The 57,671-nt window shown below is 46.9% G+C and carries 51 protein-coding genes, 1 pseudogene and 1 CRISPR repeat array; of the genes and pseudogenes, 39 read left to right on the top strand and 13 right to left on the bottom strand.

The genetic code is table 11. The annotated features are described in order from the left end of the window. Positions 1–88 precede the first annotated feature (88 nt). Positions 89–1,822 (bottom strand): thiol-activated cytolysin family protein, encoded by a 1,734-nt coding sequence (locus tag IX315_RS02085; protein WP_211638614.1) that lies wholly within the window; start codon positions 1,820–1,822, stop codon positions 89–91. Between the two features lie 288 nt (positions 1,823–2,110). Here IX315_RS02085 and IX315_RS02080 point away from each other — a divergent pair, with 288 nt between their 5' ends. The 29 genes and pseudogenes from IX315_RS02080 to IX315_RS01945 all read left to right on the top strand — a co-directional run bounded on the left by IX315_RS02080 (position 2,111) and on the right by IX315_RS01945 (position 33,375). Continuing rightward, complete coding sequence (locus tag IX315_RS02080; protein WP_018359030.1) at positions 2,111–2,521, top strand: SoxR reducing system RseC family protein; 411 nt, start codon at positions 2,111–2,113, stop codon at positions 2,519–2,521. Positions 2,522–2,557: 36 nt separating this feature from the next. Further along, the gene (locus IX315_RS02075; protein WP_018359029.1) at positions 2,558–3,409 is read left to right on the top strand and encodes a Fe-S cluster domain-containing protein; all 852 of its coding nucleotides are present in this window, start codon (positions 2,558–2,560) and stop codon (positions 3,407–3,409) included. Between the two features lie 37 nt (positions 3,410–3,446). Beyond that, entirely contained in the window at positions 3,447–4,781 is a 1,335-nt protein-coding gene (gene rsxC, locus IX315_RS02070) for an electron transport complex subunit RsxC (protein ID WP_018359028.1), read from the top strand. A gap of 32 nt (positions 4,782–4,813) precedes the next feature. Then, positions 4,814–5,842, top strand: coding sequence for an RnfABCDGE type electron transport complex subunit D (locus IX315_RS02065; protein ID WP_206077061.1), 1,029 nt, complete (start codon positions 4,814–4,816; stop codon positions 5,840–5,842). Continuing rightward, positions 5,839–6,414 carry an RnfABCDGE type electron transport complex subunit G gene (locus tag IX315_RS02060; protein WP_018359026.1) on the top strand — a complete coding sequence of 192 codons (576 nt, stop codon included), beginning with the start codon at positions 5,839–5,841 and terminating at the stop codon, positions 6,412–6,414. Before IX315_RS02065 ends, IX315_RS02060 begins: the two co-directional genes overlap by 4 nt. A gap of 12 nt (positions 6,415–6,426) precedes the next feature. Continuing rightward, positions 6,427–7,026, top strand: coding sequence for an electron transport complex subunit RsxE (gene rsxE, locus IX315_RS02055; RefSeq protein ID WP_018359025.1), 600 nt, complete (start codon positions 6,427–6,429; stop codon positions 7,024–7,026). Positions 7,027–7,031: 5 nt separating this feature from the next. Then, on the top strand, positions 7,032–7,604 hold the full coding sequence (rsxA, locus tag IX315_RS02050; protein ID WP_018359024.1) for an electron transport complex subunit RsxA: 573 nt from the start codon (positions 7,032–7,034) through the stop codon (positions 7,602–7,604). A gap of 137 nt (positions 7,605–7,741) precedes the next feature. After that, positions 7,742–8,881, top strand: a complete 1,140-nt coding sequence (locus IX315_RS02045) for a hypothetical protein (protein ID WP_211837123.1) — start codon at positions 7,742–7,744, stop codon at positions 8,879–8,881. Between the two features lie 516 nt (positions 8,882–9,397). Then, positions 9,398–11,050 (top strand): MFS transporter, encoded by a 1,653-nt coding sequence (locus tag IX315_RS02040; RefSeq protein ID WP_134849027.1) that lies wholly within the window; start codon positions 9,398–9,400, stop codon positions 11,048–11,050. 151 nt (positions 11,051–11,201) lie between these two features. Then, positions 11,202–14,459, top strand: a complete 3,258-nt coding sequence (locus tag IX315_RS02035) for a protein O-mannosyl-transferase family (protein ID WP_211637343.1) — start codon at positions 11,202–11,204, stop codon at positions 14,457–14,459. Then, the gene (locus tag IX315_RS02030) at positions 14,459–15,127 is read left to right on the top strand and encodes a polysaccharide deacetylase family protein (protein WP_211638621.1); all 669 of its coding nucleotides are present in this window, start codon (positions 14,459–14,461) and stop codon (positions 15,125–15,127) included. The genes IX315_RS02035 and IX315_RS02030 overlap by 1 nt, the downstream gene beginning before the upstream one ends. After that, a complete protein-coding gene (locus IX315_RS02025) occupies positions 15,124–15,705 on the top strand; it encodes a 1-acyl-sn-glycerol-3-phosphate acyltransferase (RefSeq protein WP_211637341.1) in 582 nt (193 codons plus the stop codon). Before IX315_RS02030 ends, IX315_RS02025 begins: the two co-directional genes overlap by 4 nt. Beyond that, on the top strand, positions 15,702–16,499 hold the full coding sequence (locus IX315_RS02020; RefSeq protein ID WP_211837122.1) for a nitrilase-related carbon-nitrogen hydrolase: 798 nt from the start codon (positions 15,702–15,704) through the stop codon (positions 16,497–16,499). Before IX315_RS02025 ends, IX315_RS02020 begins: the two co-directional genes overlap by 4 nt. Positions 16,500–16,825: 326 nt before the next feature. Further along, positions 16,826–18,286 carry a TlpA family protein disulfide reductase gene (locus IX315_RS02015; protein WP_211639588.1) on the top strand — a complete coding sequence of 487 codons (1,461 nt, stop codon included), beginning with the start codon at positions 16,826–16,828 and terminating at the stop codon, positions 18,284–18,286. A gap of 128 nt (positions 18,287–18,414) precedes the next feature. After that, positions 18,415–19,545 (top strand): tRNA guanosine(34) transglycosylase Tgt, encoded by a 1,131-nt coding sequence (gene tgt, locus IX315_RS02010; RefSeq protein ID WP_211837121.1) that lies wholly within the window; start codon positions 18,415–18,417, stop codon positions 19,543–19,545. A gap of 6 nt (positions 19,546–19,551) precedes the next feature. Continuing rightward, positions 19,552–20,658 (top strand): LptF/LptG family permease, encoded by a 1,107-nt coding sequence (locus tag IX315_RS02005; RefSeq protein WP_211642465.1) that lies wholly within the window; start codon positions 19,552–19,554, stop codon positions 20,656–20,658. Positions 20,659–20,660: 2 nt separating this feature from the next. After that, the gene (locus tag IX315_RS02000; RefSeq protein ID WP_211837120.1) at positions 20,661–22,865 is read left to right on the top strand and encodes a primosomal protein N' family DNA-binding protein; all 2,205 of its coding nucleotides are present in this window, start codon (positions 20,661–20,663) and stop codon (positions 22,863–22,865) included. Positions 22,866–22,875: 10 nt separating this feature from the next. Further along, the gene (locus IX315_RS01995) at positions 22,876–23,352 is read left to right on the top strand and encodes a low molecular weight protein-tyrosine-phosphatase (protein ID WP_018357978.1); all 477 of its coding nucleotides are present in this window, start codon (positions 22,876–22,878) and stop codon (positions 23,350–23,352) included. A 69-nt stretch (positions 23,353–23,421) separates the two neighbouring features. Beyond that, a complete protein-coding gene (gene tpx / locus IX315_RS01990; RefSeq protein WP_211642469.1) occupies positions 23,422–23,922 on the top strand; it encodes a thiol peroxidase in 501 nt (166 codons plus the stop codon). Positions 23,923–24,110: 188 nt separating this feature from the next. Then, positions 24,111–25,127 (top strand): phosphate acetyltransferase, encoded by a 1,017-nt coding sequence (gene pta / locus IX315_RS01985; protein WP_211639589.1) that lies wholly within the window; start codon positions 24,111–24,113, stop codon positions 25,125–25,127. 34 nt (positions 25,128–25,161) lie between these two features. After that, positions 25,162–26,358, top strand: a complete 1,197-nt coding sequence (locus IX315_RS01980; RefSeq protein ID WP_018357981.1) for an acetate kinase — start codon at positions 25,162–25,164, stop codon at positions 26,356–26,358. 425 nt (positions 26,359–26,783) lie between these two features. Continuing rightward, positions 26,784–26,947, top strand: a pseudogene (locus IX315_RS09710) (DNA damage-inducible protein D); the annotation flags it as partial. Positions 26,948–27,020: 73 nt separating this feature from the next. Then, positions 27,021–28,439, top strand: a complete 1,419-nt coding sequence (locus tag IX315_RS01975) for a PDZ domain-containing protein (RefSeq protein ID WP_211835311.1) — start codon at positions 27,021–27,023, stop codon at positions 28,437–28,439. A gap of 19 nt (positions 28,440–28,458) precedes the next feature. Continuing rightward, the gene (locus tag IX315_RS01970; RefSeq protein ID WP_211837119.1) at positions 28,459–29,862 is read left to right on the top strand and encodes a glycoside hydrolase family 125 protein; all 1,404 of its coding nucleotides are present in this window, start codon (positions 28,459–28,461) and stop codon (positions 29,860–29,862) included. Further along, on the top strand, positions 29,862–30,524 hold the full coding sequence (locus tag IX315_RS01965; RefSeq protein ID WP_211837118.1) for a DUF3256 family protein: 663 nt from the start codon (positions 29,862–29,864) through the stop codon (positions 30,522–30,524). Before IX315_RS01970 ends, IX315_RS01965 begins: the two co-directional genes overlap by 1 nt. A 16-nt stretch (positions 30,525–30,540) precedes the next feature. Continuing rightward, complete coding sequence (locus IX315_RS01960) at positions 30,541–31,440, top strand: hypothetical protein (RefSeq protein ID WP_018357985.1); 900 nt, start codon at positions 30,541–30,543, stop codon at positions 31,438–31,440. A 9-nt stretch (positions 31,441–31,449) separates the two neighbouring features. Beyond that, positions 31,450–31,941 (top strand): alanyl-tRNA editing protein, encoded by a 492-nt coding sequence (locus IX315_RS01955; protein ID WP_018357986.1) that lies wholly within the window; start codon positions 31,450–31,452, stop codon positions 31,939–31,941. A 13-nt stretch (positions 31,942–31,954) separates the two neighbouring features. Beyond that, positions 31,955–32,335 (top strand): VOC family protein, encoded by a 381-nt coding sequence (locus tag IX315_RS01950; RefSeq protein WP_018357987.1) that lies wholly within the window; start codon positions 31,955–31,957, stop codon positions 32,333–32,335. An 11-nt stretch (positions 32,336–32,346) separates the two neighbouring features. Beyond that, entirely contained in the window at positions 32,347–33,375 is a 1,029-nt protein-coding gene (locus IX315_RS01945) for a helix-turn-helix transcriptional regulator (protein WP_018357988.1), read from the top strand. Positions 33,376–33,507: 132 nt separating this feature from the next. Here the strand turns inward: IX315_RS01945 and recR are convergent, their stop codons facing one another. The 10 genes from recR to cas6 form a co-directional block, all read right to left on the bottom strand. Continuing rightward, positions 33,508–34,134 carry a recombination mediator RecR gene (gene recR, locus IX315_RS01940; RefSeq protein WP_018357989.1) on the bottom strand — a complete coding sequence of 209 codons (627 nt, stop codon included), beginning with the start codon at positions 34,132–34,134 and terminating at the stop codon, positions 33,508–33,510. Next, positions 34,121–34,891, bottom strand: a complete 771-nt coding sequence (gene lptB, locus IX315_RS01935; RefSeq protein ID WP_211642471.1) for an LPS export ABC transporter ATP-binding protein — start codon at positions 34,889–34,891, stop codon at positions 34,121–34,123. Before lptB ends, recR begins: the two co-directional genes overlap by 14 nt. Before the next feature lie 287 nt (positions 34,892–35,178). Next, positions 35,179–38,691: direct repeats of the CRISPR family, unit length 30 nt; unit sequence GTTTCAATTCCAGTATGGTACGATTAACAG. A 416-nt stretch (positions 38,692–39,107) separates the two neighbouring features. Beyond that, complete coding sequence (gene cas2 / locus IX315_RS01930; RefSeq protein ID WP_134849916.1) at positions 39,108–39,368, bottom strand: CRISPR-associated endonuclease Cas2; 261 nt, start codon at positions 39,366–39,368, stop codon at positions 39,108–39,110. After that, on the bottom strand, positions 39,368–40,378 hold the full coding sequence (gene cas1b / locus IX315_RS01925; protein ID WP_018358699.1) for a type I-B CRISPR-associated endonuclease Cas1b: 1,011 nt from the start codon (positions 40,376–40,378) through the stop codon (positions 39,368–39,370). Before cas1b ends, cas2 begins: the two co-directional genes overlap by 1 nt. Continuing rightward, complete coding sequence (cas4, locus tag IX315_RS01920; protein WP_026215708.1) at positions 40,375–40,884, bottom strand: CRISPR-associated protein Cas4; 510 nt, start codon at positions 40,882–40,884, stop codon at positions 40,375–40,377. The genes cas1b and cas4 overlap by 4 nt, the downstream gene beginning before the upstream one ends. A 121-nt stretch (positions 40,885–41,005) precedes the next feature. Further along, on the bottom strand, positions 41,006–42,067 hold the full coding sequence (locus IX315_RS01915) for a hypothetical protein (RefSeq protein WP_018358701.1): 1,062 nt from the start codon (positions 42,065–42,067) through the stop codon (positions 41,006–41,008). 9 nt (positions 42,068–42,076) lie between these two features. Continuing rightward, the gene (locus IX315_RS01910) at positions 42,077–43,378 is read right to left on the bottom strand and encodes a hypothetical protein (protein WP_211638652.1); all 1,302 of its coding nucleotides are present in this window, start codon (positions 43,376–43,378) and stop codon (positions 42,077–42,079) included. A gap of 15 nt (positions 43,379–43,393) precedes the next feature. Then, positions 43,394–45,514: a CRISPR-associated helicase Cas3' gene (cas3, locus tag IX315_RS01905; RefSeq protein ID WP_211642472.1), complete on the bottom strand. Its 2,121-nt coding sequence runs from the start codon at positions 45,512–45,514 to the stop codon at positions 43,394–43,396. Between the two features lie 2 nt (positions 45,515–45,516). Next, on the bottom strand, positions 45,517–46,119 hold the full coding sequence (locus tag IX315_RS01900) for a hypothetical protein (RefSeq protein ID WP_018358704.1): 603 nt from the start codon (positions 46,117–46,119) through the stop codon (positions 45,517–45,519). Between the two features lie 11 nt (positions 46,120–46,130). Then, complete coding sequence (gene cas6 / locus IX315_RS01895; RefSeq protein WP_134849915.1) at positions 46,131–46,802, bottom strand: CRISPR-associated endoribonuclease Cas6; 672 nt, start codon at positions 46,800–46,802, stop codon at positions 46,131–46,133. A 546-nt stretch (positions 46,803–47,348) separates the two neighbouring features. On the opposite strand from cas6, the gene IX315_RS01890 reads away from it, so the two are divergent. Genes IX315_RS01890 through IX315_RS01865 form a run of 6 tightly spaced genes read left to right on the top strand, consistent with a single transcriptional unit; the run spans position 47,349 to position 51,866 of the window. After that, positions 47,349–48,281, top strand: coding sequence for an HU domain-containing protein (locus tag IX315_RS01890; RefSeq protein ID WP_018358706.1), 933 nt, complete (start codon positions 47,349–47,351; stop codon positions 48,279–48,281). An 8-nt stretch (positions 48,282–48,289) separates the two neighbouring features. Next, complete coding sequence (locus IX315_RS01885; RefSeq protein ID WP_211837117.1) at positions 48,290–48,847, top strand: porin family protein; 558 nt, start codon at positions 48,290–48,292, stop codon at positions 48,845–48,847. Positions 48,848–48,850: 3 nt separating this feature from the next. Further along, positions 48,851–49,873 carry a thiamine-phosphate kinase gene (gene thiL / locus IX315_RS01880; RefSeq protein WP_211836532.1) on the top strand — a complete coding sequence of 341 codons (1,023 nt, stop codon included), beginning with the start codon at positions 48,851–48,853 and terminating at the stop codon, positions 49,871–49,873. 5 nt (positions 49,874–49,878) lie between these two features. Then, positions 49,879–50,673, top strand: a complete 795-nt coding sequence (locus tag IX315_RS01875) for a thymidylate synthase (RefSeq protein ID WP_211836531.1) — start codon at positions 49,879–49,881, stop codon at positions 50,671–50,673. Continuing rightward, complete coding sequence (locus IX315_RS01870) at positions 50,670–51,173, top strand: dihydrofolate reductase (RefSeq protein WP_211638639.1); 504 nt, start codon at positions 50,670–50,672, stop codon at positions 51,171–51,173. Before IX315_RS01875 ends, IX315_RS01870 begins: the two co-directional genes overlap by 4 nt. A gap of 3 nt (positions 51,174–51,176) precedes the next feature. Continuing rightward, the gene (locus tag IX315_RS01865; RefSeq protein ID WP_018358711.1) at positions 51,177–51,866 is read left to right on the top strand and encodes an RluA family pseudouridine synthase; all 690 of its coding nucleotides are present in this window, start codon (positions 51,177–51,179) and stop codon (positions 51,864–51,866) included. 103 nt (positions 51,867–51,969) lie between these two features. Here the strand turns inward: IX315_RS01865 and IX315_RS01860 are convergent, their stop codons facing one another. Both IX315_RS01860 and IX315_RS01855 read right to left on the bottom strand, forming a co-directional pair. Beyond that, positions 51,970–52,929, bottom strand: coding sequence for an OmpA family protein (locus IX315_RS01860; RefSeq protein WP_134849940.1), 960 nt, complete (start codon positions 52,927–52,929; stop codon positions 51,970–51,972). 12 nt (positions 52,930–52,941) lie between these two features. Next, the gene (locus IX315_RS01855; protein WP_240704040.1) at positions 52,942–55,083 is read right to left on the bottom strand and encodes an outer membrane beta-barrel protein; all 2,142 of its coding nucleotides are present in this window, start codon (positions 55,081–55,083) and stop codon (positions 52,942–52,944) included. A gap of 237 nt (positions 55,084–55,320) precedes the next feature. On the opposite strand from IX315_RS01855, the gene IX315_RS01850 reads away from it, so the two are divergent. The 4 genes from IX315_RS01850 (at position 55,321) to IX315_RS01835 (ending at position 57,480) form a co-directional block, all read left to right on the top strand. Then, a complete protein-coding gene (locus tag IX315_RS01850) occupies positions 55,321–55,815 on the top strand; it encodes a hypothetical protein (protein WP_134849941.1) in 495 nt (164 codons plus the stop codon). Positions 55,816–55,897: 82 nt separating this feature from the next. Continuing rightward, positions 55,898–56,485 carry a chromate transporter gene (locus IX315_RS01845; protein ID WP_134849942.1) on the top strand — a complete coding sequence of 196 codons (588 nt, stop codon included), beginning with the start codon at positions 55,898–55,900 and terminating at the stop codon, positions 56,483–56,485. Next, positions 56,482–57,009, top strand: coding sequence for a chromate transporter (locus tag IX315_RS01840; protein ID WP_018358716.1), 528 nt, complete (start codon positions 56,482–56,484; stop codon positions 57,007–57,009). The genes IX315_RS01845 and IX315_RS01840 overlap by 4 nt, the downstream gene beginning before the upstream one ends. 54 nt (positions 57,010–57,063) lie before the next feature. Continuing rightward, positions 57,064–57,480 carry a SufE family protein gene (locus IX315_RS01835; RefSeq protein WP_018358717.1) on the top strand — a complete coding sequence of 139 codons (417 nt, stop codon included), beginning with the start codon at positions 57,064–57,066 and terminating at the stop codon, positions 57,478–57,480. Positions 57,481–57,671 lie beyond the last annotated feature (191 nt).

Here is a 57,671-nt window from a genome sequence, read left to right as displayed (position 1 = left end):
GATGTAGGGGTACAATAAGAATTGAGGAACTATGGGTTTCACAACCCCTAGTTCCTCATCCCTCTCCCCGAAGCCACCTTATAGTCAACTATTTATCAGCCTTAACAGGTAATAGATCTACGCAATGTACCTTAAAGTTAACAAATAACTTATAACCATTATTGCTTGAGCTCACACAGAAAATCATTGGTTTAGGTTTTACACGATCCACAGATGTCATCTTAATAATATCAGCGATGGTAAATTCAATCGTACCCTTAGCCAGATGCACATCCTTTGAGGGTGAGCTAAATCGCATACTTAAGTTCGTAGTAAAATTGACACGCTGACGGAGAAACTCCTCCATGTCCATATTTTCTGGTTTGGAAATAGTAATATGCGCCCTTTGTGGGGAATCAACGGGATAAGGGAAATAAATATCATTAAGAATACTTTGATAATTATCTCTACTTCTATCAAAGATATATTTCTGCTCAACCTTTAGGGCACTATTATGAGCCTCGAGCCCACAGTGACCATAGACCCAAATGGTTCCACCATAGTAAGAAAAACCCTGTAGAGAAACTACCTCAGAAAGGATATCAACGCCCCGACAATCGGGGATAAACTCCCTCTTGGTAATGGTATACTCCGTGGCTTTCACCACTCTAGCCACAGAATTATCAGAGACGAGACGTAATTGGAAAGCGATTGGAGGAAGCTTGCCTAGCGGAATCTTAGATATCATAAAGTTCTTACATCCTTCCCATCCCTTCTCTACGATTATAGAGTGGTCATCTACGCCACCACCGATAGCTACGAAGTTGATAGTACTACTATCGAGTACCTTTCTGTACTTAGCCTCTAGTTCGCCATTGATATGTAGTTTCTCCACTGCAGCCTTCAGAGCGGCTTCAACCTCTTGGAGTGAATGGCTCGTCTCTACAGACATGAATACCATCCTACCGTAGTCGATATTGCTGATATATACTGGTTGGTAGTCCTTAATCACCTTAGGATCTACAGTCTTAAATATCATCTTAGGGATATCCATAGTCACAGAGTATTGCTTCTGGATAAACTTGACGAGGAAGTGGTTCTTATTGTTCTCAAAATTGAACTTCAAGTTGGTAGACACCTTGATAGCACCATTATCGAACCCAGCACCCATCTTAAAGTTGACTTCATCCATGGATCGCACTTCGTCAATACTACTGGTAGTTAAAGCAGAGCCCTCCTTAAAATTAATCTGTCCCCACTCATTAAGTGCCTTACGGTAGTCACTCATCTGAATATTCTCAAACTCTCTAGAGATCTTATCATTATCGCCTTCCTGAGTGCGTCGATCTATAGAAATCTTAATTTTAGCGCGGTCAATATCTGAAATTACTGCATAGGTACCATCACCAATAGTATTGCCGCGAAATACTACGCCTGGGAATAGGACATCATTAGTAGGATTGAGCAACACCGACTCATCGAATACCTCGGAGAGCTTGTAGCGGCGAGAAGTCTTGACCCACCAGCCAGGTTGTCCTTTTTCGTTTACACCTGGTTCACGATCAGCAGCACTCCTTGCCGCTCTTAATACTCCATCAGGTAAAAATCCAATCTCTACAGGGCGTCCATTCTCAGGGAAATCAGTAGCACGCAATGAAGTTACGCCATTGTGGACGGGTAGACCTGTGAGATAAGCCGTGATTGACTTGTTGTTCGTTAGGACTTCATTGCCATTCGGAGCATCTTTAGTCTGAGGGCTACAAGAAGCAAATACGAGTGCCGCTACAATTGAATAACCAGCGAGCGTTAGGCTCTTGAGAAAAGTTGTCTTAGAAGTCATCATAATTCACACAATTAGTTATTACACTTCCGTTAAAATACTCTTTTGTTTTGCCAACCAATGTCAAGTAGCTACTTATACCATAATAACAACACCTAAATGAAAATACTGCATGACTCTGGTAAAATTTTTATCGGTCCCTCTACACATTAATATATATACATTAAATGAGCAGTATTCCTTATCATTCTAGGCTAATCAGGCGAGTTTATGAAGTAATCTCCGAGAATAGCATGGATATTTCACACAATTTGGGTAGTTTTGTAGCGATTTAAATAAAGCAGGAAATCTATGGAGTGTAAAATCGGCACTGTGAAAGAAATAAAGGGGGACAAGATGCTGGTACACATTGAGCGCCACTCTGCTTGCAGTCAGTGCCACGCCAAGGGAGCTTGCTCTTCAGCTGACAAGGATAGTCAGTTGCTAGAGGTACAAGAGTTTCCATTAGGGCTCACGGAGGGTACGAGGGTACGCATCGTAGCCGTTGAGGGTGGCACGCCGTTGAAAGCAGTACTCTTTGCCTTTGTAATCCCTATTGTACTGATAGGCATTGGCGCAATTGTGATGAACCACCTCGAGACCAAGGAGACCACCATGCTCCTTATAATGTTGTGTGGAATCTTGTCGTACTGTGGAGTCCTATGGCTCCTAAGAGGTTATTTTGAGAAGACTTTCAGGCTGAAGGCTGAACTCGTTGATTGAAAATAATAAGATACAACTAATTGATATAACTATTTTATGGTTGGAGTAACTATTGCATTCCTCGCCATCGTGGGCGCTTTAGCCGCTGGACTACTCTTCGCGGTATCCAAGAAGTTCCATGTGGAGGAGGATGCTCGAATTGAGCAGGTAAATGAGATTCTCCCTGGCGCCAACTGCGGTGGCTGCGGTTACCCAGGTTGCTCTGGATTTGCTCGTGCCTGTGTAGAGGCAGAGTCTATGGATGGGCTTTTCTGCTCTGTAGGTGGCAACGATGTGATGCTCAAGGTAGCCGAGACGCTTGGCCGTGCAGCTGTACAGGCTGATCCTAAGGTGGCTGTAGTACGCTGTAATGGCAATTGTGAGGCGCGCCCAAGAATCAATCAGTACGATGGCGCTAGCACCTGTACTATTGCTGCGGCTACTTACGGTGGCGAGACAGGCTGTACTTTTGGCTGCTTCGGATTAGGCGATTGTACGTTGGCTTGCGGGTTTGACGCTATTCACATCAATCCTACTACAGGATTGCCCGAGGTAGACGAAGAGAAGTGTACTGCCTGTGGTGCCTGTGTCAAGGCTTGCCCTAAGATGATCATAGAGCTAAGGAATAAGGGGCCAAAGGGTCGCCGTGTATTTGTCTCTTGTGTCAATAAGGAGAAGGGCGGCGTAGCTCGCAAGGCGTGCAACAATGCCTGCATAGGTTGCTCTAAGTGCGAGAAGGAATGTAAGTTCGACGCTATCACAGTGGAGAACAACCTCGCCTACATCGACCACAACAAGTGCCGACTATGCCGCAAGTGCGTAGAGGCATGCCCTACCGGCGCTATCCATGAGGTTAACTTCCCTCCACGTAAGGAGAAAGTGGAGGCGGCAGCTACGGCAGAAGCTTAAAGTAGAATATATAAGATACCTTATAATATATAGGCGTATGTTGAAGACATTTAGAATAGGTGGTGTACACCCGCCAGAGAACAAACTATCGGCTGGCAAGGCTATCGAGGTGCTACCACTACCTGAGGAGGTACAGATACCTCTAGCTCAGCACATAGGGGCACCAGCTGTAGCGCTGGTGAAGAAGGGAGACGAGGTGAAGGTAGGAACCCTCATCGCCAAGGCAGGGGGCTTTGTCTCTGCCAATATTCACTCTAGTATCTCTGGCGTAGTACAGAAACTAGAGGAGGTGGTCGATGCTTCGGGCTATCCCAAGATGATGATTACCATCAAGAGCGATGGCACGGATACCTGGGAAGAGGACATAGACCGCTCTACCACATTGGTGCGCGAGGTGACAATGGCACAAGCCGATATCGTGGCAAGAATTGCAGACCGCGGCATCGTAGGTATGGGTGGCGCTACTTTCCCCACCAATGTGAAGCTACTCCCCCCTAAGGATCAGAAGGCAGAGGTCGTTATCCTCAATGGTGTGGAGTGCGAGCCTTACCTCACTGCCGACCATCGTCTTATGCTGGAGCACGGCGAGGAGATTTTGGTTGGTCTCACTATCCTAATGAAGGCTGCAGGTGTTTCTCGTGGCGTAGTAGGTATCGAGAATAATAAGAAAGACGCTATCGCACACCTAGAGAGCCTAGCAAAGAACTATCCAGGTGTGGAGATACAGCCCCTCAAGGTACGTTACCCTCAGGGCGGTGAGAAACAACTGATTGATGCCGTACTCGGTCGCCAGATTAAGAGCGGGCAGCTCCCTATCACAGCGGGTGCTATCGTACAGAACGTAGGTACCGCCTATGCAGTCTATGAGGCGGTACAGAAGAATAAGCCACTCATCGAGCGCATTGTGACCGTAACCGGCAAACAGCTCTCCAACCCTTCCAACTTCCTAACACGCATCGGCACTAGCAGTGCCGCTCTGATTAAGGCCGCAGGAGGTGTACCAGAAGGAACTGGCAAGATAATCAGCGGAGGTCCTATGATGGGTAAGGCGGTAGTAAACGACCATATCCCTGTAGCTAAGGGAACGAGTGGCATTCTACTCCTACCTACTCAGGATACAAAGCGCAAGCCCATGCGCAACTGCATCCGCTGTGCTAAGTGTGTAGGCGCTTGCCCTATGGGGCTCAACCCCGCTTACCTGATGAGAGATACTGTATTTAAGGATTGGGAAGAGCTCGAACGTGGCAACGTAGTAGACTGTATTGAATGTGGCTCTTGTAGCTTCACTTGCCCTGCCAATCGCCCACTTCTCGACCATATCCGTCAGGGCAAGAAGACAGTGATGGGTATCATCCGTAGCCGTAAATCCTAACGAATAGATCGAAGCAAAGAGATATGTCAAATATGCACAAACTACTCGTATCACCCTCTCCACATATACATAGCGGCGACACCATTGAGCGCAATATGTATGATGTGATCATCGCTCTCATACCAGCCTTTGGAGTATCTATCTACTTCTTCGGGCTCGACGCTCTGTGGGTGACCCTTACCTCCATCCTTGCTTGTACCCTCTTTGAGTGGGTAATAAGCCGCTTCCTATTAGGTCGCAAGGAGATTACCGTTCTCGATGGTTCAGCTGTACTCACCGGCTTGCTTCTAGCGCTCAACCTCCCCTCTACCCTCCCGCTATGGATTGTAGTGGTTGGTGCTCTTGTAGCGATTGGTATCGGCAAGATGAGTTTCGGTGGACTAGGTAATAACATCTTCAACCCTGCTATCGTAGGTCGTGTGATGCTCCTCATCTCCTTCCCAGTGCAGATGACCTCTTATCCAAGTCCTCTTGGAGAGAAATTAGTATCTGCTGGTACTGAGGCTGCGTCTGGCGCTAGTCCTCTACTAGATGCGACCTCTGGAGCTACCCCGCTAGCCATAGCTAAGGGAATTACCAAGGGTGCCGAAGGCTTCACAATGGATAAGCTCCCTGAGCTCACCGACAACCTCCTAGGTATGGTAGGTGGCTCAATGGGTGAGGTAAGTGCCATAGCACTCCTCATAGGCTTTGCTTATCTACTCATCCGCAAAGTCATCACTTGGCACATCCCAGTAGCTATCATTGCTACCGTTGCCATCTTCGCAGGCATTATGAATGGCGTGAGCCCTGATGTATATGCAGGACCTCTATTCCATATCCTCAGCGGAGGACTCCTACTCGGAGCTATCTATATGGCTACCGACTACGTCACCAGCCCTATGAGCAAGAGCGGAATGCTACTTTATGGTATCATGATAGGTATCATCACTATGCTCATCCGTCTCTTTGGTTCCTATCCCGAGGGTATGTCCTTTGCAATCCTCTTTATGAATGGTATCGTGCCTATCATCAATAGGTATATGCAACCTAAACTCTTTGGAAAAAGTAAGAAAGCATGAAGAAGTTAGCATCAACACTACCCAATATGCTGCTCTCTCTGACACTCATCGCAGCAGTAGCAGCAGCCCTACTCGCTTTTGTGTACCAAACCACAGAGCCAGTCATTAGTGCCTCCAAGATAGCGACCCTCAAGTCTGGTATCGATAGAGTCGTACCAGAGCACGACAACGTGCCATTCGAGGAAGAGCTCATGGTAGACGACTACAAGATCTATCCCGCTCGCAAGGGTGGCGAACTCGTAGGCTATGCCGTAGAGAGCTACACCAATAATGGCTTTGCGGGGCTAGTGAAAGTACTCGTAGGTATCGACAAAGAGGGCAATATCATCGACTACACCGTACTCCAGCAAGCCGAGACCCCAGGTCTGGGTAGCAAGATGGAGGCATGGTTTAGAGGAGAGAAAGGCAGCGTACTTGGCATGAACCTTACCACGCCACTACAAGTAACAAAAGACGGAGGACAGGTGAATGCCATCAGCGCAGCTACTATCTCCAGTCGCGCCTTCCTCGAGACACTCAACGGAGCTTATGCTGTGGTGCAGAAAGCCATAGCAGATGGACAACTAAAGTAACAGACATAGACTATGAATAAGTTAAAGATAATACTCAATGGTATCATCAAGGAGAACCCGGCTCTCGTGTTGCTCCTCGGTATGTGTCCTACCTTAGGAACCACTTCGAGCGCTATGAACGGTATGGGCATGGGACTCGCAACGACCTTCGTGCTCATCTGCTCCAACATAGTGGTATCATCCCTCAAGAGCCTAATTCCAGACTCAGTACGCATCCCAAGCTATATCGTTATCATAGCTACCTTCACTACACTGGTGCAGATGCTTTGTGAAGCCTACGTGCCTGCTCTCTATGCATCACTTGGTATCTTCCTACCACTGATTGTTGTGAACTGTATCGTGCTAGGTCGTGCGGAGTCTTTTGCAGCTAAGCACAATATATTTGACTCTGCTCTCGACGGTATCGGCATGGGACTTGGCTTTACCCTCGCTCTCACCATTATTGGTTTTGTGAGAGAAGTACTCGGCTCAGGCAAGGCATTTGACCTCTCACTCTTCCCAGAGGAGTATGGTGCACTAGTATTTGTGCTCGCTCCTGGAGCTTTCATCGTGCTCGGATTTATTATCGGCATCAAGAATGCCATCGATCGCAAAAGCAATAAGACAGCATAAGAGATATGGAATACATTATACTATTTATCAGTGCGTTACTTGTCAATAACGTAGTATTCACACAGTTCTTAGGTATCTGTCCATTCTTAGGCGTATCCAAGAAGGTAGATACAGCTATAGGTATGGGCGCTGCCGTTACCTTCGTGGTGACAATAGCTACCCTCATCACCTATGCGATACAGAAGCTGGTGCTCGATCCTCTTTCAATAGGGTTTATGCAAAATATTGCCTTTATCCTAGTGATCGCTTCAGTAGTGCAGATGATGGAAATGGTTATCAAGAAGATTTCCCCATCCCTCTTCCAAGCACTAGGAGTATTCCTCCCGCTGATCACCACCAACTGTATGGTACTTGGTGTTGCTATCTCAGTAATTCAGAAAGACTTCAACCTAGGTCAGTCTATCATCTACGCCGTAGGTACAGCAGCTGGTTACACCCTTGCGATTGTCATCTTCGCTATGATTCGCGAGCAGCTCGCCAAGACCAAGGTTCCTGCTGCACTTTCCGGTATCCCTATCGCCCTAATCACAGCCGGCATCCTTGCCATGGCATTTATGGGCTTCTCAGGAGTCGTGTAAATAATAGAATCGGTTCGTAAAGACCGATAGTGGCTGCATAGAAACTTACCTGTGCAGCCACTATTTTATTTGTTCAGAATAGCAATAATCCTTACATTTGCTGTTAATCATGTTAAACACCATTAATCTACACCATCATGAACAAAAGATTACTACTCATCCTTATCTGCCTACTGCCCTTTGCCTCCGATGTAATGGGGCAGAGCGAGCACTTCACCACCTACTACGGTCGGACCATTCAGGTCGGCGATACCCTGTGGATAGGCGCACCAAAGCACTGCAATAGCATTTTCCTCCCCGAGCTCAAAGCAGACAAGTACACCAAAAACAAATATCTTGTCACAGCTGATATGAAGTCCTACTACTACCAACCTCTAGTAGTAGACAGCTTACTTAAGGATAGGATATTGATGGACAATAATTATTCCAATCAAACCATCAACGCCCTTTGCTCCGCATCTAACGGCGCTCAATTCTATGTCAATATTGATAACGCAGTACACAACTATGAGCTTCAGATGGGACAAGGATACAACGAAGCCTACCGCCAGCAATACTCAGAGCTTACCGACCTCACTAAACTCCTCTACTATATCCATACCGAGCAGATCTCAATCGACGACAAAGCCATCCTCAGGTACATCTTACTAGTTAACCCTGAACTCGGAAAGACTTGCGAGCACGACAAGTTTACCTTCCGCAGAGAAAAAGACCACTACCTCTCTCTCCTCAAAGCCGACCTCGCCACCTTCCCCGAAAAGCTAGAGAAGACGACCTTCTACTACCCCAAGAAATTGAATAATGGGCTGGGGAATGACAAGACCTACGACCCCGAAATCAATGGTTATCTGATTACCGAGCTCTACGACTGCAAAGGCTATTATGATTCTGGCTACAACACCCACGATATCTGCCTCCTCCACCAGCCTTGCAAGACCATACTAGAGATGTCCGAGGATAAAGCCGAAGCCTACGAGCGAAAGCTAAAGGGCAATAGTCCGTACCTAAATAGATACGAATACGCCATGGTCTATGTCCGACTCATGCCCTTCGAAAAGGGAGCCTATGTCACTAATGAATATGTCTGTGCCCTACTTCTCGGAGCAGAGATATTTGACCACCCCTCTTGTAAATGCAACTACCTAGGCAACGTCACTTTCGACCCACATCACTACGACAATGTCCTACGAGAGCAAAAGAAAGAGCTCACGAAAAAGAAAATAGAGACCGTAGCAGAAGTCGCTGGCGGAATCCTTGGCATCCTATCGCTATTCTAGTCGCCCCTACTTAGGCGACAACCCTCAACGCCTCAGGCTATACAGTTTCTGTAGTCAGTATATCCGATGACCATTTAGTATATATTAATTGACCATTTAGTATATATTAATTGACCAATTTAGTATATACTAATTGACCCATTTAATATATACTAATTCACCAGATTAGTATATATTAAATGGTCATGCACTATCCATAGGCGGTTAATATGCTCTATATAAAAGGGTTATACACTCATAGTAAGAGCGCCTTACCCTGAATTAGGTTGACCTTTTTCGTGGGTTATCTACCGACCCAGTTGACCTTAGACACCAAAGGTTTCCTTAGTGTATTGACTTCTAGTTCCTACTTTACTTGACCTTGCTCACTAAGTGGTTGACCTCTTCAAGGTGACACACTGCACAGAGGATATTCCGCTGAGTATTGCGGAATAATTGGGCACCCGCCCCTATAATTGGCTAATTATAGTTACATTTGCTACAAATAACCAATAATATAATTAATACAACAGTTTTATGACTACAGCAAATGGCGGGACCCTCCGCGACAAGCCGGCGGTAAGATGGACTGCACTACTATTGCTAGCACTAGCAATGTTTTGCTCCTACATCTTTATGGACATCCTCTCCCCGATTAAAGACCTACTCGAATCTACCCGTGGGTGGGACTCTGATGCTTTTGGTACTTATGCTGGAAGTGAGACCTTCCTCAATGTATTTATCTTCTTCCTCATCTTCGCTGGTATCATACTAGATAGGATGGGCGTTCGCTTCACAGCGATTCTATCTGGTGCAGTGATGATAATCGGTGCCACTATCAATTGGTACGCTGTCACCGAAGGCTTCTCAGGCTCTTCGCTTGAAAGATGGTTTACTGAGAACCTTAATTATATCCCAGTCTTTGACGAGCTTGGGGTTTCACCATTCAATAGCCACATGCCAGCCTCTGCCAAGCTCTCCTCTGTAGGCTTTATGATATTCGGTTGTGGTGTAGAGATGGCAGGTATTACCGTTTCTCGCGGTATCGTGAAGTGGTTCAAGGGCAAAGAGCTAGCACTCGCAATGGGCAGTGAGATGGCACTCGCTAGGCTTGGTGTAGCTACTGTGATGATCTTCTCTCCGCTATTTGCTCGCCTTGGTGGCACTATCGACGTCTCTAGGTCGGTAGCCTTTGGTGTTGTGCTCCTTATGGTAGCATTGATTATGTTTGTGGTCTACTTCTTTATGGATAGGAAGCTCGACCTTGAGACAGGCGAGGCAGAAGAGAAAGACGAGCCTTTCCGCATCAAAGACCTTGGCACCATCCTCTCCAGTGGTGTATTCTGGGTCGTTGCCCTACTTTGCGTGCTCTACTACTCAGCCATCTTCCCATTCCAGAAGTACGCTGTAAACATGCTCCAGAGCAATCTTTCCTTTAGCGTACTCCCCGAAGGCTCATTTTGGGCATCCAATTCGGTAGCTGTTATCCAGTATATCGTGATGATTGTTGTGGCAGCTACGGCATTTGTAAGCAACTTCTCTAAGGGCAAGACCAAGACTCTTCTCCTCATCATCTCCGTGATTACCCTTATTGCATACTGCTATATGGCGTACCGCAGAGAGTCAGCAGAGTCTATCTTCGCTGTATTCCCACTCCTTGCAGTAGGTATCACGCCTATCCTTGGTAATTATCTCGACAACCATGGCAAGGGAGCCTCTATGCTTATGCTGGGTGCTATCCTACTCATTGCATGCCACTTGACCTTTGCCTTTATCCTACCTCAATTCCAAGGCAATAAGATTGGCGGCGTCATCATAGCCTTTACCACCATCCTCGTATTGGGAGCTTCTTTCTCACTCGTTCCAGCTGCTCTCTGGCCAAGCGTGCCTAAGCTGGTGGATAGTAGGGTTATCGGTTCGGCTTATGCTCTTATATTCTGGATCCAGAATATTGGTCTATGGCTATTCCCACTCCTTATCGGTAAAGTGCTCAATGCTTCTAATACCGACATTACAGAAGCAGTTGCCAACGGCACCATGAGCCCAGAAGTAGCAGCTGTGTCTTACAACTACACCAATCCTCTGATTATGCTTGCAGGTCTTGGTGTACTTGCTTTCCTCATGGGCTTTATCCTCAAGAGGATCGACAAAAAGAAGGGCTACGGACTAGAGCTACCTAATATCAAGTAATACAAGACAGCATATACCAAAGATAAGTGGCTATGTAGGCATAACCTATGTAGCCACTTATCTTTGGTAATTAATAGAGTATACGGTGCCCCACACTCAGCACTATTTTGTATCTTTGCTGTGTATTGTACACACTATTAATTAAATATAGATGGAGACAAGGAGATACAAGATATTGGAGCGGGCTACAGGATGGCTCACCTTCCTCATTGCCACAGCAGTCTACCTGGTAACAATGGAGAAGAGTGCTAGTGTATGGGATTGCCCAGAGTTTATCACGACCTTTGCCAAGCTGGAGGTAGGTCACCCACCTGGAGCGCCTTTCTACATGCTGGCATATAATACGCTATCCAACCTATTCCCCTCGGGAGGCTCGTGGATAGCTATTGCTGCTAATGCCATCAGCGCAGTATTCAGTGGGCTGACCATTATGCTCCTTTTCCTCACTACAGCGCACCTCATCAGGCGCGCCGATTGGCTCAAGGGGAGCTGGGTCACTCCTACCTCCATTAGCAAGACCCAAGCCATCCTCTACCTAGGTGGTGGCATGGTAGCTGCGCTTCTCTACGCCTTTAGTGATACCTTCTGGTACAGCGCAGTAGAGGCAGAGGTCTACTCCATGAGTAGCTTCTTCACTGCACTGGTATTCTACCTTATGCTCAAGTGGGAAGAGAATGCCGATAGACCTACTTCCGATCGGTGGATTATCGTGATTGCTTACCTCATGGGACTAAGTGTGGGTGTGCACCTGCTCAACCTCCTTACCATCCCTGCCATGGCACTCATCTACTATTTCCGCAAGAGTGAACACCCTAATTGGAAAGGCGGTATCATAGCGGTACTCATCTCCTTCGTGATTATTGCGGCACTGATGTTTGGTATCATGCAGGGCGTGCCACAGGTGGCAGGTTACTTCGACCTCTTCTTTGTGAACACCCTAGGGATGAGCTTCAATAGCGGATTGGTATTCTATCTCCTTCTTATGATAGCGCTCTTGGGCTACACCTATTACCTCACACTGCGTCGTCCAGTACAGGATAAGAAGCTGCGTGGCGCATTCCTCGCTTCTATTATTCTCATCGGCATCCCCTTCATGGGAGATGGGTGGCTTATCCCGGTGCTTGTGATAGGAGGGTTGGCAACGTACCTCTTCAGGGCTAAGCAACTCCCCGTGCATATCATGAGCATTAGCACCATGAGCATGATGCTTTTCCTCTTTGGCATGAGCACCTATGGCGTTACCCTCATCCGCGCCAATAGCGATGTGCCGATGAATCAGAATAACCCTTCGGATGTATTTGCGCTTCGCTATTATCTCTCCAGAGAGCAATACGGCAATACCCCTCTGATATACGGGCAGACTTATGCGTCGCTCCCCGACTACGACAGCAATGGCAAGGCAAAGACGACCAAGACCACAACCTACCGCCGTGAAGGGAATAAGTATGTTGCTAGCGAGAGTGAGGAGATCGTGTACCGCAGCGATATGAAGACCTTCTTCCCCCGCATGTATAGCAATATGTTGCCCCACTACAAGCAGGGCTACGAGCTATGGGGTAATGTGGAAGGCAAGACCATCACTATCAACGAGCGTGGGCAGACACGTACGGTAGTCATCCCTACCTTCATGGAGAACCTCCGCTACTTCTTTAGCTACCAAGTCAATTATATGTACTGGCGCTACTTCCTATGGAACTTCAGTGGACGCCAGAATGACCTCTTAGGACAAGGAGAGATACACAAGGGCAATTGGATTACCGGCATTCCTTTTGTGGATGCTATCTTCCTCGGCCCTCAGGATAATATGCCCGACTTTGTGACCAACAATAAGGGGCACAATCGCTACTTTATGCTCCCTCTCATTCTAGGACTCTTCGGACTTGTTGCCCAACTACTTGGTGGCAGACGTGAGCGAGAGAACTTCTGGATTATCCTCGGGCTATTCTTCATGACGGGTCTTGCCATTGTGCTCTATGTGAACCAACCGCCTTACCAAGTACGAGAGCGCGACTACTCCTATGCTGGGTCGTTCTACGCCTTTGCTATATGGATTGGTATGGCTGTACCTGCCCTCTATGCGATGGTCGTTAAGGGCAAGAAAGAACAACCAGCTATTGCTGGTGCCTTCACCCTCGTGGGGCTTGCGGTAGTCGGTCTCGTGCTTCAGCAAAACTACGATGACCATGACCGCCATGGTCGTAGTCTCGCCTCCGACTTCGGTAATAACTACCTCGAGAGCTGCGAAAAGGATGCCATTATCTTCTGCAACGGAGATAATGATACCTTCCCGCTCTGGTACGCTCAGGAAGTAGAGGGGGTACGCACCGATATCAAGGTAACCAATACTAGCTACCTACAGGCAGACTGGTATATTGACCAGATGAAGCGCCAGCAGTACGATTCTGCACCGCTCCCTATCTCATGGACACCCGAGCAGTATGGTGGCGAGAAACGACTTGTGGCGTATGTTATCCCCAATACCACCGACACTATCCCTATGCGCACGGGGCTCGACTTCATAGCCTCGGACGACCCTAGGTTCAAGACAGTACCACGTATTGCGCAGCCTATCGACTACCTCCCAGCAGAGTATCTATCTATCCCTTATGATGTGGATAAGCTGGTGCAAAATGGCACGCTACAGCAAGGCGACACCACCTTTATCCACAAACCGGAGATGATCTTCGACTTCAGCAAGAAGCAGTACCTCGGTCGCCATGAACTTATCATACTAGATATGATGGAGACGAACCGATTTGAGCGCCCTATGTACTACGCTATCACGGTGGGTGAAGACCAAAGGATTGGGATGAGCAAGAACTTCCGCCAGACCGGTATGGCGTACCAAATCCTACCTATTGAGGTGCGCGGTACAGGCACAGAGGTAGATCTCGAGCGGATGTACCGCAATGTAACCGAGAAGTATCGCTGGGGTGGTGCGGATAAACCTGGCACTTACTTCGATGAAAATAGTCGTAAGCAGGTGGAGACCTACCGCAGTATGATATTTGCTCCGCTCGCTAGGGGGCTTGCGCTAAAGGGCGATCTCGAAAGGGCAAAACAGGTACTCCGACTTTCGGAGCAAGCGATACTGGAGGAGAATATGCCACACTCTGTCACCTCTCTCCCTCTAGTAGAGGCCTATTACCTCACGGGTCTGAAAGAGGAGGCCGATAGGATAGCGAGCATGGTGATTGAGAGCAAACTGAAAGAACTAGACTGGTTCCTCCGCCTCAAGCCAGAGCTACTTATCAATAGCCTCCCAGCTATCCAAGATGGGGTACTGGTGCTCACCGAGACCATGAGACTATGCGAGAGCCAGGATAGTAAGCTCAAAGAGCAGTATGGCGAGAGGATAGCGCAGTACCAGCAGGCGTTTCTCCAGATCTATAAGACCATCCAAGGATAATGATCATAGAGCAGCCCCCTAGGCTATACCGCAGACTCTTCCCTGGCACTGTATGGCGCATCCCTAGTCTCCCTGGGGAGGCGCAACCCTCGGTGTACCTCACATTTGACGATGGTCCTATCCCCGAGGTTACCCCTTGGGTGCTAGACCTCCTCGCCAGCAAAGGAGTACAGGCTACTTTCTTTTGTGTGGGCGAAAATGTATGGCGGTTTAGACCTATTTTCGAGCGCATCCTAGAGGAAGGGCACACCGTAGGCAATCATACCTACCACCACCTTCAAGGTATGCCCAGTAGCACGCATACCTACCTGCGTGATACGCTCCAGGCAGATGCCCTTATCCTATCGCCACTCTTCCGACCGCCACATGGGCACCTCGGGTGGCGACAGCTCTCAGCCCTGCGCGACCACTTCCAAGTAGTGATGTGGGATGTTGTGACTCGGGATTACTCCAAGTGGATGTCTCCGCAAGATGTACTGGGTACCGTAAAGCGCTACACCCGAGACGGCTCTATCGTCGTTTTTCATGACTCACTCAAGAGCGAGCGCAATCTACGCTACGCACTACCGAGAGCCATTGATTATCTGAAGGAGGAGGGCTATCAGTTCAAGACCCTCTCGGGGCGTAGCGAAACGCTCTCAGACCATTCTATCAACGAAGTTATATGAACGCACCTAAGAATAATATCCAAGGGAAAGTGAACCTAGCGGGACGATTGCTCCAGTGGCTAGGTTGGAGGCCTATCACGACTACACACTTTGAACCCCGAAGTGTGGTATGTGTAGCCCCCCACACCTCCAACCTCGACTTCCTCATCGGCTACCTCTACTATAAGTCGCTCGGCACAGGGATTACGCCTCGCTTTCTGATTAAGAAAGAGTGGTTTTTCTTCCCCTTCAATCTAATATTCAAGGCTCTCGGAGGGCTACCTGTAGATAGAAAGTCTGGAGCATCTTCGGTAGAGCAAGCCATAGAGATGCTTCGCAAAGCCGATCAATTGCATATTGCCATCACCCCCGAAGGCACACGCAAAGCACGGGAGCGATGGAAGACAGGCTTCTACCGTATTGCTATGGAAGCAGGGGTACCCGTACAGCTTGCCAAGATTGATTACTCCAAGAAGGAGGTCGGAATCTTCCTAACCCTCCCAGCTGATAACCCCAATGTAGATGCCGCAGTACTGGATATCCGGAAGCACTACCATAGTTCGATGGCTAAATTCCCCAAAAACTTCGTAGACCTATGACTAGTCCATCCCTCAGAGTAGCTGCCCTACAGATGGAGCAGCAACACATGGATATAGAAGCGAATGTGGCACATCTATGGGAGCTTATAGAAGGTGCTACCTTCGACCTCCTTGTACTGCCCGAGATGTGGACGACAGGTTTTGTGACCAAGGTAGAGGAGCTTACCGAAGCGTATTTCTGCAAAGCGTACGAAGCAGGGCGAACCGCTATGCACCAAGTGGCGAAGCAGTACAATGCCGCTATCTATGGCTCCCTTATTGAACTACAACCGAGTGGCAAACCCGCCAATACAGGTCTCTTCATCACGCCCGATGGCACAGAGACCCGGTACCTGAAGCGACACCTCTTTGGCTACGGAGGAGAGTCCAAGCTATTTGAGGCAGGCGAGGAGCGGGTGCAAGTCACCTATCGTGGGTGGAATATCCGCTTATCCACTTGCTACGACCTTCGGTTTCCTGTATGGCTCCGCCAAGACCCCTCCCTCGGGGACTACGACCTTTTGCTGCTCTCCGCCAATTGGCCTCGCCCAAGGCACATCGCTTGGGAACGTCTTCTCCGTGCTAGAGCCATAGAGAATCAGTGCTACCTCGTAGCCACAAATAGAGTGGGCACACCGCACCCCAAGCTTCAATACCCAGGCTACTCCTTTATCCTCGACGACCTAGGCGACAGTCTTGCAGAGAGCAAAGAAGCAGTAGAGACCCTCCTCTCCTACAACCTATCCCTAGAAGAGCTTACCAAGAGTCGCTCCCGCTTCCCGCTCCTCCCCGATGCCGATTCTTTCAGTCTATAATAGAAATCTCGTATACTAAAACGATTGATCTCCTCTACTGAAACCATTTGCTGTTTCAGTAGAAGAGACAAATCCTTTCAGTAGACGAGATTTGCGTATAGGTCGCATTTATTCTTAACGAAAATGATATTACAAAAGGAAAAGGGGCAACAAATAGCCAGCAAATAGCACAGCACAAGAATATAAACAGCACTCCCCCTTACCCCTTTACGGGGAAAGACCTCCCCATCTTTGTATCTTTTCTCGGAACCGATAATAATGTTGTATATTTACATTTGCTAAATAGACACCTACACCTAATTACTGCGTAAGAAATGGCACATAAGATGAAGAAATTGATCGTGTACTTAAGCATGTTTCTACTTTTGGGAGCATGCTCAAAAAGAAACGATGAAAACAATGAGGCAGATGAGCTTGATGGCAAGATAGTTGTAATACTAGACTCCATTCCAGATACAAAGCGTAAAGAGCTTTTGAATGGTGGGGCTTCGACATATCCTTTTGTCTGTTCGTACATTAATGACGAGTACGAAAAGATCACCTTTCTCTATCCTACTGAGCCCAATCTATGTGACACTATCGTCATCGAAACCAAAAGGAATGCCATCATTTTTAGCAACCACTTCCAAGGTAGCCTATCTACTATTCACTTCCGTCTCAATAAGAATCAAGTATATCATATTGGTTATAGAGATTCCATTCCCTATCTAAAAGACAATGAGGATTATGTCCTCATCAATAGTTATTATGATAGTCTATACCACAATATCTTTATTGATAAAGTAAGTGCTGAACGCAAGGTGGAGAGTATTGGACCACTACTATTTATTGAGTTTGAGTCTTTTCCACCTTCTAAAGATATGATCAAGAATGGGCTCTCAAAACTAATTGACCAAATAGAGAAGGAAGTTGCTTGGCAAGAAAAGTGCATTGATTCACTTTACAATACCAGCCGAATAATAGAGGATGATTATCTTTTACTAAAGAGCGAATTAGACCTGAAAAAACTAATTTTCAATCAAAGTATTAAGGCTAATGGTAGCCATTTCTTTGACGATTTTCAAGACAGATACAGAACGGATTGGGTCTTCGATTATTCTCGAATAGAACAAGACTCCAGTACCTTCTACAATCCTAACTACTGTGAGCTTCTTTCTAATCACTACAATATCGGTCGTCACTTAGGCAATATGGAGGTTTATTCCATAGCCATTATGGATTCTATATTGGTGAATGAAACAATCCCGCCGATGCTTGTGAAATACACTCTCTCCCAGTGCTTAGATCAGATTTACTCAGAGGCACCTTGGGATATCATCCAGAAGAATAGCCAAGAGTATCTTCACCTCTTTCCTTCCTCTGAATTGCCAAGTCATTTGATGCAAAAATACAGTATTGACCCTAGTGCCATTAATGATGTACTTTTGGTCAATCCTCAAGGTCAATCTACAACTCTTCAAGATGTACTTGGTCGATTATATGGGAAAGAGGTAGTATTGGATGTTTGGGCATCATGGTGTTCACCCTGTATGGAAAAAATCAAGGCTGAGAAAGAGAAGCGAGAGCGACAGAAAAGAAAGGGTGTAGAGTATGTCTTTATTACCTTTATGGATAATGAGGCGGATTGGAAGAAAAGAATTGTGGAACTGGGGTTAGAGCAAGAGGAGCATTGCTACTTTACAACCAATAGCCAAACTTCACAGTGGTTTACCGATATGAAGATTTCCTCAATCCCACGTGTGATTAGATACAATAAAGCTGGAGTCATCATTGGCCAAGAGATGTAATAGATTTAGAAAACCAACCAAGAAATGACCCATTTGGGATAGTGAGGACATAATCCGATAGGCTATTGTGATGGGGAGTGAACATACCCCTCTTTTCACTCACGCAAAAATGGTATCTTTGCTCACTTATGAGATTTGAGATAGAACATAGCGACGCACGGTCGTCGGCAAGAGCTGGAGTATTGCACACGCCACATGGTGAGGTGCATACGCCAATATTTATGCCTGTAGGCACGGTAGGCACGGTTAAGGCGGTACACGCCCACGAGCTGAGGGAAGACATCAAGGCGGAGATTATTCTTGGCAATACGTACCACCTCTACCTTCGCCCGGGCACAGAGATTATCAAGGGGGCTGGTGGGATACAGAAGTTCAATAGCTGGAATGGGCCTATGCTCACCGATAGTGGAGGCTTTCAGGTCTTCTCCCTTGCACATCGCCGCAAGATTACTGAGGAGGGAGCGGAGTTTCAGAGCCATATTGATGGTTCTAGACACCTCTTCACCCCTGAGCGTGTCATGGATATCCAGAGAGAGATAGGGGCGGATATTATCATGGCGTTTGACGAATGCCCTCCAGGAGACTGCAACAGACAGTATGCGAGGACGTCGCTCGACCTCACGATGCGTTGGCTCAAGCGGTGCCAGAACCGCCTTGCAGAGACCGAGCCACTCTATGGCTATCCACAGAGCCTATTCCCTATCGTGCAAGGCGCAGGCTTTGCAGACCTCAGGCGAGAGGCAGCAGAGAGGGTAGCCGAACTAGGGGCGGACGGCAATGCCATCGGCGGACTCAGTGTTGGCGAACCTACCGAAGTCATGTATGAGATGATAGAGGTGGTCAATGAGGTACTACCCAAAGACAAGCCTAGGTACCTAATGGGCGTGGGCACTCCTGCCAATATCCTTGAGGGGATAGAGAGAGGGGTAGACATGTTCGACTGCATCATGCCCACCCGCAACGGTCGTAATGGTCAGCTCTTTACTTGGCAGGGCACAATGAATATGCGCAACGAGAAGTGGAAAGACGATCATACACCACTTGACCCCGAGGGCACAAGTTTTGTAGATCATGCCTATACCAAGGCGTATCTCCGGCACCTCATCCGCTCGGAAGAGATTCTGGGACTACAGATAGCGAGTATCCACAACCTCGCCTTTTACCTTGAGCTCGTTCGCCAAGCTAGGCAACACGTCATTGCTGGCGACTATACCGAGTGGAAGGCGGGCGTACTACCACAGCTACAGCAGAGACGATAAGAGGCTATGAGGCTCAGGGAAAAGATTTACAATAAGCTAGGCATTACGAGGATAGACAAGTACATCATCAAGCGCTTCCTCAGCACGTTTGTATTCTCCTTATTGCTTATTCTCCTGATTATCGTAGTCATTGATATCCAGGAGAAGATGGAGGAGTTTATGAATCCAGCTCTCCCCCTCAGCCGTATCCTCGAGTACTATGTGGCTCTAGTCCCTTACTTTGCCAACCTCCTAGCACCGCTCTTTATCTTCATTGCTGTGGTCTTCTTCACGAGTAAGCTAGCAGCACGCTCCGAGATTATTGCCATGCAAGCAGCGGGGATGAGCTTCAAACGCATCCTACGCCCCTATATGATTTCGGCAGCTATCATTGCCGTTATTGCCTTTGTATTCAGCGGATGGATTATCCCTAGGCTTAACGTGACGAGGATTAGCTTCACCAATACCTACGTACAGAATCAAAAGGTAGAGGTCGACGAGAACATACAAGCTGCCGTAGCTCCTGGCGAGATTGTCTACTTTAGTACTTTCGACTCCAGAGAGAATATGGGGTACAACTTCTCGCTACAGAAGTTTGTGGATAATACGCTCGTGAGCCAACTCACTGCGCCACGCATCAGTTACGATAGTCTGCACCACTGGACAGTCTATGACTATCAGATTCGCACCTTTGAGGGACTCAAAGAGCACAACGAATACGGTGCACAGCTCGATACGCTCCTTATCCTCACCCCTGCCGATCTCCTTATCTCAAGAGAAGATGGCGAACAGCTAACCAATACAGAACTCTCCACCTACATAGCACAGCAAAAGAATCGTGGCGTGGGCAATATACAGGCGTTTCAGGTAGAGTATTATAGACGATATGCCTCCATAATGGCAGCATTCATTCTCACCATCATTGGCGTCTCACTCTCAGCACGAAAGGTCAAAGGTGGACTAGGCTTCAATATGGCGATAGGTCTATTTCTCGCCTTTGCCTATATCCTACTCTTTACCATCTCGAGTGCTTATGCCATTAGTGGCGCCCTCACACCACTGGTAGCGGCTTGGCTCCCCAACCTCATCTACACCCCTATCGCCTTTGCCCTTTACCTCAAGGCTCCGAGATAAAGATGGACTACTATCTCTATCTCAATGTGCTGATGCCTCTACCTCTGTCGCAGCCAGTATATACCTACCGGCTCGAGGTAGAAGATCTGGGGGTACCTCAGCTCGTAGGCAAGCTCGTGACCGTGCCTTTTGGTCCGAAGAAGAGCTACACCGGCGTAGTATTAGGACAAAGTAGAGAAGCCCCAGAGCCTGGGCGGCGCCTAAAAGAGGTTATCAAGGTACTCCCTTATCCCCCTATCCCCTCAGCCATTCTCGAGCTTTGGCAATGGGCTGCACAGTACTACATGTGTAGCCTAGGGGATATTTTGGTGGCAGCTGTACAGATAGGCTTTCGCCCCGATGGCACCCAAGAGGAGCGCACCACTAAGGCAGCATTAACCCTAAAAGGTTGGCTCCCCTCCAAGAAGTTCATTAGCGAAGAGCGCTTCCAAGCACATCTCCTCAGTAGCCAAAGAGGGAGCTCGGCAGTGACTAGAGCACTCCACTTCATACTCACCCACTACAAGGAGGGAGACAGGGCACCGATGAGCATCAAGGAAATCGGTGAGTGGCTAGAGGTCTCAGCCTCTGTCGTAGGCAAGCTCCGCAAGATAGGAGCACTTGAGGAGCGTGAACTCCTTGCCACCGAGGTGCGAGAGGATGCTCTACTCCCCACCAAAAGAGCTGGCGACACGCTATCGCCTCTAGTACGGGTGGGCGGGAATAATATTTTACTTCTACACGCCCCTGGAAGCCATACAGAGGCACGCATCCCTATCGATTACCTACAGAGGGTGCTGACAAAGGGCGGACAAGCACTCCTACTCCTCCCAGATATTGTTGCGCTTAAAGCGGTATTACCTAAGTTGAAACTCTACTTCGGTGATAGACTATTTGCCTACTCCTCTTCCTCCAGCGAGAAGGAGCGTCGCTCCTCTTGGCTCTCGGCTCTACAGGGAGAGAGCGGACTATACATAGGGCTAAGAGCCGCAGTATGGTTGCCTTTGGCACAGCTGAAAACCCTTGTAGTGGTAGATGAGGAAGACATTGGCTACCGACAGTTTGAGCCTGCACCCCGCTTTACCGCTACCCATGTGGCACTGATGCTGGCGCACTTCACACATACCCAGACCTTGCTCATCTCCTCCACCCCCTCGGTAGAGAGCTATACCCAAGCATTACAGAAGCGCTATAGCTTTGTGGAAGCGCCAAATAGCTCTAGGGAGATACGGTTACAGACAGTGTGGATGTCTAAAGCATTTGAGGAGAATAGGGTTCAGGCACGAATGCTCTCTTTCGAACTGATGGGTGCCATCCGCGAGGCCATAGAGGAGCAAGGATTAGCACTCCTCCTCTATCAGCGCAAAGGCTTTGCCCGTAGGGCTACTTGCCCCAAGTGCGAAGCAGTCCCAAAGTGCCCCCAATGCCATACCACGCTAAGGTATATGGAGCAATCCAAGATGCTGGTGTGTGGGGTCTGCGGTCACTACCGACCTCTGCCTACCCACTGTCCTGAGTGCGGTGCGAGTGGGATGCAGCTCGAGGGCACTGGTATCGAACGCCTAAGGAGAGCGATGGAGGAGCTCTACCCAGGCATAGTGATAAAGCTTGAGGAGGAGATAGATAGACGGTCTTGCCTTCCACAGATAGTCCTATCCTCTAGGTTCGAGCCGCCACTAGCTCTCCTACAGGAGGCAACTACAGTGGGAATTGTACAGCTCGATCTCCTAGGCACGCTCCCCGACTACAGAGCCAATGAGCATACCTATCGCTTCCTCACCAAGTGTCGCGACGAAGCCCTCAAGCTCCAACGTATGGTCATTCAGCACTTCGCCGAAGAGCCCAATGCACTCACCGCCTTTGTGCGTGGCAATTACCAAGAAATGCTCGACCACGAACTTGAGGAGCGACACCTGGTGCAGTTCCCTCCCTTCTCGCGCCACATCGATGTCTATTTCGAGAGCGCTGCACAAGCCGAAGCCTTCGCCCTCGCAGGGAGAGCCATAGAGCTACTTCGGCAGGTATTACCTCAGGCAACCATCTTTGGTCCTGCCCCTATGCCTTTGCACAAAAAGCAAACCTCTGTAGGCTATAAGGTAACACTCTTTGTCCCGCTCACACTCTCCTCCTCGAGCGTGCGCCAACTCCTGCACGCTACACTCGACCCTCTACTGGCAGAGTATAGAGGGCCTAAGATGTATATGTATTACGATGTAGATCCATTATAACACAAGATAGATGAAGAAGACTAAAATACTATTCGTTTGCCTAGGCAATATTTGCCGAAGCCCCTCTGCCGAAGGCATAGCGCTCCATATCATCAAGGAGCGGGGCTGGGAAGACTACTTTGAGATAGACTCCGCCGGTCTCCACAGCATGCATGCTGGAGAACTGCCCGACCCTCGCACGCGGAGGGCAGCACAAGAGCGAGGTTACGATCTCACTAGCCGTAGCCGTGAGATAGAGACAGAAGACTTCTATACTTTTGACCTTATCGTGGCCATGGACGATGCCAATGCTACCGAACTCTACCACCGTGCACCAGGATTGGAGGAGAGCCGCAAGATAGTGAAGATGCGTGAGTATTTCCCTGAGGGTGAGATGCTCGACTATGTCCCCGATCCCTACTATGGCGGAGCTAGAGGGTTTGAGCTGGTGCTCGACCTACTCGAAGCATCGGTAGAAAATCTACTACGCCAACAGCTACAAAAGTGAACCACTTTATCCTTTTGGCTGTTTAATAGATAGACGATATATTTATTAACGACAAAAGAAACAGACATTATGGCTAAAGTAACATTGGGTGGCAACCCGATTAATACAATGGGCGAGCTACCAAAGGTAGGTAGCGAGGCACCAGACTTCAAGATTGTACTCGGAGACCTTTCAGAGAAGAAGCTCTCAGACTTCCGTGGTCAGCGCGTAGTCCTCAACATCTTCCCTAGCATCGATACAGGGGTATGCGCTCAGAGTGTACGCACATTCAATAAGCGTGCATCAGAGGCTGAGAATACCGTAGTGCTAGGTATTTCTAAGGATCTTCCTTTCGCACTCTCTCGCTTCTGCGGTGCTGAGGGTATCGATAAGGTCGTAACCGCTTCTCTCTTCCGCTGCGAGAAGTTCGGAGAGAACTACGGTGTAGAGATGATTGATGGACCGCTAGCTGGTCTGCAGGCTCGCTCTATCGTAGTAGTAGACGAGGCTGGCAAGGTCATCTATACCCAGCTCGTACCTGAGATCGGAGAAGAGCCAAATTACGATGCAGCACTAGACGCACTCAAGTAATTGAGACAAACGAATAACCCCCTCTGTACACTGGCACAGCCAGAGCGGAGGGGGTTATTTTTTATCTATAAGCGGCTATTATGGTCGCTCTTTGGCACAAAGCCCCTCCCATTATATCTTTTTTGGTAACTTTGTGGCACAACCATGAAATAATAGTAATACACACACATACTTACATCACTCAAATTATGCAACTACTTGAGAAGATCGTAGCTAGCGCCAAGGCCAATCAGCGCCGTATCGTGCTACCCGAAGGACTAGAGGAGCGTACACTCCGTGCCGCCGACCGCCTCATCGGCGAGGGTGTAGCAGAGATTATCCTAATTGGCAACCCCGAAGAGATAAAGGCTAAGGCTGCCGAGCTAGGACTCATCCACATCGCCAAGGGCGCTACCCTATTGTGCCCTAAGAGCAACCCTAAGAAAGCTGAGTATGCCAACATCCTCTTTGAGCTACGCAAAGCCAAGGGAATGACAATGGAAGAGGCTACTAAGCTAGCTGAGGATCCACTATACCTCGCAAGCCTTATGATGAAGGCAGGTGATGCAGATGGTGAGGTAGCTGGTGCACTCAATACTACTGGCAACGTACTCCGCCCTGCACTGCAGATCATCAAGACTGCGCCAGGTATCAAGGTCGTAAGCGGTGCATTTATCCTCATCACTAAGGCACACCAGTACGGACAGGATGGTATCATCGTGTGCGGTGACTGCGCTGTAATGCCAAGCCCAACAGCTGAGGAGCTAGCACAGATTGCGGTCTCTTCTGCAGGTACAGCTAAGGTACTCGCTGGTATAGAGAACCCTAAGGTAGCTATGCTCAGCTTCAGCACCAAGGGCAGTGCTAAGCACGAAAACGTAGACAAGGTAGTGGAGGCAACCAAGATAGCACAAGGCATGGCACCCGAGCTAGACCTCGATGGCGAACTACAGCTCGATGCTGCACTAGACCCTAAGACTGGCGCTTCAAAGGCTCCAGATAGCAAGGTAGCCGGTGCCGCTAATGTACTTATCTTCCCAGACCTACAGGCAGGCAACATTGGCTACAAAATGGTACAGCGCCTAGGTGGTGCCGAGGCAATTGGCCCTATCCTACAGGGTATCGCTATGCCAGTCAATGACCTGAGCCGTGGTTGCTCTGTAGAGGATATCTACTACATGGTTGCCATCACCAGCAATCAGGCTACTGCAGCCCTCAATAAGTAATACCGATTAATCAATACTATACAACGTTATTTATATGAAGATTTTGGTTCTCAACTGCGGTAGCTCGTCCGTAAAGTACAAGCTCTACGACATGAGCAACGAGTCAGAGATCACCAGTGGTGGTGTAGAGAAAGTAGGACTACCCGACTCTTTCCTGAAGTTTAAGAAGTCGGACGGTGAGAAAGTGACTATAGAGCACAATATGCCTACCCAGAAGGAGGCAGTTCAGCTCATCCTCGATACATTGGTCAACCCAGAGTATGGTTTCATCAAGAGCTACGACGAGATTGGCGCTGTAGGTCACCGTATGGTGCATGGCGGCGAGAAGTTTAGCCAGAGCGTGGTTATCACCGATGAAGTACTCAAGGCTGTAGAAGACCTTATCGTGCTAGCACCCCTCCACAACCCTGCAAATATCAAGGGTGTAGAGGCTACCACGAAGCTCCTTCCAAATGCTAAGCAAGTAGCCGTATTCGATACCGCATTCCACCAGACTATGGAGCCATACGCATACATGTATGCATTGCCCTACCGTATGTATCGCGACCTCAAGGTACGCCGCTATGGTTTCCACGGTACTAGCCACCGCTACGTAAGCAAGCGTGCTTGCGAAATCCTTGGGCTAGACTACAATACGGCCAAGCTCATCACATGCCATATCGGTAACGGTGGTTCTATCGCAGCTATCAAGGGCGGGAAGGTCATCGATACCTCTATGGGTCTGACCCCTACCGAAGGTCTTATGATGGGTACCCGCAGTGGAGACGTAGACCCAGGTGCTCTCGTATTCATTATGGAGCAAGAGGGCCTCGACGTGAAGGGGCTTAGCAAGCTCGTGAATAAGGAGTCTGGTGTAGCTGGTTTCTCAGAGATTTCTAGCGATATGCGTGACCTAGAGAATGCCATCGCTGAGGGCAATGAGCGCGCTAAGCTTACCCTCCACATGTATGAGTATCGTATCAAAAAGTACGTAGGTGCTTACCTCGCAGCCCTCAATGGCGCTGATGCGATCATCTTCACAGGAGGTGTGGGTGAGAATCAAGCATCTACCCGCGAGTTTGTCTGCACCGACATGGAGTACGCAGGCATCGAAATCGATAAGGAGCTCAACAACTCTGTAAGGGGTAAGGAAGTCGTCCTCTCTACCGATAAGAGCAAGGTAAAGGTGATGATCGTACCTACCGACGAAGAGCTGCTCATCGCTCGCGATACCCTTTCTCTCGTACAGTAAATTGAGAGAGCGGAGGGGGGAAAAGTCCAAGTTAGGACGCTACTCGCCCTTCACTCAAATAGGCAACTGCCAATAAATCAATAGCCACGACCCCACTAGTAGGGTCGTGGCTATTGATTTATTGGACAACCACCTATACCTCAGTTTTACAGCATCATGCATCATTGACAAATGCACTCAGGCGAGCACCCATCGCGACTCAGGCGAGCACCGAAATTTATTCCTAGAGATAAATAAATTTATCTGTACAAATAAATAAATTTATTCCTAGGAATAAATTTCACTGATATAGGGTATCGGGGGATGGCATGAGCGATGACTAAACAGGGCGGGGAGTACTATACTTTTATAACTAGCCATCACCATTTCGCACTTATAGAGCTATAGGAAGTGGATAAAGTTCTACAACTTTAAGAAGCCTCACCAAAGTTTGGTTTGCACGCGAATTGCAAACGATATTGGGCTATTCTCCTGGGAGAACTTTCTCGTTGCCATACATCGGGCAGTCGCCTCGTGCAAGTCACAGGACATCAATGTGGATGACCATTTTCGTGAAGTCACGAAAATGGTAGATTTGGGTAGTAGTGCCGCTTGCCTAGCATCAATTTGTAGGTTTTTTGTAACTTTGGGCATTAAGTGGACTATTAATAACTATTTAGGATATGAACAGACTTAGGAAGATATTGCTCACAGCTATGCTGGGGCTTATTGGTTTAAGTGCTTCGGCACAAAAGATGGGCGTAGCAACTACCAGATGCGAGGTGGGCTTTCTCTACCAGATTAGCTATCAGCCCAATTGGGGCGATTCTCGGGCAGTAGTGGCAGAGGTATTTCCTGGCTCGCCAGCCGATGAGGCAGGTCTCCGTATGGGGGATATCATCGAGACGGTTAATGGCTTTAGTACTCTGGAGATTAGCGAGGAGGAGATGACGGCAATGCTCCTCAACCCCAACGAAGGCAGTGTAGAGCTTACTATTAGCAACTTCGCTTACCAGTCCAAGCCTGTAACACTCAAGAAGAGGTGTATCCCTATTGATGCGCTCTCTGAGGCTGTTTTGGCACGCTCATTCAATATGTATAGTTTGGAAGATGTGACAGACCGCAGGTTCACTATGCCTTTCAGCTACAATACACCTGCCGAGGTAGACTTCATCAAGTACAAGAGCTTCAGCTTTACCAACGCCAATCGTCTCACGCCTGAGGAGCGCACTGTGCAGACCGAACTAAAGCGCAAGGGGCTAGTTTACAAGGAAAAGGGGGGCGACCTCCTCGTGAGCATTCACTCTAAGCTCGAAGCCAATCCATCTTATAGGGAAGGTGCCGAGAGCGATGTAGAGATGGGACTAAAGAACTACCGCATAAATCTTGCGAAGTTTGAGGTAGAGCAATTCCCATTCCTTAGTATCAACGCCCCTAGCTTCACCGGCACGCACCATCTGACAATTGAGGTGGATATCTTCGATGCAGCCAACAATACCAAGATATGGAGCGGCACTGCCAAAGAGAAGCTCAATGGCTCCTATAGCTCTGAGCGCTATATGCAATACTTCGCACCACTACTGATGAGCAACTTCCCATTTGTACGCTATCTGAATAACCCATCATTTGTGATGCACAAGAATACCCATAGAGCTATTGGTATCTACCTAGATGCTAATGACCTACAGCGTGTGCTATGGGTGGATAAGAATAGCCCTGCCGAGAAGGCGGGTATACAGGCAGGCGATAGGATTGTATCTATCAACGGACTGCCTCTGGAGAAGTCGGTAAAGGCCGTTACGGATCATTACTTCAACTTTATAGAGAAGAGCTTCGACCTCAGGGATGAAACCACCCGTTTCCCATCCAATGATGGTTTCCAGAACAACCGCTACTGGCGCATGGATAAGTACCAAGAAGTGTCTGATATGATTCAGAACCCTTCGTACAAGTCGGCATTTAGCTACCTATTTAGCCACAGAAGCTATGTACACAATCCTATCATCCAGGATATTATCCTAGAGGTGAAGCGCGGTGACTCTGTAGAGCCTATTATGGTCAAGCCTAAGATGATTGCCCACGATTACGTGGAACTATACTAAACGAGGGAGTAGGAAGGGGATGAGAAAAGTACTTCTTGGGATTGCCCTTGGAGCTATGGCAATGGTCGCTTTGGCTGGAGACTTCCAGTCGAAGCGACCCAAGCTAAGTGACAGGCTCTTCTCTTCGGCTGTAGTTGAGGCAGATATAGTACGCCTGCAGAACCTAATAACGCACGAGAAGCTGAGCTGGATGGTAGGCAACTGCTTACCCAATACGCTCGACACCACGGTGCACTATAGGCTAGATGCAGAGGGCAAGCCAGAGACTTTTGTATTCACTGGCGATATCGCAGCCATGTGGCTCAGGGATAGCGGCGCCCAAGTGTGGCCTTACCTTAGGTACGCTCATAGCGATGCCAAGGTGCGGAGCATGCTGGAGGGAGTTATCAGGATGCAACTAAAGCAGATAATACTCGACCCCTTTGCTAATGCTTTTCTCGATGGACCGAAAGAGTCGCACTGGAAGAGCGACAACACGCTCATGCTCCCAGGGGTGCACGAACGTAAGTGGGAGATAGACTCACTATGCTACCCTATCCGCTTGGCTTACCAGTACTGGAAGGAGACGGGAGACACCTCGGTATTTGACCAGAACTGGCTGGAGGCGATACAGAGGGTGCTGGCAACGTTTCGCGACCAGCAGCGCAAGGAGGGCAAGGGGAGCTATTGTTTTCTCCGTGTTACAGATAGGAGCACCGACGGTAAGAGCAATATCGGCTGGGGCGAACCAGTGAAGTCTGTGGGGCTGATTGCGAGCGCTTTCCGCCCAAGCGACGACTCCACCCACTATCAGTTCCTCGTGCCAAGCAACTTCATGGCTGTGGCTTCTCTGCGTAAGGCAGCGGAAATACTCGAGGTAGTGAATGGAGCAGTGGCGCTAGCAGCTGAGTGTCGTGCCCTAGGCAATGAAGTGGCAGAGGCACTCCAGAATTACGCGGTCTACAACCACCCTAAGTATGGTAGCATATATGCCTATGAGGTAGACGGATTTGGCAACCACAACCTGATGGACGATGCCAATGTGCCTAGCCTCTTGGGGATGGCTTACCTCGGGGACGTAGAGCTCGACGACCCTATTTATCAGAACACTCGTCGCTTCGTTCTGAGCGATGACAATCCCTATTTCTTCAAGGGGAAAGTAGGAGAGGGTATCGGCGGACCACATGTAGGCTATGATATGATATGGCCTATGAGCATAATGATGCGGGCATTCACCTCTCAAAGCGATGCAGAGATTGCCCTCTGCATGCAGATGCTATTGGATACCGATGCCGGTACTGGCTTTATGCACGAGTCTTTCCACAAGGATGACGCCACGAAGTTTACTAGAGCATGGTTCGCTTGGCAAAACTCTCTCTTTGGCGAACTAGTGCTTCACCTCGTGGATGAAGGCAAAATCAATCTACTCAACAATCTAAAATAATGAGGAGAATACTACTCTATATCACCGCACTCGGGCTTTCTCTCGTGGCGATGGCGCAGTCCGATAACATGCGTCAGCTATTCCTCGGCATGCCACAGCAGGTACTGCCTGTGCTTACTAAGGAGGCGAGGGCACAGCTCGTGGACAACTTCGACAAGCGGCAAAAGGGCGAAGCACCCGCCGAAGTACGCAATAGCTTCAATGGTTATTCGGCAATCACCGCACTCTCTGACGACTTTGCCGAAGTAAAGCTCGACACCCAGACCTCCCTACAGATGCGTAGGCTCTACCTAGACCGCAAGAGCTACCTTATAGGTTTGATATTTACCAGTAAGGTGGTGCCGGAGCAGTCGGTACTAGCGCTCTATGATCAGGAGTGGAAGAGAGTGCCTGAGGAGAAGTACTTTCAGCATCCCGAAGTGGCAGACTTCTTTAGCGACCCAGCGCAAATACAACTCAATAGTACAAAGAAGATACTGAGCACCATAGGGGCACTCAGCTACCGATACAGCTGGGTAGAGGGGTCGGATGTACTGAAGATAGAGGTAACGAGCTTCGAGGAGCCGATGACGCAATCGCTATACCCCGAAGCCACCAAGTGGTTCAAGGCAAGTGGAGTACTATACCAATGGCAACGTGGTCAGCTAAGAAAGGAGAGATAATAAGCAAGACGTACCAATGAGCAATACTGAGGATAAAGCAAGACAGCGCAAAGCGCTCATGATTGTAGGCGCTATTCTACTAGTGGGGCTAATAGGGATAGGCATTTATACTATCATCAATCAGCGCGGGCAGATACAGGATATTCAGGCGATAGCCGAGCTTGAGAAGCAAGCGCTACAAGATGAGTACAACGAGGTGGCACTCCAGTACGAGGGCTTCAAGATAGAGGTCAAGAACGACTCTATTCTACAGCAGCTCGAGAGCGAACAGGCTAAGGTACAACGCCTAATGGAGGAACTGCGGACGGTTAAGAGCTCCAATGCTCAGCGTATACTAGAACTCAAGCGCGAACTAGAGACGCTTCGCAAGGTGCTGAGACACTATGTGGTGCAAATTGACTCCCTCAACCGCGCCAATGAACAGCTACGTTCGGAGAATAAAGATCTCACTGAGCAGGTAAGCCAAGTGGCATCGGAGCGCTCTCAGCTCCGCCAAGAGAAAGAGAAGCTCACCGAACAGGTCACCTTGGCAAGTAAGCTCTCGGCATCGGGATTCAAGGTTACGCCCCTCAATTCACGCGGGAGGGAGACGAAGCGCATCCACAATATGAAGCAGCTACAGTTTACCTTCACGATTGAGAAGAACGTAACGGCTAAGCCCGGCTTCCGAGACATCTATATGCGTATCTCCACGCCCGACGATGTCCTTCTACAAAAGCCCTCAGAGAGCGGTACCTTCAGCTTTGAAGGCAGTAGCGTACCCTACTCCATCAAGAGGCAAATAGAGTATGGCGGGGAGTCGACCTCCGTCACCATGTATTGGAATATAGAGGAGTACCTCATCGAAGGTAGTTATAGAGTAGAGCTATTTGCCGATGGTTATATCATCGGAAGATTCAACTTTTCACTTGGGTAATATTTCGTGATGGACGCACCAGTATTTAATAGCCGTAATAAAAAGGAGTACCCCCCGATGCACACCGCCGAGCACATCATTAACCAAGCCATGTGCAGGCTATTCGACACAGGGAGGAGCACAGGAGCACATATTGAGTGGAAGAAGTCTCGACTAGACTTCCATGCACCTAACACTATGGGCGACTCCGAGGCGAAGCAGCTCGAGGACGAAGTGAATAGGGTCATCGCTCTCGACCTACCAATAAAGTACGTGGTCACTACCCGCTCCGAAGCCTCACAATATGGCGTAGACCTTAGCCGCATACCCGAGGACTCCTCCGAAGCGGTACAGATTGTGCAGGTAGGCGACTACGATAGCTGCCTCTGCATAGGCAGCCACGTGGAACACTCTGGGCAAATAGGGCATGTGGAGATCTACTCTCACGACTACTACCCCGAGGAAAAGCGGTGGCGTATACGCTACCGACTCTCTGGTGAAGACCCCAAATTTCAAGAATAGACAGACGTATATTATGGAACTAAAAGCGCGTTTCGACCATTTCAATTTCAATGTCCTAGACCTAAGGAAGAGCTTGGACTTTTATCAAAAAGCACTAGGGCTCAAAGAGGTGCGCCGCAAGGAGGCGAGCGATGGCTCCTTTATCCTCGTCTACCTAGGGGATAGCGCCACTAGCTTTACCCTAGAGCTCACTTGGCTAAGGGACAGAAAAGAGCCTTACAACCTAGGCGACCTAGAGTACCACCTCTGCTTGAGAGTGGAGGGCGACTACGATGAGTGGCGAGAGTACCACCGAGAGATGGGGTGTATATGCTACGAAAATCATGATATGGGTCTCTACTTTATCAATGACCCCGACGGCTACTGGATAGAGATACTTCCTCTAACGAGATAAACGGAAAGAGTATGGCACGACAAGCACCAATAGAGTTAAAGGATAAGATACATATCAAACGGAGACTCGCAAAGGTATACGAGAGCCTTCTGAAGCGCAATGTGATAGAAGACTTCAACGACCTCGCTAGTCAGCTAGACATCAATAAGTCCACCGTGAGGGGCGCCTTCAGCATTGGTTCGCCCTACCTCTCCATGCGCTTTCTCGATAGGTTGCTTGCCGTCTATGGCGATTACTTCTCACGCGAATGGCTCCTCAAAGGCGAAGGAGCCATGAGAGCGAAGATAGAGGTAATACCTGAGGAAGCACGCAAAGAGCGCTGGATGAGGGTGGCGCACGTGGTGCAACAAGAAGGAATGCCCATACCCGAATTCGCCAAAGCCATAGGCATAGGTAGCCCCAGTACCATTTACCGAATACTTCAGAACAAGACCAAACCAAGCAATACCACGCTCAACCTCATCCTGGATAGATTCCCCGAATACGGACGCAGCTGGCTACTACATGGGAAAGGCGAAGCCTATATTAAGCCTCCCAAAGAAGAGGGGACTGCCGTATCGGCACAAGGCAATGCCATCCCCTTCAAGGTGGAGAACCTCATGGAGTTTGCTATCATCCCCGATGCCGCAGCCGCAGGAAGGCTCACAGGTTATGGCGATCCTAATCCTGAAGGTCTGGAGACCATGACCCTCCCAGTGGAGCGTATGTACAAGGGCAACTACTATATCTTCACCGTACGAGGCGCCTCCATGGACGACGGATCCACCAGAGCTATCTGCGAGGGAGACAAACTCCTATGCCGCGAAGTTGCTCGCGAATACTGGTCGGCCGGGCTCCACTACCACACCTGGCCCTACTTCGTCTTCGCCACACAGACAGAGGGTATCGTAGTGAAAGAAGTCGTTAGCCAAGACCTAGAGCGGGACATTATCTCCTGCCATAGCATCAACCCCGACTATCCCGACCTAGAGTTACACCTACGAGACATCGTGGGTATCTACAACGTGGTAGAGCTCCTTGGGAGATCCATGAAGAGATAAAGAGCATACGCCCCTATCCGGCACAGCCTCATACATAAGCAGCAAAGCCAAGACCCCCAGTACGGCACCTTGGCTTTGCTACGTTATATATCCCCTCTTACTATTCTACACAATAGCTATTGGCTGTCATCGTCATCTCCTTAGCGTATCACTAAAGTCAATCCTCTGCAAAATGCTTCGCCCGAGAGTAAGGTCATCGGCATACTCCAATTCATCACCAATAGCCACTCCGCGAGCAATAGCAGATATCTTCACCGGCAAGTCCTTCAGCATACGGTAAATATAGAAGTTCGTCGTATCCCCCTCCATAGTGGTACTCAGCGCCAATATAACCTCCTTGATGCCCTCGTCTACTACACGCTTCGGCAAGTCTTGGAGAAATAAATCGGCAGGACCCACCCCATCCATCGGAGATATAATACCACCCAACACATGGTATAGCCCAGTATACTGCCCAGTATTTTCTATCGCCATCACATCCCGCACACTCTCCACCACACAGAGGGTAGAAGCATCGCGCCCCGTATCGCTACAGATCTTACAGACAACTTCATCCGAAATATTGTGGCATCGCTCGCAGTACTGAATGCCATCGACAAAGTCCCGAAGGCTATCCACAATACGGTGCGTGAAGCCCTTATCCTGCTTCAGTAAGAAAAGCGCCAACCTCAGCGCACTCTTGCGCCCCACCCCAGGAAGAGAAGAGAAAGCGTCTATCGCCCTCTGCAGGAGGATCGAGTAGTCGTCAGTTTGTTGCATCTTCCCCCCTCAGCGTTACGTGGTCAAACTTACGGCGGCGCAGAATAAAGTCCTTACCCAAGTACTTCTCCCGTACCACCTCATTCTCGGCCAATTGTTCCGCAGTACCCTTAAAGAGTACCTGACCCTCAAAAAGCAGATAAGCCCTATCCGTAATCGATAGAGTCTCATGCACATTGTGGTCGGTGATTAGGATGCCTATATTCTGTTCCCTCAGCTTAGAGACAATCAACTGAATATCCTGTACCGCAATAGGATCCACCCCTGCAAAAGGCTCGTCCAACATGATAAACTTAGGGTCGATAGCCAGGCATCGAGCTATCTCCACACGCCTACGCTCACCTCCCGACAGACGGTCGCCATTATTAGTACGCACCTTCTCTAGCCCAAATTCATCGATGAGCTTCTCGAGCTTTATCTCCTGCTCCTCGCGCTGTAGACCCGTCATCTCCAGTACCGAACGGATATTATCCTCCACGCTCATCTTGCGGAATACCGACTCCTCCTGCGCCAGATAACTAATACCCATACGAGCACGCCTGTAGATTGGCTCCTTGGTAATCTCTCGATTATCCAAGAAAATCCGACCATTATTGGGTTGTACCAACCCCACCGTCATATAGAAAGTAGTCGTCTTCCCAGCGCCATTAGGCCCCAGAAGCCCCACGATCTCACCTTGCTCCACCTCGATAGAGACATGGTTCACCACCGTACGACTCTTATATTTCTTTACTAAATCCTCAGTCCTTAGCTTCATACACACCTATACATTAGCGTACAAATATACCAATTTACAGCGCAATACCCTTCACCCAAGCGCTTGATATACAGCAGCAAAAAAATAGTCTACTTCACCATCAAATTTATCCCTAGGAATAAATTTACTTTTCTGCACAAATAAAAACATTTATCTCTAGGAATAAATATTTTTATTCCTAGAGATAAATTTCCCCGCTCGCGCTAGAGAATTCGACCACTCCCCCTCTCTCAAATCCCCCCATCTCTCAGAACTATCGAACATAAGGTGCGTGATGATGACGAATAGTTTCAATTCCAGTATGGTACGATTAACAGTTTTTTCAACAAGAACTCAAGTCGAGAGGATAAAAGTTTCAATTCCAGTATGGTACGATTAACAGCGTGGATGAGAGTGTGGATACTCAGGTACTTGCGATGTTTCAATTCCAGTATGGTACGATTAACAGTTTTGTAATCGTATTCAAATAGAAGTCTCTCTACATCGTTTCAATTCCAGTATGGTACGATTAACAGTGCCAGCGGACAGCAGCGACCCAAAGAAGTATAAGGTTTCAATTCCAGTATGGTACGATTAACAGTTGTAGAGGTAATTGACACGCTTTTGTACCTCTATGGTTTCAATTCCAGTATGGTACGATTAACAGATTTGATTTGACGGAGACGCCATTCGCATACTCATTGTTTCAATTCCAGTATGGTACGATTAACAGGGATAAGTTCTACATGCGTGGCATAATGATTAACGTGTTTCAATTCCAGTATGGTACGATTAACAGCCTCAAAAATCCCGTCATGCTTTGGAGTCACGACAATGTTTCAATTCCAGTATGGTACGATTAACAGACGATGACATGCTAATTGACCCGTACCTATCACAGTTTCAATTCCAGTATGGTACGATTAACAGCTGATAAGCCTATTGATATCCCTCTTAACTCTTATGGTTTCAATTCCAGTATGGTACGATTAACAGAGCCTTGGGAGGTGGCAGATTGATGCGTGTTCTCACGTTTCAATTCCAGTATGGTACGATTAACAGACGTGGTTGATTTGTGCAAGGCTCTTTGTTTCCTGAGTTTCAATTCCAGTATGGTACGATTAACAGGAGGATATAAGAGAGCAGCACAGAGAGCAACGAGGTTTCAATTCCAGTATGGTACGATTAACAGTGAGAAAGGGGGCGAGGGAGTCACAAAACATAATCAGTTTCAATTCCAGTATGGTACGATTAACAGGCTGCAGAAGGAGCTCGCGAAGATGGATAAGAGCTAGTTTCAATTCCAGTATGGTACGATTAACAGTCTCGTCACTCCATGTACTTTGCGCCACTCTCTTGTTTCAATTCCAGTATGGTACGATTAACAGTCGTTAACGAAACGGTTTCAGGAGGAGGCTATTCTAGTTTCAATTCCAGTATGGTACGATTAACAGCCTCTTTGAGAGCGTTATTACCCCTCGGCAGCTGGGTTTCAATTCCAGTATGGTACGATTAACAGAATGCGCAGTAGTCGGTTGGTCTGCTCCGTCATTAGTTTCAATTCCAGTATGGTACGATTAACAGTCGAGGGTAATAGCTACTACTATGTAAAAAGCGAGAGTTTCAATTCCAGTATGGTACGATTAACAGCGGTTAGAGCTGTAGAGGTTATGCTCAAGGCTCTATGTTTCAATTCCAGTATGGTACGATTAACAGCAGATGCACGAGGTTGTTACGGAATCGTATCTCCTTCGTTTCAATTCCAGTATGGTACGATTAACAGCTGGCTTAGGGATGCCGTAGCGGTCGTAGATGTAGGGTTTCAATTCCAGTATGGTACGATTAACAGCATCGCACCACCAAGCTCGTAGCGGTACTCATAGGTTTCAATTCCAGTATGGTACGATTAACAGTAAATCCCTTAAAGGGTTGGTAACGGACATTCCATGTTTCAATTCCAGTATGGTACGATTAACAGCGGTGCTGGTGGGTTGCTGTAAAAAGGTTATAGCCTGTTTCAATTCCAGTATGGTACGATTAACAGACGGCATTGGATTGACGAATACATTTATATATACTTAGTTTCAATTCCAGTATGGTACGATTAACAGAAGGGTCAGCACACAATAAGCATCAAGACCAACTTGTTTCAATTCCAGTATGGTACGATTAACAGAGAGGTGCCGTTACCTCTCACCGTGTCTTTTATCTGTTTCAATTCCAGTATGGTACGATTAACAGGTACGTCTTGTTGTTGCGCTTATTCTTCGTTATCGTGTTTCAATTCCAGTATGGTACGATTAACAGCAGGATGCTGTTAGATATTGTGTGATGAGTGAGATTAGTTTCAATTCCAGTATGGTACGATTAACAGGGTCTATGCAATCCTTTATAGGAATGCACCTTACTAGTTTCAATTCCAGTATGGTACGATTAACAGGCTAGAGAGAATGAGCGTGGTATAACTGGAATTAGCTCGTTTCAATTCCAGTATGGTACGATTAACAGCCCTGTGAGTGATGACACCCTGAGTGCTATGTGTAGTTTCAATTCCAGTATGGTACGATTAACAGTCAGATGAGGGGAAACAGCTGTATGCGAAGAATGCGTTTCAATTCCAGTATGGTACGATTAACAGAACTTAAACCGCATGGCAATGGAGATACTACATAAGTTTCAATTCCAGTATGGTACGATTAACAGACTGGTGGGTGTATAACGGTTCAGCTTACGTCAATAGGTTTCAATTCCAGTATGGTACGATTAACAGAAGCCATTAAGCCAGAAGCATTGCAGACGATGAGTGGTTTCAATTCCAGTATGGTACGATTAACAGACCTAACAAAAAAGGTAGAAATAGCTAAGAAGCTAGTTTCAATTCCAGTATGGTACGATTAACAGATGTGGTAAAGGATGGTAAAGAGGGCGCTGAGAAGTTTCAATTCCAGTATGGTACGATTAACAGTGAAACCTCTTACGAAGATCTAAGACTGCAGCAGATAGTTTCAATTCCAGTATGGTACGATTAACAGCAAAAGGGCGAGACACGAGGACACCGAGACAAAGGAGTTTCAATTCCAGTATGGTACGATTAACAGCATCCAAGGCTCGGAGACAACGACAAGCGTGGAGATGTTTCAATTCCAGTATGGTACGATTAACAGGGATGGGTAGAGAAGTATAACAATCTATCACATGCGTTTCAATTCCAGTATGGTACGATTAACAGGCCTTTAAGGTCATCGGGGTGTGGTAGGTATGCTGTGTTTCAATTCCAGTATGGTACGATTAACAGGCCGATGCGGTGAGTGCTTTTGCCGGTGCAGCCTGTTTCAATTCCAGTATGGTACGATTAACAGGGTTATCATTGCAATAGACCCAGATGTGAGCAAGTCGTTTCAATTCCAGTATGGTACGATTAACAGATCGCTGCCGCCTTTTCCGTAGCCATAACCAAGATAGTTTCAATTCCAGTATGGTACGATTAACAGCCCCACATCGACAAGCAAGACGGGGTTATTACTCATGTTTCAATTCCAGTATGGTACGATTAACAGGAGTGCTCTCTAGGATACTTACCACTCTTTACACCTGTTTCAATTCCAGTATGGTACGATTAACAGACAATCCAAGTGTAAGCGTACCCATCAGTGCCTTAGGTTTCAATTCCAGTATGGTACGATTAACAGTGAAGCTATCTACATTCTCGTATCCCATCGATAGAGGTTTCAATTCCAGTATGGTACGATTAACAGATAAAGTGCCCGTATATCTACGCTCTCTATCCTGAAGTTTCAATTCCAGTATGGTACGATTAACAGCCGTCAAATTTACTATAATATATCATTGGTTACAAGTCTGTTAGAAAATTTATTTGGCACTTTTTGCTTGGAAGATGTCGTCGAACCCTAATCGTATAATAAGAGTGCACCTACGACAACAGTCCATTCTACTGATTATCAATAACATAATATTCCTCCTATTTTCATAGACCGTCTAAAATACTAGTGAACACCAGTATCGACAGACATTTAGAGAATAACCCATCATTATAGAGCAATTTATGCGCACCACATATTGTATGATATGGGAACTGTCCTACAGAGCACTAAAATGCTAACCATGATTTACATCTATTAGTCTGATGCGACCCAAACAAAGATATTATTAGTTTTCGAAATGTCTATGATCTCTATCATCCTTACGCATTGGCGTGTAATTCGAAATAGGAAAATACTCACAAGAAATTATCGGTAGATGCTTTCTCAATTCCCATAATCTCTTTGTCTAACCACCCCTCCTGTCTTGATGAAAATATTATCAAACTATCGCTCTCTTTCATTATAGCATATGCTTTTGTTTTTAGCTCTTTCAACTTAAACTCGGTAATTTCTCCTTCAAAGACAGAGTTTTGTATCCAATTCAGATACCTTCGGCACAGTTTAAGCATTTTACCTACCCGTTTTTCGCCAATATCGTAAACCAAAATAACGTACATCACCAATACATTTTAAATGGTTCATATTCTTCTATGTCCAATAAATGTTTGGCTAATTTATAACACTCAAGCTTTACCAAATGCTTATAGCTTACACTCCGTCCCAACTTTCTATGTTTAATAGTCTCATTTAGTCTCTCTTCAAAAGCTTGGACAAATATTTTCTTCCCTGCCGGTGAAAGGACACACTTATTAAGTTTATATTCAAAATGCCGTTCTTGCAACTCTCTCTTATTAAGCACTCTAAATATTGTACGATCCACCAATATTGGTTTGAATACTTCCGAGATATCAAGGCATAGAGAGTATCGTCTTTCTCCTGGAGTGTGTAGATAACTAATCGTTGGATTCAGCTGTGTCTGATGGATACTTTTAAGACATAGGGTATAGCACATCATATTTCCGAATGAAATAAGAGCATTCACTTCATTCTGTGGAGGTTGCTTCGTTCGTATTCCCATCTCAAATGCATCCACTATTGTATCGAATGAGTCATAGTAGACCTGCCTAATATTTCCTTCTATGCCCATAACCTCTTCAGTCGTTTGAGCTTCTAATAGCAACCCACAATACTTTCGTATTTTCTCTATATGTTCTGACAGGTTCTTTCCTCTATTGGTATAATACTTAAGATTCTTTTCCATATTGTAGGATGCACCTTCAATAAATTTCCTTGCTAATACAATGCGCTTTGATTTGATATGGAAAGCATTAGCTTGGGCTAAGAGCATCTTACCTGACAATAAATAATCTCGAGGCATAAAGGATCCTGTGTAATTCTCATAGTAGTCAAAAAAGTGGACAGCAATGTCGGACTGACCCAAAAAGTTAAAGAGAGCGCTATTGGCTGTTAAAGCACCAAAAACATATAAATCACTTACTCCCTCTACTGGAATATATCTTGCTTGAGTTGCAGACGGGGAGCTCCCTTCAGAGTAAGGAGTAAATTTCAGTGTATTATCTCTTCTTGAAAGTTCTCCTGAATTAAATAAATAATAGGTCTTTTTCATATTTCTTCTCCAGAGTAACAAAAGTCCTGATAGCTACAATTTAGACAGATACGAGAATGAATCATTGGTGGGCATACCTCTCCTTGTATGATTTTCTCAATTTCCTTTCTTGTAGAGGCGATATGCGCTCGATCTCCATCATCTAAGAATACTTCTGTAGTTTGTCGAAGAAGAGGGTACTCCAGGACTCCTGACACCCCATCTATACCATTCTCTTCGAGTACAAATAGATAATACTTAAGCTGCCAGACATGAGCCTCCTCTATCTTCTTGGATTTCTTAATTTCGTGTACAATACGTTGATTTGAATCGTAATAATCGATTTTTATACCATCGATAGAAAGCTCTGTATATCGTTCCGAACGTTGGGGATACGATGTCTCATGGACCAACTTGCCTGTTGAGACCAACTCAGAAGTTTGTTCCATTTGTATCCCGGAGGCAAAAAGCCATAATTTTCGGTGACAGACATAGTAGTAACTAAAACATGTGCCAGTTATATACATGGTGTAATGAGCATCGAAATATTGTTGCCCAAGGGAATTCTTCTGATATATTCCCCTCTATCGTTAAAAATATGCGGGTACCAAATAAAACGGACCTACTTGGTACCCGCATTTCCAAAAGTTACTTCAATTGATGAGTGTAGTCAAAAGAACTAAGCTGATCTACCAAATACTTCTCGGCAGCATCTAGAGCGTCAGCACTTTCGTTCTCAACCACTACGTAAGCCGCACATGGAAGAGATACAAAGACTTTAGCTCCAGCCTTTTCATCTACAATAGGTTTTACTTTTGGCTTTTCTGCATCATCTAAAGTTAGTTTTGATCTAATCGCACTAGCTTGTGCATTAGCATTGTCACTAATTGCTACTGCGAGGGTCTCCATGAGGCTAAATGTTCGTGCCTGATTAGATGTAATCCTCCAATTGATAAGCGCATGTGCTAGTGCAGGTATCACTTGATCGCGTTTGTCCTTTGGTAGTACAAGGCATTTTCCAAAAACGTTTTCGCTCTCTTCCCAACCGGCATCTTTCAGTTTCTTTATTGTTTCAATATCGATCTCTGGATCATGCTGATTAAGTGACACAGAAAAGAGTGTCCTCATATCTATGGCAATGTCACTCACAAAAAGTCCTGTGGCTCTTCTGTTATCTGGTATCCAGTGTCTACGAGAAAGAGTGCTACCTGTCTCTCTTAAAAAGGATTCAATCTCCTCCTCAGAAAGCAAGTCTTTTTTTCCAGCCATACGTACATTAACAGGGTGATTATCTGGTCTATCACTTCTATCGAAGGTAATATTCTCACGCTTTACCCCCGATAGTAATGGATGCAGAGGGCGCATGGCAGAGATTGAAAGAGGGCTACGTCTTTTCTTTGTGATCCCATCACCTGCCCTCATCCATCCTCCAATAAGCTGGTCAATATACTGAGGATCACATGGAGACCATGGTTCCTTCTGAGACAGCTCCTTTTTTGACGAGATTTCGTAATTAAAGGTTATTGGTGCCATCTGTACATTAAGCTGGTCAGTCAGCGCCTCAAGAACGGACCTTTTGATCTGTTGGCCGCTAGAGTAAGGTACAAAAGTATTAAACTGAGCATCATAATATGTCTTCTGCCCATCTTCTACGCAGAATACCGTATGTTCAGCTCTCTTAAGTAAACGTAAGTAAATAAAAGGATTCATGGTTTTGTCTTATTTAGAGTGATTAATTACTGCGTAGTGAAAACGAATTAGGGTCAAAAAGTACGGCACATTGTCCGAAGGCATTAAGTTAACAATAGACGCAATATCTACGATGTCATCAGTGTTTTCAGCCTCTTCTACTATTTCTCCTAATTGGCAAATGAAGTTTCTCTTTGTGGTAGCATCCAAAAGCAATTTTATCGCATTGCTTCTTCCTGTCCGTCCCATTTTGCCACCAACAGAAAATGCCTGTAGGGTCTCAGCAAATTTCTTCGCCTTATCCCATAATTCTTCATTGTTGAGCATAGCTAATAACCAAATTTGATATGTTTGAAATTGTATTACTTTATTTTCGTCTCGAGTGTTGTATACTGGAACCTTTCCGCTGTTTATTATATCTTTCAGACCCTTAGGTTCTAGAGCCTTTAACCCGATATAACCTTCTCGGCAGGCCATCTCCAATCCCATAGCTGTCCCAAATAGTTTTACAGCTTTCCTATACCGATCTGTCCCGAAGTATTTCACATACAGTTCACAGGCTTTTCGAACATGGGGTAATACAAATGGAATAAACCCAATAGTTGTATTGGTCTGTCCAACATTGTAAATGTACCCCATCATTCGTGGATCATCAAAATGAGTGCTTATAGCAACTAATAGATCATGCCAAGAAAGAGTATCAATAGATATCAGTCCATTCTTCTCTGAATAGATATCCATTGGCATAGCAGATTCCTTTATAGGTGAATACAAATGGTTTATCCAGTGGGCATTCCATGTATTAATCTGATTGCCCTTCATCATAGGTGTTGCATCCAACACCTTTCTGTACTCCTTCCATCCCTCAAATATATCCATGAGCAATGTGGGATTGCCGAAAAGTATAGTTACACCTCCCTGGACGCCTATCCCAAGTCCAGCACCGAACCACGACAGATAGCTCTCATCGGGTTCAATAATACCCTTCAAAGACATAGACACTTGCCCTGATGTTGCAGCCAACTTATCAGCGGCAGGATAGCCAATAGCAATACTTGCGTCAGTCATTCCGCTATCAATCTTCTCTAGGAACCGATCTAACCTATTTCTACGTTGCTCAGGTGTTTCAAAAGGCTTGTCGCCTTTAATCATTTGATCCCAAGATAGCTTCGGGTTTTCCAGTGGGGAATTCCCTGCTGTCATCAGATATTTCTGATGATCAAAAAACAAAGGGTAATAGACCTTTAGGAAAAACTCTTTGGGTGTGAAGTTCGTCTTAAACTTGTCGTTATATGCCTGTAAGAATATCTTACCAATGATTGATGTAAACATAGCTTATTTCCTTGCCTATAGTATTTCAAAGGTGTTATATTTCAATGGAGTTGCGTATTCGTCTAGATAACCCAAAACCGAGTCGTATGCCTTGTCGGGGAGTAAGAAGGGGTACATCCCTACTTCTTCTTGTGTCAATCCCTTAAAGCGGATACTCTGTGGGACAGGTATTTCGAGTACTGTTCTAGACACATAGGTGCCCTCACGATATGATGTCAGATCTTCTTCAGTAATACAGCAAGCCGAATTAACCTCTAATAAATCCATCAATGCCGACTTTGGGAAGTGAACCAATTGTTTCAGTTGCCATTCCCCATCTCTGTATGTCGTATGAAAGTCAATGTCAGGGGTCTGGATCTTTGGATAAACTATGTCCAATAGCTTCTGTATTTCTTCTTCTTTAAGTACTTCCCCATCCGGAAGCACCTGATAGCTACGCATGAGGACATCAAGATTATACGGCTTAGCATCTTTTTCATCGTCAGGAGGGGCGATCACGTATATGGGCTTCTGTCTACCTATGGTCTCTTTACTGCGTTTCCTATTTATTCTTCCAAAGCGTTGTATCAAAGCATCAATCGGAGCACACTCTGTCACCATCAAGTCGAAGCTAATATCTAGGCTTACTTCTACCACTTGAGTAGATACTACTAAACAAGGCTCCGAGTTCTGATTAAATACCTCTCTGAGCTGAGTCTCTAACGACGCCCGATCTTTTCGTTTGAAACGGCTATGCAGCAGCATCATTAAGGTACTTGGAAAACTATTGCGGTATTCTTGAAAGATGGCTTGTGCGCGCTTCACTTGATTACACACCACAAGTACCTTATGCCCCTTCTCGAGTGCCCCTCGAATAGGATTCCGTGCACTATCGATAGAATTTATCTTGTATATCACATGGCGATTGTAAGTCCTCAATTGCTCTTGCGACAACTTTACTTCAAAAGTAGAGTCTTTCCCCCCAAGAAGTTTTAGAAGATTATCATAAAGGATCGTTGGCATAGTCGCAGTTCCAATATGCACCCGACACCCAAGTAACAGTAGAATCTCCACAATCTTCATTACCATGGACTGAGTTATACTGGTATAAGTGTGTATTTCATCAAGAATTACATCGCATCCCCGCAAATCAACAGCTACAGCCTCATACCCTTTTAGTCCAAATGCGATAGATGCTATCTGATATGGTGTCAGTACTTTAATAGAAGCTCCCACATGGTGAGACAAGATCTGTTCTGATTTGTCCTCTAACTTTAATATTGATGCTGCATGGAGTGGGTATATGGACGCTTCTGTATTGCTCAAATCACCCTTGAATCTCTCATACATTGCATTTATGGAAGCTTGGAATGGGAGTGTATAAAATACTCGACCCCGGCATCTTCGCAAGAGGAAATCTGTCTTTCCGGCTCCGGTAGGAGCTGTTACTATGGTATGTCTCCTCATGTCTTCAGCCGAAATCATTGATAGTGGATACAATTCGCTTTTGCGGACACTGTAGTAAGATAGATCAGGTGGAATAAAAAGGTTCTTAACCACAGATCCTATTTCATTAGACATTGCTGATGCTATATGGTCTGCTGCCATTAATACCCCTTTCCACTCCGAGTAACCCATGGGTAGACTACTGCAATACTCAACCACATCTTCCACACTTTTTCGGGCTTCATCTACGGATATTGAGTGAACATTCCAGCCTAATTCATTAAGTATCCCAAGGGCAACACCACTCCACAAATCAAAATCTGAAAGGTGGTCATCGATATATCTAAAATCATTTTGATCAAGATCCAATAACCCTAAGCCCCTCATATCCCTGTATAGAGACTTATGGTGTGCCACAATCATTTGGATTAAGATATGCCTTTCCTCTACTCCAGAAATTAGGGGAAGAAAAAAGAGGGAAGCTATTTCGTGCCTGAAGAATATGTTGGGATAATTAGCCTTACCTCTGAGCCTATCCTGAAATAATGGGCTACACTTACCTATATCGTGGAGGTGAGCGCCTTTTATAGCTAGCTGCGAATCCAATCCAACACTGGATGCAATTGCTTTCGCTGCTGAAGCGACATCCTCAAGGTGACGAATCAGTGGTGTACCATCATCCTTCGCGAGTATGTGTTCGTAACGCGCCATTGCTACCTAGACCATACGTCCTTCCCATCTATTTCCAATCGTCCATACATAGGAGAGTCGTTATCAAAACGATTGTACCCAACAATAAAAGAGTCTGGATACTTTAAGCTATGAGGATCTGACGTTTGTTCGAATCGGAGTTCAAAACCAGGCAGAGCCTCAAACTCCTCCTCTGTCATGAGCTTTATCTCTTTCTCAGGGAGAATAATATCCTCATTTCTACATAGGCATAAGTGCTGCCTAGAAGCTACTATTGCATCTTCCTCCGATGCAAAGCCCAAGTAAAGCACTGGTGAAAGCATTACCCCTCTCACAAGGATTGAAAGTGCACGAGAATAATTCACATCACCTTTTCGTTTCGTCCTTTGCCATGCTGGCGCTTGGGTTTTCTCTTGTTGTGGACTGATTCCGTTACAAGAGAGTTTATGCCGAAGAATCTTGTGTATACCATGAGTATGTAACAGATCAGGAAACAACTTTTTCTCCATACCTTCTACTATCGAAGGAGTCAGAAACTGCTGGCTATATGTCTTTCCATCACGTACAGCAGACCATGGTTTAATGTACCCGAAGGCACCACTATATCTAACAACAAAATATTCCATAATATAACACTCTACTTGATTGCTCCAAATCCAATTCCTGTGGAGTTTCCTAGTCCAGAGTTCCACGCCAATAGTTTGCTCTCTGCTTTCCCTACTATTCGGATAGGGCACCAACTCCCTTTATTCTTTACCTTTTTATACGAAACTAATTGTGTCTGGTTAAATCCCTCTGTAGGTACAAAACTTATAGCCGCTGAGGGATCATCAAAACCGGCAGCAACTAGCTTTGCTTGGAATTTTTCTGTCAAGCACCTAGATGCATCTGTGTCTGTGTATATGACATGGCGAGTATCTCCATTTATACCTCTTTCTTTTAGTAAAATAGGCGAAGCCGGATAGAATATTTCCCTATCGCTCAAATCAGGATCTTCAATAATAACAACATCACTCACAACTAACCCACTAAATGCTTGAGGATCATACCGGAGATTCACCAATACCGTTCTAATTATTTCTATATCACAGGCGCTGAAGAACATGTGTGCACCATGTTCAAAAAGCAATGCATTTTTCTCCTTTATTGCTACACCTCCGTTCAGGCGAGAGAAAGAAAAGAACGAACTCTTGCCGTGCCAAGGATTATTGTCTCCTAGCCACTTGTGAATAACTCCAACTAACGCAGGTTGGTGGTTAAATGGAATAATTCTATTTGCATTTGACTTAAACTCAATTTGTAATCTCATAATAATCTGATACAATAATGTTTGTCATTATAGGCAGTAATTCGCATAGACTCTTACGCTTTTCGTGGATATAAATAACGCTTTCGCATAAAAAAGACCCTATTGTACCCAAACAATTTTCTTGATGTCACTCTAAAAAATATTCAAAAAAAATCTATGCTTGTGTTTCTACAAAAGTATTAAATATTTCTGTGAATTGCAACTATACTTAAGTAAATTAAGACTTAGCGCTCTCCTCAGCTTAACACATCGTACCACCGGAGCATCTCTGCGTCTTTCTTATTAGCTTGCTCACCTTTTGTACTCTGAGCCAATCGATGGTGCTTGCAAAGCTTATCGCCTCTTATCTCTAGGTAGACTCTCTAAATATTGGAGGTTAGGAAAACAAGATATGACTAGAGGCAATCGCTTGGGGACAGGTAGGTTGGGGATTGATAGATTGGAGATAGAGCTTAGGGGCATCGGAAAGCTAGCATTTAGGGAAGTAGTATATTTTGTGTGCGCTCCGAAAAAATATGTACCTTTGTGGTAGTTAATGCATGTTTTATGAGACGACTGATTAAGCATATAGAGCAGCTCCTATACCGTGAGGAGTGCGTAGTAGTACCTGGCTTGGGAGCTTTTATCCTACATCAGGACGCCGCTGTGGCTGATGAGCCTAAGGGGCTTATCTACCCAGGGCGTAGCCGTATCTCTTTCAATGGTGCACTGAGCCAAAATGATGGTCTCCTTGTGCAGAGCTATAGCGATGCTTTCTCTTTTGGCTATAAACGCTCGCTTGCCCTACTTGAGAGCGATGTGCAGGAGCTTCGTGCTCACCTCCTCACGAATGGCGTGGTTCAGATGGGCGAGATAGGCAAACTAATGCAGTCAAGAGGAGAGGAACAGATTCGCTTTATCCCAAATGAGTCTCACCCTTTCTCTATTGATCAATACGGGCTACAACCTGTCGCCATGCTTCCAAATGTGGGCAAGGTGGCTATGCCTGCTGATCGCAAAGCGAAAAGGAATGGGGACATCTATTACCTGCCCATCAATCTCAAACATCTGGCTTACGGCAGTGCCGCCGCTGCCATGGTAGCTCTAGCGCTCTTCATCCCCAATCAGAAACTGACTATTCCAAGTGATATCGCACAGTATCAGGCTGGATTTGTCACGACCGAGGTAGTAGAAGCACCTGCACCCGTGGTAGATACCACTCCTAGGATAGATGGTTTTGAAGTAGTTCAGAACGAACAGGGCAAGGGGCGCTACTACGTAGTGATTGCTACTCTTTCGGGCGAGAAGCGGATGGCAAAGTTCGTCGCAGATAACCCCGACATACGTAGTTTCGCTGCCGAAGGGGGGGTCTTGGTATCCCAAAGTGGGTTACATAGGATTTTTGCCAAGAGCTTTGAGGATGCATCTGAGGCACAAGCCTATCTCACTGAGCTTACAAGCAACAAAGAATACCGTACCGCTTGGGTACATAAACAATAATCATTATCATGACTCGGAGATGGGTGACCGCTGTGGCGCTTCTCCTATTGGTGCTTCTGCCCGCTAAGGCGCAGAAGCGGTGGGGTGTAGTGCCTACAATAGGGGTTCAGGTTTCCCAAGTCATTCAGCAGAAGAGTGGCACTCCTCTTGTCACCATCAAAGGCGGCGTGATGGGGCACTATCTGCTCTTCTCAGGAGACCTCGGGCGGATTCGGATTGAAAGCGGGCTACTGGCAAGTGAAATAGGCTTTCGGGGCGAAGGTGGTAACCCTATTAATCGGTACCATAGTACTGCGCTTGAGGTGCCAGTACTACTCGGTTTGGATATCAATCTCACCCAGCAGGTCAATAGTTTTCTGAGGATAGGATCTTACTATAGACGTACCCTTAGTGCGGTAGAGGAGGTTGACCCCAACGACTATGGCATTCAAGTGGGCATAGGAGCCGAGTATGGGCACTGGGTGGTAGCCCTAGACGGGGCATTTGGTACGCACAATATCAATAGGGGGAAACAGGGTAAGGCAAAGCATATCAATGGTTGCCTCTCACTAGGATATAATTTTTAGGTTATGGAGATTAGTAAGATTGGTTCATTTGGTCTGAGAGATCATATTGTGGCTGCATTAGAACCAGCGAAGCAGGAGGGAACTCTGCTATCGCTAGTCGATGATGCAGCCCTTTTTATTGCGCCACAAGGAGAACAGAACTTGGTAGTCAATAGACTTTTACTCGAGGGAATTCACTTCGACCTCGTTTACTTCCCCCTACAATACCTCGGCTTCAAGGCCATCACATCCGCTGTAGCTGAGATTATCGGCATGGGAGGTACACCTAGGCAAGCAACACTCTGCGTGGGTCTTTCACAGAGATTTCAGGTAGAGGATGTAGACATCCTGATGCTTGGCGTAAAGGATGCGCTTGCGCTCTATGGCGTGGATCTTGTGAACCTAGAGGTCACTAGTTCGTACACAGGGCTTACCGTGGCGGTAACTTGTATTGGCTCCGTAGCCGAAGGAGAGGCACTCCGCAAGTCTACAGCTAAGAAAAATGACCTTATTTGTGTCACGGGCAATGTAGGAGCGGCCTATATGGGACTACAGTTATTGATCCGCGAGAAAGTAGCGTACGATGGCACAGAAGAGTTTCAGCCCAAGTTCGATGGGCGAGAGTATATCCTAAGCCGGCAGATGAAACCCATTGCACGCCTAGACATCCTCCGACAGCTTCAGGCTGAGGGCGTACGTCCTAGCGCCATGACGAATATCACCGATGGCTTGGCGAGCGACCTTATGCAGCTGTGCCATGCTTCGGGTGTAGGGGCAAGAATCTACGAGCAACGCTTACCTATAGATCACGAAACAGTAGGAATGGCAGAGGATTTTAGTCTCTCTCCTACACTCGTAGCACTCAATGGCGGAGAGGATTATGAGCTACTATTCACTGTACCTCTCGGTCTCAAAGACATTGTGGAGTCTATAGAGGATATTCGGCAGATAGGCTTTATCACAGACCAAGAGGATGGTATCCGCCTCGTCTCCTCGGGAGGTAGCGAGACAACCATTACGGCACAAGGATTTAATAGGGAGGAATAAGGGATATGAAGCAATACTTATACCTTATACAAAGGGTATTGGACGAAGGGATTGAGAAGGGCGATCGCACTGGCACTGGCACGAGAAGTGTCTTTGGGCATCAGATGAGGTTCGACCTTGCCGATGGTTTTCCCGTACTCACTACTAAAAAGCTCCATTTGAAAAGTATCATACACGAGCTCCTATGGTTTATCAAAGGCGATACCAACGTCAAGTATCTCCAAGATAATGGCGTGCGGATATGGAATGAGTGGGCTGACGAAGAGGGTAACCTAGGTCCTATTTATGGTGCCCAATGGCGCCATTGGCTCGACGCTAAAGGGCGTGAGCACGACCAGCTCAAGGAGGCAATAGAGACTATTAAGACCAATCCCGACAGCCGCCGTATCATCGTCAGTGCTTGGAATGTTGGGGAGTTGGATGAGATGCACCTACCCCCATGCCACCTGATGTACCAGTTCTACGTAGCCAATGGCAAGCTCAGCTTACAGCTCTACCAGCGTAGCGCAGATATATTCCTTGGCGTTCCCTTCAATATCGCCAGTTATGCACTTCTGCTACAGATGGTGGCACAAGTTACGGGGCTAGAGCCAGGCACCTTTGTCCACACGCTTGGCGATGCCCACTTGTATTTGAATCATCTAGAGCAAGCTAGACTACAGCTAACGAGGGAGCCACGTCTACTTCCTCGTATGGAAATCAACCCTGAGATCAAAGCGATAGAGGACTTTAGGTATGAAGACTTCCTACTCGTCGGTTACGACCCACATCCACATATCAAAGCGGAGGTATCTGTATGAGCAAAGCCACACTACATATTATTGTAGCCATTGCAGATAATGGCGCTATTGGCTACAAAGGCGATATGCCTTGGGGACGCAACCTCCCAGCAGACCTTCGCCATTTCAAAGAGACCACCATGGGGCACCCTATCGTGATGGGACGCAAAACCTTCGAGAGCCTCCCCAATGGAGCACTTCCTGGGCGACAGAACATCATCGTTACCCGTAATAAAGACTACGCCCAAGAGGGTGCCACTGTAGTGCATAGCATAGAGGAAGCACTCGAAGTGGCTCAGGGCGACCAGTTATTCCTGATAGGCGGAGGCGAACTATATAGGCAGGGGATAGATCTTGCCGATGTACTACATATCACGCTCGTACACCATGAGTGGCAAGAAGCCGATACCTACTTCCCCGATGTGGATATCGATACGTGGGCGTGTACTTCTATCGAGGAGCACGACGCCGACGAGCGCAATCTCTATCCTTATGCATTCACCACTTGGCATCGGAAGTAAGCTATGAGGGCATTTGAAGTCCTCTACGAGGATAACCACTTAATCATCGTAAATAAAAAGGCAGGCGAAATCACACAAGGTGATAGTTCGGGAGACGAACCATTGCCTGAGAAGATTAAGGCTTACCTCAAGGAGAAGTACGACAAGCCGGGGAATGTCTACCTCGGTGTAGTACACCGTCTGGATAGACCCGTAAGCGGTCTGGTGCTTTTTGCTAAGACCTCCAAGGCACTCTCCCGTATGAACACCCTCTTTAGGGAGGATAAGGTAAAGAAGACGTATCATGCAATAGTAGAAGCTCCTCCGCGAGAAAACGAAGGCACCCTTCGCCATTGGCTCAAGAAGAATGAGGCACAAAATAAGTCTTATATTGTCCCCAAAGGTACTTCGGGAGCCAAGGAGGCAATACTCCATTATAGAAGACTTTCCGACAGCGATCGCTATACCCTCCTAGAGGTAGACCTCGAGACAGGACGGCACCACCAGATACGCACCCAACTAAGTGGTATGGGGTGTATTATCAAAGGAGACCTCAAGTATGGTGCCAAGCGAAGCAACCCCGACGGCTCTATCTCACTACACGCTCGCCAGATTAGTTTTATTCATCCTGTGACTAAAGAGCCCATTACAGTAACCGCTCCTTATCCCGATGCTGATAACCTCTGGAAGCACTTTGGCAATAGAAAGAAGTAAGCCCTATTTCAGGTGAGGAAATACGATAGTTTACACAACGAGAGAGGGGTAGCACCGCTGTGGTGCTACCCCTCTCTCGTTACAATTAGAGCTACTAAAGTGATTAGTAGAGGATTGGTCTAATCTCTACACGGCGACCCTGTGGGTACTTGCTTTTGGTATCTTTCATAGAGTCGATACCCGAAGGAATGACTTCGAGTCGCGTACTTGGGATACCTTTCTTCATCAAGTAATCTGCCACAGCATTTACACGGCGCGCCGAGAGCTTATTATTATAGCTCATACGACCCTCTGGCGATGCATAGCCTCGAAGGGAGATTCGGAGATCATTCTCCTCCATCCACTTCACCACATTATCCAGAGTTTGCTCCGTCTCGCTATTGATAGCACTGCTATCAAATCCAAAATACGCAACACTCATATAGAGGTCAAGCTCCTTGAGGTCAAGCCCTGGTCTTAGGGCAATCGCCTTATCTGGTGTTACAGGTGTGGAGGATTTGCCATTCTTAGTGGCGGGTGTCAAAGTAGTAGCAGGCACAGTTGTGGTACCAGCTGATGGACTATTCTGAGCCACAACATAAGGCACCTGCTGACCAGGGGCGCCAGGCAATAGCTGGTTGATAATCGCTGGGTCAATATCGCCCTTGCTGAGTAGGATAGCATAGAGGAGGCGTTCCATCTGTGCTAATCGCTGCTCATAAGGTTCGGTATAGGTACGTGCTAATGCTTGATCGAGGGCACGGCGCTTCAGGGTCTCCACCTTGAAGCGGAGGAGCACTGAATCCCTATGTGCTGCCTCTACGTAAGGCTGGCGTGCCTCCACAATAAGCTTAGCGATGAGTTCCTCCGCCTGCTCACGTGAGATAGGCAGGAGGGCGTCATCAGACAATTCATCGTATCCCTCAGCACTACGTATAGCCTTCCACACATCTTGCTCCAGCTGATTATTGGAGCCTTGGACTACCACAAGGGAATCAGTAGTCACCACCTCCTGTGCTTGGGCATTGCCCAAGCCTAGGAGTGCGGCAGCTATAGCTGAGATTATTATCAGTGGGCTTCTCATTGTCTTCAATGTTTAGAATAAGAAGCGATAGCCTACAGATACTTGGTTATTCTTGAAGAATCCTCTTGAGACATAGTCTGCGAAGAGCTCACCAGAAGTACCTAGCTTGAAGTTAGCACCTACGATAATATTGGTTCCGAACTTAAGACCAGCGCCATGGCTGTAAAGACCTAGTCCAAGACCTGCGTATGGATCAACAACAGAGTCATGAAGACGGATATTGTATACCACATTAGCACCAAGGTCAAAAGCATTCTTAGTACCGAAACCAAACATCATTTCTGGCATGAAGTCGAGGTCAGTATCAGAGATCTGCATATAACCACGCATACCTACCATCCACTGTGTCCCCTCACCGAAGTTGAGACCGGTAACGCCAGCAAGGCGATTGAGCTTAAGGAAACCATACTTCACCCTAGCGGCATCCTCTGCAGGCTGACCGTACACTGTAGTACCAGGTGCTACTGTAGCAGGAGCAGCCACTACAGGAGCTACCCTCTGAACAGGTGCTACTTGAGCTACATTAGGAGCATAAGTCTGCTGCCTATCGATACGATCCACTAGGCGGCGCATCTCATTCACCAATTGCTGATTGGTAAGATCCTGAGTCGTTACAGTAGTCGTCTTAGTCCCGTTCTGCCCATTCTGTGCATTTAGGGCAGCTACGATGATATTCATCTCAGAGTCGCTGAACTGGCTTGCACGAGCATTCTCCTCACGGCGAATCTTATTGAGGATACGATCTACCATCTCCTCAAACTCGCTCTTAGTCATCATACGACCGCTACCTTTACGGACAGCCTGACTACCGAAGATAGTAGCACGAGTATTATTTTGGCGCTCGCCATTCTGCATCTCATTCACCCTATCATTTACGTTGTCATCAGCAACACCGCTCACCGGCTCGTATGCCGAACGACCAAGGTTAATACGTACACCTGCATTGTAGGCAAGGCTAGTGTATACATCGTCAACTACAGTATTGAGCACCTTGTCGTTGCCGCTTGATAGCATAGCATTGACCGAACCAAATAGCGCTACATACTTAGAGAAAGGCACCTCTACACCTGCACCTCCAGTAAGGAATAGGTTATGGATATTGAAACGCTCAGATACATCCTTTGAGCTACCTGGAGCGTCAGGGTCCGTTGGGATAAGGCTGTTGTCATCAAGGTAACCAGCACCGAGTGTTAGGTAAGGCACAATACCTCTTGGCTGATTGAGACGGAAGATAAGGTTACCTCCGTACATCTTGAGGTTCTTATTGAACTTGAAGTTGAGCTTCTGAGGCTCCTCAGTCCCCTGATAGTAGAATGCTCGTAGACCTACTAGGCTAGAGAAATCTACACCAGCAGCACCTCCGACAAACCACTGGTCTGCCTGACCAAGCTTCTCATGGAAGTCGGCATATACGATACCTGGCTCAAGGACAAACTTCATACCACGGAAGCCATCCTCGAAGAGGTTGCTGTACTTCATGGCCTCGTCATTGAACCTAGAGGTACCACCTAGTGTGATATCTAGAGAAGCTAGTGCACTCCAGTTACCCCAGCGCTTTGCCTTATCATCGATAGTAGGGTTCAGGAATACATCATTCATCTTCATCTGTAGGTTGCGACCCTCTACTGATAGAGCCACACGCTCAGAGAGGTTAAACCTTACCCCTGCACCGGCAGAGAGATAGATTTGCTTATCCTTTTGCTTAGCATCCTCGATTACACCAATCGTGGTATCGAAAGGATTGTAGTCTAGCATCTGTACACCTCCTCCTACAACAATATATGGTGCTACAGCATAAGAGCTATTAAGGATATTCAACTTTAGCTCACCACCCACACGGGTAATGTCCATGTCCATACCATCTAGTTTCTGTAGAAAATCAGGCTTATCAGTAAGCCAACCCTTCTGCTCAAACGCATTCTTTAGGTTGATAGACTTCTCAAATGTACCTCTTAGCTCTACATAGGGACCAAAACCAATTCCTAAACGAGCGCCATAGAAAGGTGAATTCTTGAGTGCAACATTCTGGTTCCACCAGTTATAAGAAGCACTAGGTGATAGAGTAAAACTGACACCATCCACCTGCGCATTAGCAGTGGGAAAGGCAAAAAAACCTAGTAATCCGCCAAGCATTAACGAGTAAATTTTCCTCATGTTTGTAATACTTATATAAAAAATTAATGTTTGATAATCATTTAATATCGGCAAATCCAAAAGCCATTCGCCGTAGCCTTGCTGTAGCCATTCAGTTCTATAACCACCGGATTATAAAAAAGGTTCACAATAAGCTCTATATACGTAGAAATTATATCAATACCTACCTATTTGGTAATCGATGAATAATACTTATCTTTGTTCCGACGTTAGTATTAATTTTGAGTGAATATAATTATGAACAAGAAAATCATGGGCGCATTGGTCGCTGTTATAGCGATGTTTGGCCTCAGCGCAAATGCGCAGAACGTTATGGATAAGAGTAGCAGTATCTTTACTGTAGGTGTAGGTATCACTGATCACCGTATCCCTCTTTCCGTAGCTTTTGATCACGGTATCGTAGGCAATGTATTCGACATCCCTGATGCAACCCTCTCTCTTGGTGGTATGCTTGGTACTAGTTTTGGCAGAGGACACAATGGACTTTTCATAGGTCCACGTGTAGGTCTTCACTACCACTTTATCCCACAACTCGATACCTACATGTCTCTGATGCTTGGGCTTGAGGCTGGCAAATACAAAGACCATAACGTAAACACCGATTGGTACACCGACATGCGTTGGGGTGCTCATGTAGGTGCACGCTATATGTTTACGCCTACTGTGGGTGGCTTTATCGAGCTAGGCTATGGCTATTCATTTGCCAATATTGGTCTAGCATTTAAGCTCTAAGCAGTGAGGGTTTCAATATAATGAAGAAGGGGCTGATGTGGCACACCCATAGGTGTCCTGCGTCAGCCTCTTTTGTTTACAAATGAATCAGCTCATAACGACAAAGAGAGACTGGCTACAGCTCCTACTGATGGCTAAGACCTTTTTCCTCATCGGAGGATTTACCTTCGGTGGGGGGCAAGCCATGATTCAGCTAATACGCACCGAGGTAGTAGACAAATACCACTGGCTCGAGGACAAAGAGTTTCTCGACCTCTTTGCCATGGCACAGTCCCTCCCAGGAGTATTGGCGGTGAATATCTCCATCTTTATTGGCTACCGAATCCAGGGCATCCTCGGAGCCATAGTATGTGCCCTCACCTGCACATTTCCAAGCTTCGTCATCATCCTTGTTATCGCTATTTATGCCCATAGCTTCAAGGGCAATCCTACTATAGAAGCCATCTTCAAGGGCATCCGCCCCGTAGTCGTCTCCTTGATTGCTGCCCCAACCATCACTATCTGGAAAGCTCTGGGGCTAGGCTGGAAGTGGCTGTGGATACCCATCGTCTCGGCCCTATCTGTATGGTTATTGGGGATTAGTCCCGTCACGGTCATACTCGTCTCCGCTCTACTAGGCTGGATGTACACCTTATATATAAGTAAGAAAGGAGAGAATAATACATTATGATATACTTGCAACTCCTCCTCGTCTACCTCAAGATAGGCTTAGTCGGCTTCGGTGGTGGATACGCCATGCTCTCCCTTATCCAGGAAGAAGTTGTAGAGCGACACGCTTGGCTTACCATCCAGGAGTTTACAGATATTGTGGCTATCTCCCAGATGACTCCAGGACCTATCGGCATCAATAGCGCCACCTATATCGGGTACACCGTCACAGGCTCTATATGGGGCTCTGTTGTAGCAACTACTGCGGTAATGATTCCTTCATTCGTACTCGTGCTACTCATCTCCCTCTCCTTCGCCAAGATCAAAAACAACTTCCACTTCAAAGCCATATTCACAGGCATTCGCCCTGCCTCAGTAGGACTCATTGGGGCAGCATTCCTACTGCTCCTCAATGGGGAAAACTTTATCGACTACACCAGTGTTATTCTCTTTCTTATTGCCTTTGTACTGGTGGTCAAGAAATGGATGCACCCCATCCTAGTTATTGTACTGGGGGGCATAGCGGGCTACTTCATCTATATCTAAGATGAGCTTGTCACCAAGAATAAGTACCTTTGTACCTATAGAAGACATAACATTATGAGTACAATCAATCAGATACAAGACGAGATAATAGAGGAGTTTTCTCTCCTCGACGATTGGATGGATCGATACGAAATGATTATCGACATGGGCAATGACTTACCCTCTATGCCTGAGGCAGAGAAAACACCTGATCACATTATCGAAGGCTGCCAAAGCCGAGTGTGGATCAATGGAGAAGTAGATAGCAACGGGCTTCTCCAGCTTCGTGCCGATAGCGATGCCGTGATTGTGAAAGGCATCATAGCCATGCTACTCAAGGTGCTCAGCGGACAGAAGCCTGCCGAAATAACCAATGCCGACCTTTACTTCATCGACAAAGTAGGGCTCAAGGAGCACCTCTCCCCCACGCGCTCCAATGGACTACTCAGCATGGTGCGCCACATCAAGCTCCTCGCCACTACTCAGCAGTAAGGAGCCTACACCCAGCCCCCCCTCTCCGAGGTGGCTGTCGGGGGACAGTTGCCACCACGAACCACGGGGCAACGCATAAGCGGCAACAAACAAGTGCAATGCATTAGGGATGAGAGGATTGACTATATCACTCTTTATGATAATAGCTCATGCGTTTCACTGATACCCTCCTAGATTCCGCAAAGTGTGCG

This window comes from Porphyromonas levii, from assembly GCF_018206105.1.
Lineage (GTDB): Bacteria > Bacteroidota > Bacteroidia > Bacteroidales > Porphyromonadaceae > Porphyromonas_A > Porphyromonas_A levii.
Note: the sequence above shows the minus strand (reverse complement) of the source record. Positions and strands in the feature narration are given on the sequence as shown.

Coding starts and splice junctions, on each gene's coding strand:
- IX315_RS02085 (WP_211638614.1), bottom strand. CDS start 1,822: ATGATGACTTCTAAGACAACTTTTCTCAAGAGCCTAACGCTCGCTGGT.
- IX315_RS02080 (WP_018359030.1), top strand. CDS start 2,111: ATGGAGTGTAAAATCGGCACTGTGAAAGAAATAAAGGGGGACAAGATG.
- IX315_RS02075 (WP_018359029.1), top strand. CDS start 2,558: ATGGTTGGAGTAACTATTGCATTCCTCGCCATCGTGGGCGCTTTAGCC.
- rsxC (WP_018359028.1), top strand. CDS start 3,447: ATGTTGAAGACATTTAGAATAGGTGGTGTACACCCGCCAGAGAACAAA.
- IX315_RS02065 (WP_206077061.1), top strand. CDS start 4,814: ATGCACAAACTACTCGTATCACCCTCTCCACATATACATAGCGGCGAC.
- IX315_RS02060 (WP_018359026.1), top strand. CDS start 5,839: ATGAAGAAGTTAGCATCAACACTACCCAATATGCTGCTCTCTCTGACA.
- rsxE (WP_018359025.1), top strand. CDS start 6,427: ATGAATAAGTTAAAGATAATACTCAATGGTATCATCAAGGAGAACCCG.
- rsxA (WP_018359024.1), top strand. CDS start 7,032: ATGGAATACATTATACTATTTATCAGTGCGTTACTTGTCAATAACGTA.
- IX315_RS02045 (WP_211837123.1), top strand. CDS start 7,742: ATGAACAAAAGATTACTACTCATCCTTATCTGCCTACTGCCCTTTGCC.
- IX315_RS02040 (WP_134849027.1), top strand. CDS start 9,398: ATGACTACAGCAAATGGCGGGACCCTCCGCGACAAGCCGGCGGTAAGA.
- IX315_RS02035 (WP_211637343.1), top strand. CDS start 11,202: ATGGAGACAAGGAGATACAAGATATTGGAGCGGGCTACAGGATGGCTC.
- IX315_RS02030 (WP_211638621.1), top strand. CDS start 14,459: ATGATCATAGAGCAGCCCCCTAGGCTATACCGCAGACTCTTCCCTGGC.
- IX315_RS02025 (WP_211637341.1), top strand. CDS start 15,124: ATGAACGCACCTAAGAATAATATCCAAGGGAAAGTGAACCTAGCGGGA.
- IX315_RS02020 (WP_211837122.1), top strand. CDS start 15,702: ATGACTAGTCCATCCCTCAGAGTAGCTGCCCTACAGATGGAGCAGCAA.
- IX315_RS02015 (WP_211639588.1), top strand. CDS start 16,826: ATGAAGAAATTGATCGTGTACTTAAGCATGTTTCTACTTTTGGGAGCA.
- tgt (WP_211837121.1), top strand. CDS start 18,415: ATGAGATTTGAGATAGAACATAGCGACGCACGGTCGTCGGCAAGAGCT.
- IX315_RS02005 (WP_211642465.1), top strand. CDS start 19,552: ATGAGGCTCAGGGAAAAGATTTACAATAAGCTAGGCATTACGAGGATA.
- IX315_RS02000 (WP_211837120.1), top strand. CDS start 20,661: ATGGACTACTATCTCTATCTCAATGTGCTGATGCCTCTACCTCTGTCG.
- IX315_RS01995 (WP_018357978.1), top strand. CDS start 22,876: ATGAAGAAGACTAAAATACTATTCGTTTGCCTAGGCAATATTTGCCGA.
- tpx (WP_211642469.1), top strand. CDS start 23,422: ATGGCTAAAGTAACATTGGGTGGCAACCCGATTAATACAATGGGCGAG.
- pta (WP_211639589.1), top strand. CDS start 24,111: ATGCAACTACTTGAGAAGATCGTAGCTAGCGCCAAGGCCAATCAGCGC.
- IX315_RS01980 (WP_018357981.1), top strand. CDS start 25,162: ATGAAGATTTTGGTTCTCAACTGCGGTAGCTCGTCCGTAAAGTACAAG.
- IX315_RS01975 (WP_211835311.1), top strand. CDS start 27,021: ATGAACAGACTTAGGAAGATATTGCTCACAGCTATGCTGGGGCTTATT.
- IX315_RS01970 (WP_211837119.1), top strand. CDS start 28,459: ATGAGAAAAGTACTTCTTGGGATTGCCCTTGGAGCTATGGCAATGGTC.
- IX315_RS01965 (WP_211837118.1), top strand. CDS start 29,862: ATGAGGAGAATACTACTCTATATCACCGCACTCGGGCTTTCTCTCGTG.
- IX315_RS01960 (WP_018357985.1), top strand. CDS start 30,541: ATGAGCAATACTGAGGATAAAGCAAGACAGCGCAAAGCGCTCATGATT.
- IX315_RS01955 (WP_018357986.1), top strand. CDS start 31,450: ATGGACGCACCAGTATTTAATAGCCGTAATAAAAAGGAGTACCCCCCG.
- IX315_RS01950 (WP_018357987.1), top strand. CDS start 31,955: ATGGAACTAAAAGCGCGTTTCGACCATTTCAATTTCAATGTCCTAGAC.
- IX315_RS01945 (WP_018357988.1), top strand. CDS start 32,347: ATGGCACGACAAGCACCAATAGAGTTAAAGGATAAGATACATATCAAA.
- recR (WP_018357989.1), bottom strand. CDS start 34,134: ATGCAACAAACTGACGACTACTCGATCCTCCTGCAGAGGGCGATAGAC.
- lptB (WP_211642471.1), bottom strand. CDS start 34,891: ATGAAGCTAAGGACTGAGGATTTAGTAAAGAAATATAAGAGTCGTACG.
- cas2 (WP_134849916.1), bottom strand. CDS start 39,368: ATGTACGTTATTTTGGTTTACGATATTGGCGAAAAACGGGTAGGTAAA.
- cas1b (WP_018358699.1), bottom strand. CDS start 40,378: ATGAAAAAGACCTATTATTTATTTAATTCAGGAGAACTTTCAAGAAGA.
- cas4 (WP_026215708.1), bottom strand. CDS start 40,884: ATGTATATAACTGGCACATGTTTTAGTTACTACTATGTCTGTCACCGA.
- IX315_RS01915 (WP_018358701.1), bottom strand. CDS start 42,067: ATGAATCCTTTTATTTACTTACGTTTACTTAAGAGAGCTGAACATACG.
- IX315_RS01910 (WP_211638652.1), bottom strand. CDS start 43,378: ATGTTTACATCAATCATTGGTAAGATATTCTTACAGGCATATAACGAC.
- cas3 (WP_211642472.1), bottom strand. CDS start 45,514: ATGGCGCGTTACGAACACATACTCGCGAAGGATGATGGTACACCACTG.
- IX315_RS01900 (WP_018358704.1), bottom strand. CDS start 46,119: ATGGAATATTTTGTTGTTAGATATAGTGGTGCCTTCGGGTACATTAAA.
- cas6 (WP_134849915.1), bottom strand. CDS start 46,802: ATGAGATTACAAATTGAGTTTAAGTCAAATGCAAATAGAATTATTCCA.
- IX315_RS01890 (WP_018358706.1), top strand. CDS start 47,349: ATGAGACGACTGATTAAGCATATAGAGCAGCTCCTATACCGTGAGGAG.
- IX315_RS01885 (WP_211837117.1), top strand. CDS start 48,290: ATGACTCGGAGATGGGTGACCGCTGTGGCGCTTCTCCTATTGGTGCTT.
- thiL (WP_211836532.1), top strand. CDS start 48,851: ATGGAGATTAGTAAGATTGGTTCATTTGGTCTGAGAGATCATATTGTG.
- IX315_RS01875 (WP_211836531.1), top strand. CDS start 49,879: ATGAAGCAATACTTATACCTTATACAAAGGGTATTGGACGAAGGGATT.
- IX315_RS01870 (WP_211638639.1), top strand. CDS start 50,670: ATGAGCAAAGCCACACTACATATTATTGTAGCCATTGCAGATAATGGC.
- IX315_RS01865 (WP_018358711.1), top strand. CDS start 51,177: ATGAGGGCATTTGAAGTCCTCTACGAGGATAACCACTTAATCATCGTA.
- IX315_RS01860 (WP_134849940.1), bottom strand. CDS start 52,929: ATGAGAAGCCCACTGATAATAATCTCAGCTATAGCTGCCGCACTCCTA.
- IX315_RS01855 (WP_240704040.1), bottom strand. CDS start 55,083: ATGAGGAAAATTTACTCGTTAATGCTTGGCGGATTACTAGGTTTTTTT.
- IX315_RS01850 (WP_134849941.1), top strand. CDS start 55,321: ATGAACAAGAAAATCATGGGCGCATTGGTCGCTGTTATAGCGATGTTT.
- IX315_RS01845 (WP_134849942.1), top strand. CDS start 55,898: ATGAATCAGCTCATAACGACAAAGAGAGACTGGCTACAGCTCCTACTG.
- IX315_RS01840 (WP_018358716.1), top strand. CDS start 56,482: ATGATATACTTGCAACTCCTCCTCGTCTACCTCAAGATAGGCTTAGTC.
- IX315_RS01835 (WP_018358717.1), top strand. CDS start 57,064: ATGAGTACAATCAATCAGATACAAGACGAGATAATAGAGGAGTTTTCT.